Genomic DNA, 56,179 nt, shown 5'->3' with positions numbered 1-56,179 from the left:
ACCAGCCGGCCGAGACCGCGCCGCTGTTTGCCTTCCCGCCGCGGCTGCGGGCGGTGCTGAAATGGCTGCCGCATTATTTCCTTCCCTGGAACCTGATTTTTGCGCTTTCTGCGCTCGCCTACTGGGCCTGGATCATTCCGCCGGTCGAGACGATGCAAACGCTCAGCCTTGGCTGGATCGCCTGGCTCTGTGCGGTAAACGCCATCGCGGTCTTGTTGTTCTACGGCGCCTTCGAACTGCAGCTCTACGTGTTGAAGCGGCAGGAAAACCGCTTCAAGTACAATGGCAAGTTCCCGGCCGACACCAAGAGCAAGGCCTTCTGGTTCGAAAGCCAGAACCTCGACAACATCCTGCGCACCTTCCTGTCAGGCGTGACTATCTGGACCGCCGTCGAGGTCGCCATGCTCTGGGCCTATGCCAATGGCTATGCGCCGTGGCTGAGTTTCGCGGAAAATCCCTGGACGGTGGCGCTCGTCGCGCTCGTGGTGCCGATCATTCACGAATTCCACTTTTTCTGCATCCACCGACTGATCCACACGCCTCTCCTCTACAAATGGGTGCACTCGGTCCACCACAATTCGGTGAACCCCTCGCCCTGGTCGTCGCTGTCGATGCATCCGGTCGAGCATCTGCTCTATTTCGCAACGGCCTTCTACCACCTGCTCCTGCCCTCCAACCCGATCATCATGCTCTACCAGCTGCATTATGCGGGCTTCGGCGCAATTCCCGGCCATGTCGGCTTCGACAAGGTCGAGATCGGCAAGGAGAAACTGGTCGATAGCCACGCCTATGCGCATTACCTCCACCACAAATATTTCGAGGTCAATTACGGCGACGCGCTGATCCCGCTCGATAAATGGTTCGGCACCTGGCACGACGGCTCGCCCGAGGGCGAAGCGCAGATGCAGGAACGCTACCGCAGACGGAAGGAAAAACTCGCCGCCCGCAAAGCCCGCCTGGAAGTCGGAGGCGCCGCCGAATGACCTGGGTATCCGCTGGCAAACTCGACGACATCGAACAGGAAGGGGCCATCCGCTTCGACCATGGCGGACGCAGCTACGCGATCTACCGTGGCCCGGATGACAGCGTTTACTGCACCGCTGGCCTCTGCACCCACGAGGCAATCCATCTCGCCGACGGATTGGTGATGGATTTCGAGGTGGAATGCCCGAAACATTCGGGAGCCTTCGACTATCGCACCGGCGAGGCATTGCGACTTCCCGCCTGCGAGAACCTGAAAACCTATAAGGCCGAAGTGATCGACGGAGAGGTTCGCGTGGCCCTCGGTTAAGTCCGCAGCGGTTTAGGTCCTATTCTGTCCTCACAAGCGCCGGCCGCTCTTTCCACGGAGAACACATGGACGGTATCGTCATCATCGGTGCGGGTGAAGCCGGCACCCGGGCAGCCTTTGCCCTGCGCGAGGCGGGTTATTCCCGGCCTGTGACGCTGGTCGGAGCCGAGCCTCATCTGCCCTATGAACGGCCTCCGCTATCGAAGGCCGTGGACGATGCGGTGCAGATGAAGCTGATCTGCGCGGCAGAAGCGCTGGAAACGGCCGGCATTGCCTATCTCAAGGGCCTGTCGGCCGCCGAGCTGGATGCCGGCGCCGCAGTGGTGCGCTTGAGCGACGGGCGGCTGCTGCGCTACGAAAAGCTGCTTCTGGCGACCGGCGCGCGGCCGAGACGGCTGACATGCCCCGGTGCAGCGGGAGCACACGACTTCCGTACCCACGCCGACGCCGAAGCGATCTTTTCCCGTGTTGCGCCGGGCCGGAGCGTGGCGATCATCGGCGCCGGTCTGATCGGGATGGAACTTGCAGCGGTCCTGCGCGGAAAGGACGTCGTAGTCGATGTGATCGAAGCCGCGCCGAAACCTTTGGGCCGCGCCGTCCCCGCCCGCTTTGCCGAAAAGCTGCACGCCAGACATGCTGCGGAAGGTGTGCGCTTTCACCTCGACAGGGGCGTGAGGGCGATCGGCGACGACGGCGTCACCCTGACAGATGGCAGCGTGGTACGAGCCGATCTCGTCGTCAGCGCCATCGGCGTCTTGCCCGAGATCGGCTTGGCGGAAGCCGCGGGACTGGCCACGGGCAACGGCATTCTGACGGACGCCTGTCTTCGCACCAGCGCAGCCAACGTCTTCGCCGCCGGCGATTGCGCGGCGGTCGCCCGACCCGGCGGCGGACATGTTCGTTTTGAAAGCTGGCGGAACGCCAGGACGCAGGCCGAGACCGCCGCGCGGAACATGGCCGGCGCGGCCGAGACGTTTGCCGCCCTCCCCTGGTTCTGGTCCGACCAGTATGATCTCGGCCTGCAGGTGGCGGGGCTGCCGCAGCCAGCGCATCAGATCGTTCTGCGTCCGGCCGCCGGCGGCGAGCTTGAATTCTATCTGGACGATGGGCGTCTGGTGGCTGCGGCGGGCCTCGGCATCGGCAATAGCCTCGCCAAGGATATCAAGCTTGCCGAGATGCTGATTGCCGCAGCCGTCAGCCCCAGCCCCGCCGAACTGGCCGACCCCGGCATAAACCTCAAAACGCTTCTGAAGAGCGCGCGGGCCGCATGATGCAGAAGCTGCTGATCTTCCAGTCGCTCTGGGCCATGGAACGCCGGCATACGGATGGGGTCGAGCGCACACTCGACGAGAATATCGCGATGATCTCAGAGGCGGGCTTCGACGGCATCAGCGCGCATTACACCAACCGCCGAGAGGTCGTTACCCTCAGCGAGGCCATCCGGGGCACCGGACTGAAGATCGAAGGGGTTTGCTTCCCCAGATGCGTCGAGGATCTGCGTCTGCCGCTGGAGCTGGCGGCCGAGTTCCCGGTCAGCCACCTCAACCTGCAACCCGATATCCGCCCGCGCCGCATCGACGCCTGCCTGCCGCTTCTCGATGGCTGGATGCGGCTCGCCAGAGAAGCCGGCATTCCCGTGTTCATCGAAACACATCGCGACAGGATGACCGCCGACCTGTTCTTTACGCTGGATCTGCTCGACCAGCGCCCCGAACTGCCGCTGCTGGCAGACCTGTCGCATTTCCTTGTCGGCCGCGAATTCGCCTTTCCGGTCGATGAGGAGAGCCACGTTTTGATCCAACGCATCCTGCAGAACGCCCACGCATTTCACGGGCGGGTTGCCTCATGCGAGCAGGTGCAGATCGAGATTTCCTTTCCGCACCACCGGCCCTGGGTCGATCTCTTCCTTCAGTGGTGGGAGTATGGTTTTCGCCACTGGCGATCACGCGCCGCCGATGACGCCGAGCTGATCTTTACCTGTGAGTTGGGTCCCAAACCTTATGCGATCACGGGCAGAGACGGCAACGATTCGACAGACAGGTGGGCGGAAGCCCTGGCGCTTCGGCAGATGGCGCATGAGCTCTGGGCTGCCACTGCCTGAATCCCGTTAAATCAGCCTCCCGATTGTGGAAATCCCTTGTTGGATCAGTATAGTTGTGTCCTAAATCGCAAGGGTGTCGGCAGAGGTTTGGGATTGTTAATCAGGAGTGCCTAATGTAAATCTTGACGAGTACAAGTTGTGCGACAGTTGATTTGCTAGGATATCTGGTTAGGACATTCGACTCGGAGAGGCTGGAAGATGCGGAAAATTCGTGCGGCCAGCTCGGCCCTCGGACAAACACAGGCAGAAGCTTCGAGTTCGATCGACCGGCTTCTGTTCTTTGACCGCGACTTCAATCCCATCGAGGACTTCCTGGGCAATGATCTGCCTGCTTCCGTCAAACCGGCAGCGTCACTTTGGGAGCATTTTCCACAGCTGGACAAATCGGCGATTACGCTCGCTTTCCGCTCATTGGATGAAAGTGTCCAGCCATTGCGAATATCGGGCGATCTGGGCGGGCCCGGGGCGCACGGGCTGACGATCTATCGGATCGGAGATCTGTTTGCCGTGGTCCGCTCCGATGAGCTTGTTGACGATGAGCGGGCAACTCTTCTGCATCTGGCGACCCACGATCCGCTGACGGGATTGCCGAACCGACGCCAGTTCAGCGACGACCTCGCTGAACTGTTGCAGGAGACGGCAGGTTCGGATGAGACTCTGTCTCTCATGCAGCTCGACCTGGATGATTTCAAGCCCGTCAACGACACGCTTGGGCATCCGGCCGGTGACAAGCTTCTTCAATTTGCTGCAAGGCGGATTCAAGACTGCCTGACCAGTGATGACAGAGCCTATCGCCTGGCGGGCGACGAATTCACCGTGATATCAAGGGGCTCGGGGCATCCGGCCAAAGCTCACCGGTTGGCGGAAGCTTTGGTTGCCGCGTTCAAAAAGCCCTTCACGATAGACGGCATCGCGGTCTTTGTCGGCACCAGCATCGGCATATCGACCGCTCCTCCGGATGGGACAAGTCCGGAGGAACTGATGAAGGCGTCGGACCTTGCGCTGTATGCCGCCAAGCAGGAGGGGCGCGGTCGGCCGAAAGCCTATGATCCGGAAATGCTCGAATTGCTGGAGCAACGCGAACTGCTGCGCCGCAGCCTGCGCATGGCTCTGGTCCAACAGCAATTCTTTGTCGAATACCAGCCGATCTCCGAGGCCGGCAGTGTTGTCGGCTTCGAAGCATTGCTGAGATGGAACCATCCCCTGCTTGGAAAAATCCCACCGGCCTCATTTATTCCGATGGCCGAGGCTGACGGGTTGATGCCTGATATCGGCGCATGGGTTTTGGAGCAGGCATGCCGCGAGGCGATGAACTGGCCGGAGAACTACGTCGTCGCCGTCAATTTGTCGGCGGCTGAATTTCTGACCAGCGGCCTCACGGATCGGGTATCGCAGACGCTGGACCTGGTCGGACTGCCGCCCGAGCGTTTGGAACTCGAGATCACCGAAAGCGTGCTGCTTGAGCGGACGGTCAACAACATCGACACGCTGAATACGCTCAACGTGCTGGGGATACGAATCTCGCTTGATGATTTCGGCACCGAATATTCTTCCCTGAGCTATCTGAAGACATTCCCTTTCGACACGATCAAAATCGACAAATACTTTATCACCGATCTGGAAAGCGATCCGAAAAGCCAGACGATCGTCCGCTGTATCGTGAACCTCGCACATGGTCTCGACATGCAGGTGACCGCCGAAGGGGTGGAGACGCCGGCTCAGGCGGAATGGTTGCACAATGTGGGCTGCGACAGGCTTCAGGGCTATCTGGTAAGCAGGCCGCTTCCGGTCGAGGCGATGGGCGAGTTCATCAACCGGGCGGAAACATCCGTTAGCCACGCGCTGGTATAACGAACGAGAGATTTTTCGCCGTGCTTTTTGAGGAAATCTGACGCTCCAGACAAACTGATGGAGGCTGTATTGGAAGAGCAAGCATCTGGCTTCGATGACCATGCATTGGCGCCGATGGTATCGCTGGAACTGAATGTTGCGATGTTCAAATCTCAATGGCAGTTTTGCGACAGGATTACCGAATATCTCTCAGACATTCTCGGCCAGAGCCACAGCGATCCGGCTCGATATTCGAATTTTCTTTCCGTCGCGGCCAACGAGCTCATTGAACTCGCCTTCCGCTCGACGGGTGAGCCGGGAAGGATCAGTTTCAGTCTCTATCGGAGCGCGACGTTCAACCGGCTGAGAATTGCCTTTGCCCGCGAGGACCGCGAGAGCACTGGTATAAGATCAACTGAACGCCCGTCTCTCGCGGGCGCCGGGTCCGACCTGAAGTCCGACGGGACGATTTTGCTCAGAGAGCTGGCAACCATATTCCGCGCTGCTATCCGGATTGAGCAAGACGGCGCCCACGGCATGCAAATCATCGCGGATTTCCCCTCGACCGAGGACTTTCAATGAACCTGCTTGCCCGCCCCTTCACCGTCCATTTCGATCCGACAAATCAGGAGCTGTTGCTGTCCGGCAAGATGCGGCCCGAAAGTGCAAACGAGATCGCCGATGCGCTCAAGCTGGTGCGGCAAAGTTTGGAAAAATACAGCGGCGTCATTTACCTGAATGTCAAACGTCTGACGCACATCAACATGACGGCCTTTACAGCCCTCTCCGATATTCTGAAGGCACACTGCCGGACGCGGCCGGATCGGAAGATTATCATCATTACGTCGAGCGTCGTCGCCTGGTCGACTTCGTTGTTCCAAACCCTGGCGGCAGCACAGCCAAACCTGTCGGTTGAAGTCTACGATTCGGCCTTTTATCCGGGCCAGAGCTTTGTCGAGGATGAGAGCTTCATTCCCATTCTGCGCACCCAGACGAAGATGACCTGGAGGCACGAACGCGAATTGCTGCCGCGCCATGGTTTGCGCAACGGTCTTGTGATGGCGGATATCTGTTGCGGAATTGGTGATTTCGCTGCATTGGTTCAACGGGAATTCAAACCGGAACGGCTTGTGGCGCTCGATCATTCCGTACGCAGCCTCGAATATGCCCGCAGGGTCGCTGCCGACTTCGATCTGCAGGGGATAGAATATACCTATGGCGACGCTTCTCAGATGCTGCTTCGCGACAATCAATTCGACTTTGTGACCTGCCGACATTCGCTGCAGATTTTCAACCGTCCCGAGATGCTGCTGCGGGAGCTTTACCGCATCTGCAAGCCCGGCGGCCGCGTCTACATCACCAACGAGAAAAATTCGCATTGCCTGGGCGAACCGCATGCCGAAACGATAAAATGGACATACGAGGAAGTCGCCAAACTGTTCAGGCACTTCGACATGGATGTCGAGATGGGACCGAAAAGCCGCCATCTCCTTGCCGATGCGGGGTTCGATACCATCAAGGTCGATTGCTTCATGGTCACCAACCTTGACGGGGATCCGCAGGACTTCGCCGACATCATCGAAGCCTGGGAAAATGTCTACGCCGGCCAGATGGCGGTCCGGCGCGGCGACTCGCTGGAATTTATTCGCAGGTTCCGGCAAGGATTCAAAGATCACGTCTTCGCCGCCCTTCACCCCAAAGGTTATGCAGGCTGGCCGATCTGGGCGGCCTCCGGGCGAAAGCCACTGTGATGGAGGGGAAATCATCGAAGAGACCGGCAGGAATTGGCTTTCGGACAAAGTTCATCCTGGTCGTCGGCGGAGCCGTCCTATTCGACTTGCTGGTCAGCGGTGGGCTGGCGCTGTGGAACGTCCAGAGGCTGTCGCGTGACGCAACGCTCGAGGTCGGCCAGGGTCTCGAAGCGGCAAGCCAGGAATACATCCGCACCTATGCGGATTCGACCGCGGCACAGGTGAGTTTGCTGCTGCGGCAGGTTCACAGCGACGTCAGCACGCTGGCAGGCGTGCTCCAGGCGCAGATCGACGATCCCGCGCGCAATTCGGACGTCGGCGCGGCAATCGCCCGCACATCTCCCGGCAGCGTCAGCCTTTCCTACGATCAGCAGGGGAAGTGGTCTCAGAACGCTCCGGGCTCGGTCTCGGTCGTGAGCGTCTGGGGTTACCTGCTCGGAGAAGACCGGAAGCCAAGACCCGACGTCGAGAGCGATATCCGGACGAGTGCGGTTCTGGATCTCGTTGCGCCGAGCCTGCTGCAGCACGGTTCTTCGAAACTGCAGATGTATTACATCGGCTCGAAAGAAAGGCCGATCTTCAGAACGGCGCCCTATACCGACCAGGCCCAGACCTTCGACCGGCTTTATCCGGGCCACAACGAGGCCAATTTCTGGGATTTCTTTTTCCCGGGACTTTACGAATCCTGGCAGGGCTGGGCCAAGGATATGAAATCGCGGCCAGTCGCGGGCGACATCACCCAGACAGCGCCCTATACGGACGCCATTACCGGGAAGCTGATCGTCAGTTTCTTTCATCCGCTCTGGACAGCCGACAGGCAGGATGTCGCCGGGACGGCCGGCGCCGATATCACGCTCGACCAGCTGGCGCAGACGGTTGAAAATGTCAAAGTGGCGCAATCCGGCTTTGGGTTTCTGGCCATGTCCGACGGCAACGTCGTTGCGATCAACAGCACGGGCGAAAAAACCCTCGGCCTGCGTTCCGCGAGCGATCCGAGCGAAGCCGGCGCCTTGACCGGCCTGGAGCGCTCCCTGAAGGGAAGCTCGCAGCCTGCAATCGCCAAACTGGCTCTTGACCGCGAACAGGGCATTCAGCACCTGCTGTTGCAGCAGGACGGCAACGATGTCCCCTATATCGCTATCGTCAAGAAACTGCCGGCGACCAATCTCTGGGTCAGTGGACCGGTTCGGCAAGAGGCGATGTTGCTGGGGGTGGTTGTACCCGAGCGAGAAATCGATGCCTCGCTCTATGCGGCCCAGGCCAAGATTTCCGAAGCGACGAACCGGATCGTGCTCTACCAAATTCTGGCGATCCTGATGTCGCTGCTGATCGTGACGATCGCGGTCTTTGCGGCTTCGAAACGAATAACCAGCGGAATCAGCGCCCTGGCAGGGGCCGCCAAACGGATTCAGGCGAAGGATTATTCGGTCAGAGTGGCCATCTCAAGCAGGGATGAAGTCGGTGAGGCCGGTGAAGCCTTCAATCGCATGGCCGAAGAGATCAGCTATCACACCGAAAATCTCGAGCAGCTGGTCGAAGAGCGAACCGCTCAGATCGAAGATGCAAAGGAAGAGATTTCGACGCTGAACGCACAGCTGCAGCGAGAAAACAGACGTCTTGGAACGGAACTTGCCGTCGCCGAGAGAATCCAGCTGATGGTTCTCCCGCTGGATCAGGAGCTCGATGACTTTCAGGCGCTCGAGATCGCGGCCTATATGAGACCGGCAGAAGAAGTCGGCGGCGATTATTACGACGTGTTGAAGAACGGCAGCCGCTTGAAGATCGGCATCGGCGACGTGACCGGACACGGGCTGGAAAGCGGCGTGTTGATGTTGATGGTTCAGTCCGTCGCCCGCGCCCTGCAGGAAGCCGGAAATACCGATGCAGTGAAATTTCTCACAACTCTCAACAGCGCCCTGTTCAAAAATATCGTCAGGACGAAAATCGACAAACACCTCACCCTGGCGTTTCTTGACTACGACGGAAAAGAGATGATCCTGTCGGGACAACACGAGGAAGTTGTCGTCGTGCGGGCGAACGGCGAGGTCGAGCGCATAGACACCATGGATCTGGGCATACCCATCGGGCTGGAGGCCGATATATCGGCCTTCATCAAGACCCGTGAAATCGCGTTCGCAAAGGGGGACCTCATACTCTTGCATACGGATGGTGTAACGGAAGCCGAAAACGACGCCGGAGAATTGTTCGGCATGGAACGGCTCTGCCGCGAGGCAGTGCGCTTGAAGGATCTGAGCGCTGAGAAAGTCGTTGCCGAAATTGTGGCGACACTGATGGGCTTTATCGGATCGCAGAAGATTTATGACGACATCACGCTACTCGCAGTACGGCATAGGTGAGACATGCCTCCGACGGTTTACGGCATCGAATCTCTGAGCGACATAAGCCTGGATTCGGGCACGCGCCTCACCTTGACGGACGGACCGCTCGAGCTTGGATGGAAGCACTCCGGCATGACGGCCGACTTCATAGCGGAAGTCATGGCCTTAAGGTATTCGCGTTCGAAGAAAGAATATATGCAGGCGCATCATGACATCGGATACCTCAGCAACGAGCTGATCGAAAACGCCGTCAAGTTTCGACAGCCCGGTGAGATCCTCATTGAAGCCGGCATATCCGAGGGGAGCTTTTTGATACGGGTGAAGAACACCATCGACGGCGAGACAGCCTCGCGCTTTCAACAACTGTTGCAGCGCCTGCAATCGAAGGATCCCGGGGAACTTCTTCTTGAGCAAATCGAAATCAACGCCATATCGTCTGCAAATGGTTCGGGCTTGGGCTTGCTGACGCTTCTCAGCGATTACGACGCAAAAATGGCATGGGCATTCGAAGAGAATAATGATGAGCATATCATACTGACGACGACTGCGGCCGTGGCGATGCCGCCCTCCTCCAATCCGTGAGTGACGAATGGAAATCAGCGACGAAAACTTCCGTGTATGGGCGGAGCAAAACGAAGTCTATTTCGACGGCGTATTCCGGCTGGCCGGACCGGACGCCTATGCACCAATCTATTCATTGATCTCCGGCCTGCTCCACGACGGGCACAAGCAGGTGACGTTCAATCTCACGGGTCTCGAGTTCCTCAACTCCTCCGGCATCAATCTCCTGGCCAAGTTGACCATCGAAGCCAGAAAGATGGGCGACCTGCTGCTGGTCGTCAAAGGCACGCACCAATATCCCTGGCAAGCCAAATCCCTCCCAAACCTCAAGAAGCTGCATCCGCTTCTTGATTTGCGCTTAGCGTGAGTTGGGGGCGGCGCCTTAAGGCGGTGACCTCTCCCACCCTCATTCCTGTGCTCCTCGGGGCTTTGCCCGAGGGATGTCACAGGAATGCGGAAGAGACGTGGGTGCCGGCCATATTCTAGCGACCGCACCCCTGCCGCTCGATCAATCCTTCCGCGTCGACCCCGGGCTGGCCGCCCGCCCCGCGCTCCGTCATGCTCGGCCTTGAGCCGAGCATCCACACGACACCCACCGGCGCCGTGGCTTGGATCCTCGGCTCAAGGCCTGGGATGACGGAGAGTGGGGCTGGCTTTCTCGCCAAACTCGCGGGCCTGCAAAGCACGCAGCGTCTGGATTTATCAGGGCCGGCGCACCTCTCCACCTCGTCAAGTCAGCTTGGCCGGCTAATCTTCTAAGACCATAGCCGGGGCCCTGGACTGGACCTCAGTCCGATGTGCAATTCGCGATCCAGGTCTAATCTTCACAAATGCTTACGTCGTGAATACGCACGACGACTGTTGATCTGATCCGGAGGAAACGATGCGGATAGCAACCTTAGCGTCCCTGGCTGTGCTCTCGATGGCTCTTGCCGCAGGTCCGGTCACGATTGCCGGTATTGATATGGCCGCGCTGGCGAAGGACGGTGGAAACGGTGGTGGCAATGGCGGCGGCAACGGTGGGGGTAACGGCGGCGGCAATGGCGGCGGCAATGGAAACAGCGGCAGCCATGGCGGCGGCAACCACGACGGCGGCAACCACGGCAGCGGCAACCAGGGCAACGGCTCAGGCAATAGCGGCTCCAAATCCACAGGCATGAAAGGCAAGTCTTCCGAAGCGGAAGGCAAGTCCAAGTCGACAAAAACAGACAAGGTCGCCGCCACAAAGGAGAAAAACCTTTCGGCGCAGCTTGCGGGCCTGAACTCATTGAAGCGGAATTACAGGGCGTTGATGCATACGTCGGACCCACGCATGACGGCCATCTCGGCCTATGCCGTGGCTTATGCCCAGTATGAAATCGACAACGGAGTCGAGCCCTCAGCTGCTGACCCCCTGCTCGGGGACGCAGCGCTCGAGGACGCATTGGCTTCCGCAACGAAATCCGGCCAGGTAAGCCCGGCAGTCCTGGCTGAGGCCAAGACCATACTCGGCGTCGGCGATGCGAACGGCAAGATCGATCAGATCCGCAGCTCGCTGGAGAACGCCGCGCCGGCGACGTCAGACGAATAGCCACCAGTGGGTTGCGTGAGGTGCGCGGTTAATCGGTTATGCTGCGCACCAGACTATGAGAGCATTTCCGTCCTTGTTTAAGTAACGGAATGCTCTCTTTTTTTGCCAATTTGGCACCAAAGCCTCTTTGCTGGAACCGAACCTCTGAGCAATCGCCTGCAGTGCGATGCCCTGTCGGTCATCGCCGATACCGAAACCGGCAACGCATCTCCGGCAAAACCGTGCTTGCCTTCTGAAAGCGCAAGGGTCTGGCCTCGCCAACTTCCGCGGATTCGCCGCCAATACCGGACGTTGCGGTTGTCACATGGCTACTCTACGCTTGGTGTCAAAGCCGGGAGGCCGTTGAATGGCACAAGTGATTTTTCTGCACGGGGCATCGAGCAGCGGCAAATCGACCATTGCGAAGGCGCTCCAAAGGCGTATCGAGAAACCGTTCTGGCATATATCGATCGATCATCTGCGTGACGCCGGCGTGCTTCCCACCGAGCGCTTCAAAAACGGCGATTTCCGCTGGACTGACGCTCGGGCGGCCTTCTTTGACGGATTTCACGGATCGCTAAAGGCCTATGCTGACGCCGGCAATGATCTTATCCTCGAGCACATTCTGGACACCGAGGGGTGGCTGGAAACGCTTGCCGATCTTTTGGCAGAGCATGATGTCTTCTTCGCCGCGGTGCACTGCCCGATCGAGCTTTTGATTGATCGTGAGGCTGCCCGAGGTGACAGGCCGATAGGCAGCGCCAAGCGGGATTACGAGACGATACATATCGGAAAAAGATATGATATCGAATTGCAATCCGAAGACAGCACTGAGGCGAATGTCGAGAAGCTGCTGATCACATGGAGAACTGGCAACCGCTCATCAAGTTTCGTCGAAGTGAAGTCTGCTTAGCGTCAACGGTGGCCATCAGCCGAGTCGGCAACATCCTCGTCATGCAATATACGCCCCCTCACCGCCCATGAACTGGTATCGTGATCCGGGTGCTGGTTGTTGCTCTGCTTGATTGCCGCGGCCCACTCGGCGCCGTTGCTTTCGGTGGCACCGGTATTTTCTATGCCCGTGATCGTATCGAACCATGGGACCATGTTCTCGGTGCAGGTATTGGCATGTGGCGAGAAGGCATGCGGATCGTCAAGCGCACCGATCATCAGGTTGGTGCGGCCATTTTCGAGGTGGTGGAAAAACAACGGCGTGCCGCAATTGGCGCAAAAGCCACGCTCGACAAGCTGCGAGCTCTTCCAGATGCTGGGCTTGCCGCGTGTCCAGGTGAGCGCATCATCCGGCGCGGCGACGAGCGCGGCAAAGATATTGCCCGAGGCTTTCTGACACATGCGGCAATGGCAGAGATGCGAATTGTCGAACATGGCGGTGGCGTGGTAGCGCACGGCACCGCACTGGCAGCCGCCGCTGACCTGCATTTCGAGGCGTTTCATTTCTTCTCCTCCTTCACGAGGCGGATTGGGCTTAATCTCTTTTAGGTTGTTCTTTTTTGATCGTCCAGCGTCGGCGGCCGATGAATGCAGGAAGCGGCATTGCGGCGTGTTTCGAGGCTCCGCCCTCTCGGGCTGCGCACCTCAGCATGAGGAGGTTGGAGGGTGCCGCTTCGGGCGAGAACGGTGCCCCAACGCCCCTCATCCCTGTGGCCTCAGGGTTTTACCCGAGGGATGTCACAGGGATCCAGCGCGCCCAAGTCCTTGGGCGCAGGAGACTCGCATCTACCCCTAGCTTGAGTCAATCACGGCGCGGACGCGCCGTGGCTGGATTCCTGTGACGAGCACAGGAATGAGGGAGGAGAAGTAGCGCCCCGCAGGAGTAAGCGAGTACCTGCACGCTAAATTAATTCGCGTGCTGCAACACCAACTTCAGCGTAAGCAGTGTGCTGCTCGCACCTGGGTGAGAAAGCCGATTAGTCGCTATTGTTTGCCAGCAATAAGATTATGGGGTCCATACTGTACCGCGCGCGGGTAAACCCTCACCAGTCCGCCATCATATCTAGGGAGGGCGCATCGGAAGCGATTTTGTTGAGATTTTCTTGGGTGCAGTCGATGGGATATAGCCCTTCCGAAAGCTTTCGCCATGTGCATTCGCAATCAAGTTCGATTTCGCTAAGTGCTGTCACATATTCTGAAATTGAAGACGCCAACATGTTGGCTGGCTCCAATTGGCCATGCTGTGCGAAGTAGAACTGCTTTCCAATATTATCGAGCTTGTTTTTGATCGTTGCGTTCGGCGTGAGCATCGTCGCGACCATCGCGACCTGCAGGCAGTGATATCCGCCAAATTGGTGGTGCAACGCGATCCATTCACGATCATTCGAAAGCGGTGGAACGGTTTGCAAGAATGCCAAAACGGGCACCACATGTATGGCTCGGCGTTCCTCCTCCTCGGTCGGAAATTGGTGTAGCGAGACGACGTCGTCGCGGAAAAAGAGATCGCCTGTGTGCGAAAAGAGGTTCGACGGCAGGCTGCGCACCGGAACTTTTCCTTTATCGCGAAAGCGCGACAACACCTCTTCCGTAACAATCATAGTATCGACCTCACACCATCATACCTGAACCAATACGGTGAGAAAAACCTCTGGCTTCTGAGAAATCAGGGACTTCACTCATCTGCTAACCTCCACTCTCTGAAGTCGCTACCTCAAGCCGCCTTCTCAACCCCCGTCTCGCCCATCGCCTGCGGTTTCCCAAGCAGATAGCCCTGCGCCTCGTCGCACTGCTCTTCCAGAAGTGTATCGAGCTGCGCCTGGGTTTCCACGCCTTCGGCCAGCACCGGCACGTCAAGGCTGCGGCCGAGCGCCAGGATGGCGCGGACGATTGCCTTGGATTGGGCGTTGCTTTCGACCTCGGCCATGAAGCTCTTGTCGAGTTTGATCTTGTCGAAGGGGAAGGAGCGCAGCGTTTCCAGCGAGGAGTAGCCGCTGCCGAAATCGTCAATGGCGATCGAGACGCCGAGCGCCTTCATCTCCCGCATGGTGCCGAGCGCCTTGTCCTTGTCGATGATGATAGAGCTTTCGGTGATCTCGATTTCGAGGCGGCGCGGGTCGAGGCCGGTTTCGGAGAGGATGCCCGAAATGACGGCCGCCATGTCGGCATGGCCGAGCTGGACCGGCGAGAGGTTGACTGCGATCTTGTGGCTGTTGCTCCAGGTCGCGGCCTCCCGGCATGCTTCACGCAACACCCATTCGCCGATCGGCAGGATCGCGCCGCATTCCTCGGCAAGGCCGATGAAATCCATCGGCGGGATGTTGCCGCGTTCGGGGTGGCGCCAGCGAAGCAGAACCTCGTAGCCGATGATCTCTCCCGTCCGCACCGATTTCTGCACCTGATAATGCAGATGCAGCTCGTTGCGATCGATGCAGGCCCAGAGATCGTTGGCGAGCGCGCGGCGGCGGCGCGCGGTCTCGTCCATCGCAGCCTCGTAGAAACAGACCTTCTGCAGCAGCGATTGCTTGGCGCGGTACATGGCAAGATCGGCATTGGCGAGAAGCCCGTCGACGCTTTCTGCATCGCTCGGATAGATCGCCACACCGAGGCTGGCGCCGGTCTTGATCTCGAAGCCGTCGACGGAGATCAAACCGACCAGGGCGCTTTCCAGGCGCGCGATGAAATCATGGAGCGCGCTCAGATCGTCGAAGCGCTTGGTCGCGGCGAATTCGTCGCCGCCGAAGCGGGCGATGAATTCGCCCTCCAGTAGCACCTCGCCGAGACGCCGCGTCAGCTCGACAAGCACCAGGTCGCCGGTGCCGTGGCCGTGCTGGTCGTTGACCTCCTTGAACTTGTCGAGATCGATGCCGATGACCGCGACCTTGCCCCTCAGCCGATCCGCGACCATCATTTCCTCGGCGACCCGCTCGCCGAACTGCAGCCGGTTCGGCAGGCCGGTCAGCGCATCGTGCTTGGCGAGGAAGGCGACCTGCTCCTCGGATTTCACGCGATCGCTGATGTCTTCGAAGGTGACGACCCAGCCGCCATTCGGCAGGATGTTGACATTCTGCTGGATGGAGATGCCGCTCGGATATTTGTGAACCGCGCTGCCGGCCTCGCCCCGGATCAGCGCCATGTTCCTGATGTAATGGGCTTCGGCCCGCGCCGCCGCTTCCGCCGCGTCCTCGGTGTTGGCGGCATAGCCGATCTCGACGATCTGCCTGTAGCGCATGCCCGGACGCACCGCCCCTTCGGGAAACCGGAAGATTTCGAGATAGCGCTTGTTGCACAGCACCAGGCGCTCATCCCCATCGAACATGCAGATGCCCTGCCCCATGTTTTCGAGCGCGATATCGAGATTGCGGGTGACCTCCTCGATCCGGTCGGCATCCGCCTTCTGCTTGCTGTTGTCCTTGGTGATCTTGGCAAAGCCGATCAGTTGGCCGGCCTCGTCATGAATCGCATCGATGGCGACATGGGCCCAGAAGGAGGAGCCGTCCTTGCGGTAGCGCCAGCCCTGGGCTTCGAACTTGCCTTCCCGGCGGGCGGTTTCGAGCGCGCGTTGCGGCAGGCCTTTGCGGCGGTCCTCCTGGGAATAGAACAGCGAGAAATCCTTGCCGACGACCTCGTCGGCCATGTAACCCTTGACGCGCTCGGCGCCCGCATTCCAGTTGCTGACCTTGCCATCCGGATCGAGCATGTAGATGGCGTAGTCGGTCACGCCCTGGACGAGCAGCTTGAAGTTGCGTTCCGCCTTGGCGGTCTTAGCCTCCGAGCGCACGGCGAAGATGGCGGCGGCAAAACCGGCCGCCAGCAGCGAAAAAGTGACGGCGGCGATCGTTACCACCATCAGGGCAGGAGAAATCAGCGTCGCGGGATCGAGCGCTACCACGCCTGGCGTGACGGTGACGCCAGCCATCGCGGTGAAATGCAAGGCGACGACACCTGATGTCAACAGAAGTGTGGGCGCAAGCCCGCGCAAGATCGGCCGCTCGCCCCTGCCCGCAAACCGGAAGGCGGCGATCGAAAAGGCGATGCCCAGAACGATCGACGTCGTCACGAACTGCCTGTCCCACGAGATCTCTCCCGGGAATTTTATGGCCAGCATGCCGGTAAAATGCATCGAGGCGATGCCGACGCCGAAGAGCAAGCCCGCCAGAATATTCGCCATCCATCTGTCATAGGCGAGTTTCGCCGCAACCGCGCCCGTTATCGCGACGATCGCGACAGCAGCGAGACCAGCGTCAGCCCGGCATGATAGCCGACGACGACACCCGGATCATAGGCCAGCATGGCAACGAAATGCGTCGCCCAGATCCCGAAACCACCCGCCGCCCCCGCCGTCAGCAGCCATACCCACCGCGCAGCCGCCGCGGACGATGTCGCCCGATCGAGCAGGACCATCGCGCAATGGGTGGCGAGAAAGCAGATCAAACCCGCAAGCCCGACCAGCGCGAGATTATGCCGCTCGGTGATGCATGTCAGAACGGAGAACATGGAACGAGACCCTCGATGTGAGGGTGACGCTATGGGGCGGGCGCTTAAGGAAGGTTGAAGTGAAGGGGGCGGCGGGTGCGGAAATGCCGGTGTTTGGGAGGCTTGGGCGTGGGGTTGTGAGATTAGGGTTTATCGCGGGTGTCTTGGTATGGTGAATGGAGTTTCGACTGGACGCGGAGGGCGAGGCCCTGCGAAATATGGCTTGCCCTGCCCCACCGCGACAGGGTGTAGGTAGATCCGATACTTGTGCCCGAGACGACCCGATATCCGATCAACCCAGGGAACAGCCATCATTGGCAAAGGTTGTGCTGGGTCCGAACCCAATAGGCGTTGCATCCATCACAGCGGACGATCAAATCCATTAGTAAATCGCGTTTGACGGCGTGGAGCGGCTGAACAATTGATAAATTAGCCAAAATTAATTCTGAAAGCGATAAAAGACGGTGCTGTGAAAAGATGAACGACCCGATACACCCTGCACGCCAAATCCCGTTTCCCGACCTTATCGCTGGCTTGAAGCGAGCCCAAGGGCTTGGCCATGTCCATCGCCGTCCGAACGCAACCAGTACTTTGCAGCTCTACATCTATACGCCCCGGTGCGTATATGAGGATGGTTGGGATCAGTTTTCGCTGATCGCTCGCGGTCTCATTGTGGACGAGGGCGCTGGTCGGGTCGTAGCCACGCCGTTTCCGAAGTTTTTCAATGTCGGCGAGCGGCATGGCGAAGTACCCGATCTGCCGTTTGAGACGTTCGAAAAGCTCGATGGTAGTCTAATAATCGTGTTCAATGATGCTGGCCGTTGGCACGCAGCCACCAAAGGCGCGTTCGACTCCGAACAGGCACTATGGGCTCAAGCACGCTTGGATGCCCACGATCTCTCCAGTCTGTCGCCGGATACGACATATCTGTTCGAGGCGGTATATCCGGAAAACAGACTTGTCGTGCGATATGCGGAGCCTGCCATGGTGATGTTGGCGGCCTACCACGCTTCAGGTCTTGAAGTAACCTACGACGTGGTTCGAACGACCAGCCAAGCGTTGGGATGGCGTGCGGCCGAACGCCATGAGTTCGGGAGTATGGCGGACATGATGCTCCATACTGCAACACTCCCACGCGACAACGAGGGATTTGTCGTTAGATTCACAAATGGCTTGCGCCTCAAACTCAAAGGCTCCGAGTACCGTCGTATCCATGCGTTGATCTCACGCTGCACGCCATTGGCAATGTGGGAAGCAATGGCCGCTGGGGACGACATGGCCGCGATTCGTCGTGATTTGCCGGAAGAGTTTTGGAGCGATTTTGACAACATCGTACTCCTCCTGACAAAGGAATACGCGGCGATGGAAAGGAAGGTCGCTGAACTGGCAGCATCTGTCGCCCATCTTTCCGATAAAGAGTTGGGATTGTCGCTCAATTCACTGCCTGCTGACGTGGGTCCTTACGTTTTTGGCTTGCGAAAAGCAGGTGCAATCGTAGGCAAGTCCCGAGACGCGTTGATGCGTTCCATCAGACCCACTGGCAATGTGTTGCCAGGTTACCAGCCGTCATATGCCATGGGGCGTGTGATTGATGAGGCAACATCGTAGATTTGCAGCGTACAGTAGCTCTGGCGCGAATGTGGGATTGGAGAAGGCCTCGGCTGAGAGGTTCCTTCGGCTGTGACATTGAGGCAATGACGCGTTAAACAGCGGCATCAAGTGGAACGTGTGCTTTGCTCCAGAAGGCGTTCGAATTCCTCTGCGGCGGCTTTGTCATTGAACTCTCGATGAGGAAGCTTGATTGAGTAAAGATCAATTTGAACTGTGGCTGCCCTTCTGCGTCGTGGGCGGCATTTGCGCTTATTGCTGGTATTGGTGCATCACATTGATCTTTTTTTACCGCATGAACGGCTTCGATTTCAGCAAAGACTTCGGCCCCAAAGTCTATTGGGGACGTTTTGCACATGATCGCTTCTTCGTGAAGCCGAAAGCGAAGTTTTTTATCGCTATGCCTTTTGCGGTGGCGATAAGCTCTTTTTTGACGATATTTTTTGCTTTGGTCTGATGGGAATTATCAAACATTGTGTCGGTTGTGGACGGTAGCAGTTGGCGGATTATTGGAGAAGAATACGTATCTGCCGGTTCATGATCTGGATGAAGACAGCGGAGTGGATGGGACGGCTTGACCAAGATGGAGCAATTTCATCCAAGCACGGTGGTAGCGAACTTGGATGCGGGCAATCTGGTATGTCGACCTTTCTAAGAGGTTTATTGCTGCTGGTCGGAATAACTTTAGCGCCACCAGCCTTTGGCAATTGCTTAACCGCCAATGAGACCAAACAGGGCGTGCTGCTGACCAGAGAAGCGCCTTTCTATTCCGTATTCTACAAGCCCGACGGCCCGGGTCTCACCGAACAACGGCTGATGGAGCGCGACGGTTCACTGCAGCCGGTGTCGGCCGTATATCTGCACCCCTTGCTCGTCGAAAAGAGAGTGAGTGCCAGCGGGACGCATGAGCTGAAATACGCGAATGCGATTGCGTTGGACGATCTACCAGAGAAGAAGAACTGGCAATCCGGCACCACGCTTTTCATCAATGGCAAAAAATCCGATTCGGGCACGACTTTTATCAGGTTCGACGGCTTGGGAGAGGAAACGATTGCATCTTGTTCCTACAAAGTCTGGGCCATCAACAGCCGTCTGAAACTGGCGGAATTGCCTCCGATTATTTTCGAACAATACTATTCCCCCGAGCTTCATCTCGTTCTTCGTTCGGTGAGGTTGAGCAGCTCCAACCACCCGTTGAGCGAGGTTCGATTTGATCGGTTCCAAATTGGCTGGGGCAATTAGGGGGACATTGTGTTGGCTTTATTATCCCAGAAAGCCCGCTGGTGATCGCCAGCAAGGGGCTGCTTGGAGGCCGTTTGCAGACTGACAGCTTCCGGGTGCAATCGTAGGTTAACTGCCCGTTGAATTAACGCGGCCCTGATTGCCATGTTACGATGTCCGGACGGCCTCGCTTCCGAGTGCCGCCGGACGACCACTTACAGCATCGACATCTGGCCGGCATCGCACCGCGCCGAGCTAGAGCATGTATATCGTGTATTGCGCGTGGACCCAGCCATCGGCCCGGGCCGCCAGCAGGAGGTCGTGATCGGTCGCCAGGATATCGACGGGATTGGCCCATCCCTGCACATGCGCGCCACCGCCCATCGCCAGGGTCGCGACACCGCCAATCGTGTCGTGCCCGCCGACCGCAGCGCTCAGGTCGACATCGCCTCGTTGCAACTGCGCCTTCAGCACGCCGGTCAGCGTCACGCTGTCGCCGCCGCCCAGATCGATCACGGCATTGCCGCCGACATCGGTCGTCGCCGCCAGGACCGCGTTGGGTCGGGCTAGCACTGCTCGACCTGCTCCACACCTGGGTGACCGGCCAGCTGCATCGCACGACGCGCGAGAACATGACCTATTACACCGCCGAGGAGTCCTTCTCGCCGTTGATCGCGCATTTGCGGGTAGTGACCGCGCGAGTATCGCGGCGCGAACGCCAGGCATTGCTCTGCGCGCCGACCCATCAGGGCGGCTGGATCGGCCCGCTGGCATGGGTCGATCGCCTGCACGCGCTCCAGTCAGCAGGACTGGCCGAGAGCATGGATTTCCGCCTGTTCGCTGTTGCGGCTGGCGCCCGATCATCGGACAGAGGCGCGCGCAGGGCTGGCAGGACTGGCCGAGCCGCTGCGGCGGATCGCGAACTTCGCGCTTGGCGGGGACGACGCCCCGAACCGCGGCGACCATGCGGCCTGGATCACCGCGGCGCGGTGCCGTGGGCCGCTCGCCAACTGGAGTGAGGCCTTGGGGCGCGAAGACGTATGGCTGCTCATGGCATGTTTTGCGCACCCTCCTTGCCTCCCTTGAGCGCACGCGGACCACATTGAACGGCCGCAAAGCCGCCATATAGCGCCGATACGTCGTACTCATCGCCGCAGGACGAGTGGACCGGCAGCGCTTTGTTCACTTCGCCGCGGCAGTTGAAACGAGCGACCCATGTTAATTCTCGATCTGATTCTGCTCACGGTGGTGCTGATTTTGGCCGGCTGGCGATTGTTCGCTCCAGCAGCGCAGCCCTCGGTGCGGATCGCCGGCGTCGGACTGGGTTTTGTGGTCGCGGTCGCCCAATGGCTCCTTTGCGGATTCACATGGCAAGGCCTGCCAGCCTATCTCCTCCTGGCGCTTTGCGCGCTGCCGCCGCTGCGGAACGGCCGCGTGCTACGTTGGACCGGTCGTCTGAGCTTCTGTGGGATCGCCGCCCTATCCGTCGGCGTCTGGAATTTGCCTGCGGTCCCGACCTTGCCGCGCCCCGACGGGCGCTACGCCGTCGGCACCGAAATCTACCGGTGGACAGATATCTCCAGGGACGAGCCTCACACAGTCGACCCGACCGACCGTCGCAGCGTGATCGCCCAAGCGTGGTATCCCGCAGTCCGCCGTGAAACACCCCAGAGTGGGGCGCGTTTGGCTTATATCGACGGCATCGGCCGCTTGCCTGCCAAGGTCAGCGGAATGCCAAGCTTTCTGATGCGCCGCTACGGCCAGATCGACACCAATGCCGAACCCTATGCGCCGCTGGCTCCCGGCAAGCAGCCATGGCCAGTGGTAATCTTCTCGCCCGGCTATGGTGCGCCCCGTGCGGCGTATACCGGTCTGGCGACTCAGCTCGCCAGTCGCGGTTTTGTAGTCTTCGTGTTGGATCATCCGTATGAATCGGCGGCGACCGAGCTTCCCGACGGACGAGTCGTCGGAACCAGGGAAATTCTTCTGCCGGGCGAACGGAGCCACATCCCCTATATGGTTCGCGAGCAGGTCAGAAGGACCGCCGACTTACGGTTCGTCATCGACCAGCTCGCGCGTCCCGAGGCACTCTCTTCGCCGTTGCGCGGCAGGGTCAACGCCGCGAAGGTCGCTGTGATCGGTCACTCGTTCGGTGGGGCGGCTGCGATCGAGGCCATGAGCGAGGATCCTCGCGTCGTAGCTGCCGCCAATATCGATGGCACGCCTTATGGGGATCTGCCCGATCGTCAGCTCACACGGCCCTTCCTGTTGCTGCAGAGCGACTATGCCGAGACGCATCACAGCACGTTCTTTCTCAACGGTAACGGAAAACTGCTCGCCAATACCACCGCGCCCGCGTTTCGCTACGAGATCAGGCGGGCCAACCATTTCGGCTTCACCGACGCGTATTTCTATCTCGCACCACCCGGCCGCTGGTTATTGGCGCAGGCGATGGGCGGCGCGCGGGGACCCGCTGAGACTCAGCGGGCCGTGGCGGATATCCTGGCTGCCTTTCTCAGCGAACCCCTGACTGGCACGGCATCCGACCTGGCCGAGACGGCCGCCCGTTACGAAGACGTGTCGGGCGGCGCGGTAAAGCGCAAGGGCGGTGCCTCGGTGCCGGCAGCGGCCGGCTAACACGGTCATGTTGCGGATGTCCCGCGCAGGCTATTCAGGGCGTCTGCTTTTGGGAGACTTTCTCCGAGAGGGAAAACGGCCGAGTTTAGGGCGCAAAGCAGCCTCGGCTCTCAATAATGAGATACTCGGAGCCAACAGTTGCCGCCGGTTGAAATCGACGAATTCCATCAGATCCCAATGCTATTTCGATTTGATCTACCACCGGAGCTATAACTCTCTACAGACATTCGCGCATCAAGAACGCGCGCGACACCGTTCTTCATGGTTGGCGCCGCCCCGCCCCCTCACCCCTCCAACTCCACAATTGCACAACCATACCCCGCGAGCTCCAGCCTCCCCGCCACCGGCCTCTCCTCATCCAGCAAATCCCGCCCGGCAGGCACCCCACCCACCGTCACAGCCTGATCCATATAATTCTGCACAAACAGCAGCCGCCGCTCGTCGTTCATCCGCATCGTCACCTCCACACCTTCCGGCAGCTCGCCGACCAGCGGCTCGATGCCGGCGGGTGCGAACAGCCGCTCCGTCAGCGCCTCGGTCAAATCAGGCGTGAGGTAAGTGCCGAGATAGACCACCTGCCCCTTGCCGATCTTGCGGGAGGTCGCCATCGGCTGGCCTTCGGCGTAGCGGTTGGACCAGGCGGCGATCACCTCGACATCGGGGGCGATAGTGAGGTTTTCGTAGAAATGGCCGGCGGCCATTTCGCGGTCGCCGATCTTGAAGCGGCGGACGCGGCGGTGGCTTTCGGCCGGCTTGTTCGGCGGGATGACAAGGCCGCCGGAGCGCTCCATCACGTCGAAGAGGCCGTTGGCGCCCGGGGCTGCGAGACGGCCGAAATCTTCGACGCGCACGCCGGTTAGTCTGGAAAGCGCGGTGCCGGGCGCGGTTTCTCGGATGACATGGTTGTCTTCGTTGCGGGTGCCGGTGCGCGCGCCGATCACGACGGTGCCGCCGGATGCGGCGAAGGCTTCGAGCCTCGCCGTCCATTCGTCCTTCCACATCACCCAATGGGGGATATAGAAGAGTTTCAGCCTGGAAAGATCGTCCTCCGGATGGATGAAGCCGCAGGCGATGCCCCTGTCATAGCAGTGCTGATGCAGCAGGATCGCATCGTCCTGCGGGCTCGGCAGGCCGATCGGATAGGTCTTGTGGGCCTCCTGATTGTCGAAATCGGAGCCGGCGATGCCGACATCCATGCGGACATAGGTGCCGAGGATCTTCGGCTGCAGCGCCGTCATCTCGGTCGCGAAGCGCATGGCCTCTTCATAACGATGGCGGCCGATATCGTCATGGTCGATGAGGCCCATCCAATAGATCTCGGCGCCGAAATGGGCCGGGCGCCAGCGGAAGAACATCAACCCGTCCGCACCGTGGGCAACCGAGGAGAGCGCCATGCGGCGCAGTTCGCCCGGCTCCGGCGTCAGCGTGCAAAAGCCCGGCTGGCTGCCGAAGCCCGATTGCTGCTCGGGCACGATGTAATTGCCGGAGAAGCCGCGGCAGATATCGAGGTGCAGCGCCTGCACCTTGGCGTGGTTGCCGAGCCGCATGAACTCGTCATAGAGCATCGGATAGATGTCGTAGCCGACGAAATCGAGATCCTTGCTGAACTGGCCGCGGAAATCGATATCCCTGAGGCCGCCGAGATTGTGGAAGACGAACCAGGAGGATTTGACCGCGCGCAGGATCTCGACCTGATCGTGCTGGAAGCGCGCCGTCGAAAAGGCGAGGAAGCGATGATAATCCTGCAGATGGCCGGGGCTCGGGAAGGTCGGGCCGAATTCGATCGGCAGCACCACCTGGTCGAAACTGTCATAGGCCGTCGCCCAGAAATCGCCGCCCCAGGCGGCGTTGAGCTTTGATATCTCGCGGTATTTATCGGCGAGGAAGGCCTGGAATTCGCTGAGCGTCGCCTGCGAAAAGCTCTCCGGCATGCTGGTGTTCAGCTCATTGTCGGTCTGCCATCCCACAACATGGGGATTGCCGCGGTAATGCTCGGCCATCGCCCGGGTGATGCGCTTACTGTGCTCGCGGAGGACGGGGCTTGCCGTGTCGCAGTGCTGGCGCGAGCCGTGGCTCATCGGCCGGCCCTTGCCATCGACCCTTAAAATTTCAGGGTGCGCTGCCGTCAGCCAGCGCGGCGGGGTCGCGGTCGGCGTGCACATGATCGTATCGATGCCGTGGCGCCCGAGGATTGCTATGGCGCGGTCGAAGAGATCGAAATCATAGGTGCCGAGCCTGGGTTCGAGAATGTGCCAGGCGAATTCGGCCATGCGCACGACATTGAAGCCGGCTTTCGCCATGCGCTCGGCATCGCGCTCCCAATAGCTTTCATCGACATGCTCGGGATAATGCGGCACGCCGACCAGGAAGCGGTCAGTCTTGACGGGGTTCCATGCGGAGAGGGTCTTGTCGGACACGGTTGCGGTTTCCTGTGATTATCTGTCGAGGATGGTTTTGCGGGCGCTGAGCGTGCGTCCGCCATCGGATGAAAAGAGATAGAGTTCCCGGGCGTCGAGCTTCAGCGCGACGTTCTGTTCGGCGGTAAAGGGCGCGACGTAGCTGAGCTGCACCGTGATATTGCCGGTGCCGCTCTCCGAGGCGATGGTGCTGAGATTGCCGGCATCGACATAGAGGATGGTTCGCGGCCGAGATGCTCGACGAGCCGGACCTGGCCGTGGATCGCCCCGCCCTCGCCGCCATCGGCGACCATCGATATGTTTTCCGGCCGGACGCCGAGCGTCATGCTGGCGCCTTTCGGCAGCGCCGTCGCCTCCGCCAGTTCCACCGTCACCGGCACGAGGCCCGGGGCGGAGACCATGACATTGCGGCCGGAGACGCCATCGACGGTGACGCCGAGGAAATTCATGCGCGGCGCGCCGAGGAAACCGGCGACGAAGAGATTGTCGGGGTTGCGGTAGAGCTCCAGCGGCGAGCCGACCTGCTCGATGATCCCCTGGTTCAAGACGACGATGCGGCTTGCCATGGTCATCGCCTCCACCTGGTCGTGGGTGACATAGACCATGGTGGCGCCGAGTTCGGCATGCAGGCTGCTGAGCTCGACACGCATCTGGGTTCTGAGCGCCGCATCGAGGTTGGACAGCGGCTCGTCGAACAGGAAGACCTCGGGCGAGCGGGTGATCGCCCGGCCGATCGCCACGCGCTGGCGCTGGCCGCCGGAAAGCTGCTTCGGCCGCTTGTCGAGCTGGTCGGCAATCCTGAGGATTTTGGCGGCGCGCGCCACCGCCGCCTCGATCTCGGCCTTCGGGCGCTTGGCCATCCTGAGCCCGAAGCCCATATTCTCCGCCACCGTCATGTGCGGATAGAGCGCGTAGGACTGGAAGACCATGGCGATGCCGCGATCGCCCGGCTCCTGTTTGCTGACGTCGCGGCCGTTGATCAGGATCTGGCCGGAGGAAATCTGCTCCAGGCCGGCGATCGATTTCAGCAGCGTGGACTTGCCGCAGCCGGAGGGACCGACCATGACGATGAACTCGCCTTGCGCGACCGAAAGGTCGATGCCGCGCAGCGCATGATAGGCGCCATAGTTCTTGTTGATCTCACGGAGTTCGAGACTGGTCATGTCTGGCTCTCTTCTGTTGAAACTTGAGACTGCCGATTGTTCATCCCTTCACCGCCCCCATGGTCAGGCCGGCGATGAAGTGCCGCTGCATCAGGAAGAACATCACAACGGGCGGCACGGCGACGACGATGGTGCCTGCGGAAATCAGGTTCCAGGCCGAGACCCATTCGCCGCGAAGATTGGCCAGGCCTGCCGTGACCGGCTTGACGCTGTCGCTGACGGTCAGCACCACCGCCCAGAAATAATCGTTCCAGATGAAGGTGAAGATCAGGATGGCAAGGGCAGCGAGTGCCGGCCGCACCAGCGGGATCGCCACATGGATGAGCGTCTGGAAGGGAGAGGCACCCTCGGCCCGGGCCGCCTGGAACAATTCATCCGGCAGTGCGGCGATGAAATTGCGCATGAACAGCGTCGCAAAGCCGGTCTGGAAGGCGACGTGAAAGATGATCAGCGCCGCGGTGGTATCGATCAGATCCAACTGCACCATCAGGTCGCGCACCGGGATCATCATGATTTGATGCGGCAGGAAATTGCCGCCGACGAACAGCGCAAAGATCAGCATATTGCCGCGAAAGCGGTAGCGCGACAGCACGTAGCCGGCGAGTGTCGAGAGCGCCAGCACGCCGATCACCGAGGGAATGGTGATGATCAGGCTGTTGAGGAAGTAGCGGGCCATCGGCGTCTGCGTGAAGACATCGGTATAATTGACGATGACGCCGATGCCGGTCGGCCATCCCCACAGATTGCCGCCCATGACATCCTCGGTGGTGCGGAAGGAGGTGAGAATGATGGCAAACAGGGGGCAGAGCCAGAGCAGCAGCACGATGACAACGGCGAGCACATAGAGGCGGCGCTGCCAGATGGCGGTCTCGGGAATGGGACGAGGATACATCAGCCTCCCCTCTCTTCGGTGCGGATGATGCGGCTGAGATACCAGACGATGAAGGCGGACATGATCACGAACAGCACGGAGGCGATCGCCGCGCCATAGCCGAAGCGGTAGGAGAAGATCGATTGTTCATACATCTGGTAGGCGAGAACAGAGGAGGAGCCGAACGGCCCGCCATTCGTCATGACCGACACCATGTCGAAGGAGCGCAGGGCCCCAACGACGGTGACGGCAATGGCAATGAAGGTCACCTGGGTCAGTTGCGGCAGCACGATGTGCCAGAGCATGTTCCAGCCGCGCGCCCCATCGACACGGCCGGCGCCGATCAGCTCTTCGCTCAAATTGTTGAGGCCGGCGAGATAGAGCACCATGCAGAAGGTGACCTGCGGCCAGAGAGCGGCGATGACGATGGCGAAGGTGACGAAATGCTCGTCGGAAAGAACCGCCGGCGCCGTCGCCCCGAAGGCCTTGAAAATCAGCGCCAGCAGCCCGAACTCCGGCGTATAGACCCAGGTGAAGACGACCCCGACGGTGACCGAGGCGAGCACCAGCGGAATGAAGAACAGCGACTTCAGGAAGCGCATGCCGCGAATTTTCTGATTGACCAGCAGCGCGATGGCGAGCCCGATCGGCGGTGCTGCCATGAACATCACAAGCCAGATCAGGTTGTTCTTCAGCGACACGTAGAATTGCGGATCGTTATAGAGCTCGACGTAATTGCCGAGCCCGATCCACACCATCGGCCCGAAGCCATCCCACTCGTGCAGGCTGATCCAGACGCTGCGCACCGCCGACAGCAGGATGACGGTGGAAAACAGCAGGATTGCCGGTGCGATGAGCAAGGTCGGGGTCAGCCACCACCGCTGGCGGCGCCATAATGTCTGCATTTGGAAAACCTCGTCGTGACAGAAGCAGGCATGCCTGCTCCGGCTGCCCGGGCATCAAGCCTTTTCCCCGGGGAGTGGAGACGTGCCCCACTCCCCGGGACAGGAGCAGATCGACCTGCCCCTCTGGGAGAGCCCCTAGATTTTGTAAATCCGCTTCCGCGTGCCCTCGAGCCGCGTGAGGATCGCCTTGCGCCGATCCGGCTTGGCCATGAACTCCTGGAAGCCGACGAGGCCGGCCTGGGCCATGTCGGGGTCGCTGTCGCGGTCGTAATATTGCGAGGTGCCCTGCACCGTCTTCATCGTCTCGACGGCGATATTGACGAGCGGATCCTTACTCGCAGGCAGGTCGTTGCGCGGCGGCACGTTGCCGCCCGGCTCGAGATAAGTGGCCAGGTTTTCCGGGCGATAGAAATAGGCGAGGAATTCGCGGGCGCCCTGCTTGTTCTTGGCCTTGGCGGGAATGTGGATCGAATTGACCGAAAACTCCTCGAAATGGCCGACCTTGGCGTCGAGCACCGGGAAGGTCGCGTAAGCCACCTGCGGCAGGTCCGCTTCGGTGAAGGCCGAACGCAGGAAGGCGCCGAGGTTCATCATGCCGGCTTTCTTCTGCGCCAGCAGGGCTGCGGCCTCCTGCCAGCCGAAAGAGGTGTGGTTGGGCGTGAAGAAGCCCTTTGAAATCATCGCTTCCCACTGGTCGAAGACCGGGGTGAGCGCCGGATCGAGGTAGCTCATTTCGCCGTTCATCAGCGCCATATGCTTGTCGAGACCATTGATGCGCAGGTTCATCTGGTCGAACCAGCCGGCCGCCGGCCACAATTCCTTGGTGCCCATCGCAACCGGGGTGATCCCGGCCGCCTTGCACTTGTCGCCATAGGCCATGAATTCCTCGGCGGTCTTCGGCACCGTCAGGCCATGCTGCTCGAACACATCCTTGCGGTAGAACATGCCCCAGAGCGTGCCGCCGGTGGGCAGGCCGTATTGTTTGCCGTCTTCGGTGACGGCGCCGATGGTCGCGCCGAGCACGTCCTTGTATTTCTCCTTCTCGACGAGATCGGAGATATCGTCGAACAGGCCGCGCTTGACGAAGGCGCGCATGCGGTTGCCGGAAAACCAGGAGCAGACGTCAGGGGCGCCGGCGACGAGATAGTTGCGGATCGCCGTCTTGTGGGCCTCATGGTCCATATTGTTGATGACGACTTTGACGCCGGCTTCCTTGCTGAAGCCCGCGGCAATCGCCCTCAGCGCGTCGAGCGCGGCTGCATTGTTTTCGTCGGAGATCATCGTGACCTCCTGCGCCTGCGCGATCGCCGGGATCGGGAAGCTGCCGGTGACGGCGGCTGCGGAAACCAGGCCCGCGCCCTTCAGGAAGCGCCTGCGGGTGGTCGACGGAAATTGCTTCAAAAATGTCATTGAGTTCCTCCCAGTTGATCGATCGACATCTCCCGACCGCCGCCTCCTCCATGAAACGACCGACCAGGTTTTCAACGCGGCGATCACCCGCAATTCCGGCGATAATCCGCCTGGCTGAGTTGATCCGCGGCCGAACTTATGCATAGATCTTTGCAGCCCGCAATAATTAATTTACAAAATTAAGGAATGCATCGTGAAGCTCAAAGGCGACCAGACCACGGCGCGAGCCATGAACCGACGCCTCATCCTCAACCTGCTCCGGCGCGAGGGGCCGAGAAGCCGCGCCGACATCGCGACGGTGATTGGCCTCAGCCCGGCCGCCGTCACCTTTGTTATTTCAGACCTGCTGGAGGAAGGCATCGTCATCGAGGGACAGTCGGTGCCGGGGCTCGCCGGCCGCCGGCCGATCCCGGTCGAGATCAATTACGAGCATGCGCTCGCCATCGGCTTCAAGCTGATGGTGGATTCGCTGGAGTGCGTGGCAACCGACCTCGCCACCAACCCGGTCGCCGCCATGCGGGTCAGCCTTACCGGTCACGACCCGGATTATGTTGCCGACCTCCTGGCTAGCACAGTGCCCGAACTGCTGAAGCTCGCCGGCCGGCCGAAGGCGAAACTGGCCGGCATCGGCATCTCCATGCCCGGCGTCATCAATCACGAACAGACGGCCTGCGTGCGCAGCCACCGCTTCAGCTGGAACAACGTGCCCCTCGCCGCGCTGCTGGCTGCCCGCGTCCATGTGCCGGTCTGGCTGGAAGACGACACTAACGCCTATGCCATCGCCCAGCAGCTCTTCGGCCTCGGCCGCCAGCACCGCAACATGGCGGTGCTCGCCGTCGGCGTCGGCATCAGCTGCGCGCTCGTCATCGACGGCAAGCTCTATCGCGGCGCCAATGGTGCCGCCGGTAAATTCGGCCACACGCTGTTCGAGGAGAACGGCCGGCTCTGCGAATGCGGCAAACGCGGCTGTCTGATGGCCTATCACTCGGAACTGTCGATGCTGCGCCGCTGGCGCGAAGCGACCGGCCGCGGCGAGGAACTCGGCCTGCCCCAACTCCGCGAAGCCCTCGCCGCAGGCGACGCCACCGCCACCGCCCTCGTCGGAGATTCCGGCCGCGGCATCGGCACGGCGCTGGCCAATCTCGTCAACATCACCGACCCCGAAGTCATCGTCGCCGGCGGCGAAGCCGTCTCGCTCGGCGAGCCTTTCCTGACGCCGCTGCGCGAAGCGCTTTCCGCCCGAACCTTCCGCACCGCCCCGCCGCTGCTGCCCGATTGGGAGGACAATTCCTGGGCCCGCGGCGCGGCGGCGCTGGTGACGCAGAAGATCTTCGACTTCGAGTCATCGGGCGGGGTGACGGATATTGCGACGCTTGACGTGAGGGGTTCGACGTCGGCGGCTTGATACATTCGCTTACAAAAATACCGGTTTCCCGACACATCCCAGGTTCAATCATCGACTGAAATGGCGATGCGGCCAATGAGCCGGAACGATCAATTCAGGAAGGATGACATAATGAAAATGATCCAGGCGATAGTGCTCGCCCTTGCTCTCGGCGGCGCGGCGACGGCACAGGCGGAACAGCCGTTGCAACGCACTGATCTCATCAAGAATGATATCGATGTGGCCGGCCACGAGGCCGTTCAGGTGCGGGTCGATTTCGCCCCCGGCGTTCTCGCGCCGAAACACGCCCACCCCGGCGAGGAGATCGCCTTCGTCATCGAGGGAACGCTGGAATACCAGCTCGAAGGCAGACAGCCCGTGACCCTTCAAGCCGGCCAATCCCTGTTCATCCCCTCCGGCGTCGTCCACTCGGCCAAGAATATCGGCAGCGGCAAGGCTTCGGAACTGGCAACTTACATCGTCCGCCAAGGCGAGGCGCTGGTCGTGCCGGTCAAGTAACGCCAACTCAGATCGGGGCGCGCGGCAAGCGCCCGCCCCTTCGTTCCAACTAAGGATTATGCAGAAGCGCGCAGGCTGTTACTGCTGCTGCTGCGCCGGCGGTGGGGTGCCGATCTTTTCCAGAACCTTCTTGGCGAGCGCCGGGTCGCTCTGGGCGGCCGTCAGGATCGAAGAATATTCCTCGACGGAGATGTCGTTGGAGGCTTGGACGGTGTCGACCATCTGCTTCTTGGCTTCTTCCTGCAGCTTCTGCTTCGCAGCCTGGTCCTTGGTTGCGTCGATCTTGGCCGAATATTGCTGGCGGACCTTATCGACCTGCAGATAGGCAACGGCAAAGGCTTCCAGCTTCTGATCGCTGACCGGGGCGGCCGCACCGCTGCCGCCGCTCTGCCCCTGCATCGGCGCCTGGCCCTGTGCCGGCGGCTGGGCTTGCGCCTGGGCAAGCTCGGTCGCGGATGCCGAACTGAAGGCAAGCAGGCTGAACACCGCGGCGGTCATCGTTGCGAGGGATGTGTAACGAGTGATCATTTTCATTCCTTTTCCGGTGATTTGGACGGCAGCAAGGCCGCCTCGGTCGATCGCTCAGCGCTCAAAAAGGCTGGCGAGGCCGCGACGATGAAGCCGGAAAAGGGCTCGGTGCGGCGGTAATGGGGCCATTTTCTGACAATTGAGCGGCGACTTTGTGACCAAAACTCAACCCTACCGCGCAAACCTGCGCGCCCCGGCCACGCAGAGAATAACGGCAATCGTGACGGCAAGCATGATCCACGTGACCGGTTCGTGCAGCAGGGTTGCGGCAAGCGCCAGGCCGAAAAACGGCTGCAGCAGCTGCAGCTGGCCGACGGCGGCGATGCCGCCTTGCGACAGGCCGCGATACCAGAAGATGAAGCCGATCAGCATCGAGAACAGCGAGACATAGGCAAGACCGATGAGCGCCGGCGGTTCGATTCCCGCCAAGCTCGCCGGCCGGTAAAGAAATGCCACCGCGACCATCACCGGCAGCGACAGCACCAGTGCCCAGGAAATCACCTGCCAGCCGCCGAGCGTGCGCGACAGCCTGCCGCCTTCGGCATAACCGAGGCCGCAGACGACGATCGCCGCCAGCATCAACATGTCGCCGACCGGTGATGCCGTCAGGCCCTGCGTCAAGGCGAAGCCCGCCACCAGCGCGCTGCCGAGGCCGGAGAACAGCCAGAAGGCCGGCTTTGGCCGTTCTCCGCCGCGGATCACCCCGAAGATCGCCGTCGAGAGCGGCAGCAGGCCGATGAAGACGATGGAATGGGCCGAGGTGACATGCTGTAGCGCCAGCGCCGTCAGCAGCGGGAAGCCGACCACGACGCCGAGTGCCACGACGACAAGGGAGATGAGATCGCGTCGGCTCGGCCGCTTCTCGCGGAAGGCGATCAGCAGGCCGAGCGCCAGAATGCCGGCGATTGCTGCCCGCGCGACGGTCAGGAAGACCGGATCGAACTGCATCACCGCCACACGCGTGGCCGGCAGCGATCCGCTGAAGATCAGCACGCCGATAAAACCATTGATCCATCCCGATGCCATGCGGTCCATGATGCGCTGCACTCCTTGTCCTGCTGCCCCTTATCGGCCGATATCGCTGGTTATAACAGGGACAATCTGATACGGTTTTGCAAAACTGTTATGGTGCAGGAAGCAATACGGATGGATGAAGGCACAGGGGCGCGCACCCGCATCGACATGGTCGTCGCGACGATCCGCCAGCGCATCGCCGGGCGCAGCCTGACGCCGGGCGCCAAGCTGCCTTCCGTCCGGGGACTGGCGGCGGCGCTGAAGCTGTCGACATCGACCGTCGTCGACGCCTATGAGCGCCTCGTCGCCGAAGGCGCGATCCTGGCAAGGCCGGGTTCGGGATTCTACGTCGCCAATCAGGCAGCGCCTTTTGCCCTTGCCGAGGCCGGGCCAAAGCTCGATCGCGCCGTCGATCCCTTCTGGATATCGCGGCAATCGCTCGAGGCAGAGGAAAGCGACCTGAAACCCGGCTGCGGCTGGCTGCCGCCCGCGTGGCTGCCCGGGGAAGGCATGCGCCGCGGGCTGAGAACGCTTGCCCGCGCCGAGGGGGCCGCCCTTGCCGATTACGGCTCGCCGCTCGGCCTGCCGCAACTGCGCCAGCTGATTTCCAGGCGCATGGGCGAACGCGGGATCGAAGCCTCCCCCGATCAGATCATGCTGGCCGAGTCCGGCACCCAGGCAATCGATCTGCTCTGCCGTTTCCTGCTCGAACCCGGCGACACAGTGCTGGTCGACGATCCCTGCTATTTCAATTTCCACGCTTTGCTGCGTGCCCACCGGGCAAAGATCGTCAGCGTCCCCTATACGCCCTCCGGTCCCGATATCGCGCTGTTTGCTGAAGTCGTCGCAGAGCATCGGCCGCGGCTCTACATCACCAACTCAGCCATCCACAATCCGACAGGCGCAACGCTGTCCCCGGTGACGGCCCATCGGCTTCTGAAACTCGCCGAGCAGTTCGACCTCACCATCATCGAGGACGATATCTTCGCCGATTTCGAATATACGCCGGCGCCGCGCCTGGCGGCCTTCGACGGGCTCGAGCGGGTCATCCATATCGGCAGCTTTTCGAAGACGCTTTCGGCCTCGGCCCGCTGCGGCTTCGTTGCCGCAAAACCGGAATGGATCGACGGCCTGACCGACCTCAAGATCGCCACCTCCTTCGGCGGCGGCCGGCTGACGGCGGAGCTGGTGCTCAACGTCTTGAGCGACGGCGGCTACCGCAAACATGTGGAGACGCTCCGACAGCGGCTCTCCCGGGCGATGAGCGAGGTCTCGACGAGGCTGAAGGGCTTGGGGATAGTGCCATGGCTTGAGCCGCAGGCCGGAATGTTCCTGTGGTGCCGCCTGCCCGATGGCATCGATGCGGCCGACGTGGCGCGGGCCGCGCTGGAAAAGCGGATCGTGCTGGCGCCCGGCAATGCCTTCAGCCTGTCGCAATCGGCGACCAATTTCATGCGATTCAATGTGTCGCAGACGCTGGATACGCGGGTATTCGAGGTGCTGGGGGATGTGTTGAAGGTCGCACGATAAGGCTTGCAGCACCACCACCCATCAAAACGACCGATTGACCGCCTTGTCGTTTTCGAGGCGGGTCACGCAGCCTTCGAGCTTGGCGAGCAGCAGATCGAAATCGAGCGGCTTGGTCAGATAGTCCGCCGCGCCGCCACGAAGGCCGGCGAGCGTATTTTCCCGATCGGTCAGCGCCGTCAGCAGGATGAAGGGGATGTTGGAGAACTCGGGGTGGTTGATCTGAATTTCGGCCAGCAGCTGGTGGCCATCCATAACAGGCATGGAAACATCGCTGATGACGATGTCGGGCCATTTCGAAAGGATCATTTCCAGACCTTCGGCACCGTTCGAGGCCTCGAGCGTCTTGTAGCCGGCTTCGCCCAACTCTTCGACGAGGAGGTTCCGGATCTCGACTTCATCTTCTATGCACAGGACTGTAACCATAAGCTTTTCCCTAAGCTGCGACGTGTTGATCCGACAATAGAGAGCCTATTGGCAGACGAATGGTGAATGTTGTGCCCTTGCCGAGCGCGCTCGTCACCTCGACGGTGCCGCCATGCAGTTCGATGACCTGCTTGACGACATTGAGGCCGATGCCGGTTCCGGCAATGCCCGTCGCGCTGCGGGCGCGATAATAGGGCTGGAACAGTTTCGGCAGATCCTCCGCATCCATGCCGATGCCGCTGTCGGAGATGGCGATCTCCAGCGTCTTCTCGTCAGCTCGGGCGCGAACATGAATGTCGGGCGCGTTTGGCGAATATTTGACGGCGTTCGACATCAGGTTGGTGAACACCTGTTCCATCGCGCTGCGGTCGAACGTCAAGCTCTCGGGTATGGGCTCGAGATCGAGGTGGAACAGATGCGCACGACTGAGCTGGCGCTGTCTGTCGCAGCAGGTGACGAGCAAGGCTTTCAGATCGCCTTCGCTGCGCTTCAGGGTAATCCCGGTTTCGAGCCTGCCGCTGGCGAGGATGCTTTCCATCAGGTCGACCATGCGCACCACCGCGCTGCGGATCACGCCGGCTTTTTCGTGAACGTAATCGCCGCTGACATTGGTGGTCGAGCGGCAGAGCCGCTGCGCGGCGGCGTCGATGATGGCGAGCGGCGTGCGAAACTCGTGCGAGGCCATGGCGACGAACTGGCGCTGGAGCGCATTCACCTGGCGTTCGTGCACCAGCAGCCGGTCCAGCTCCTCTCTCTGCCGTTCGATCTCGGCCGTTCGATCGGCCACCATTTCTTCCAGGTGGTTGCGGTGGTGGGTGAGTTCGGCCTGGCTGTCCAGCAGGGTCAGCGAGGTGCGATGCAGACCGCGTCCGAGCCAGAAGACGACAGCGATCAGCAGCGCCAGGCAGCCAAGCCCAGCCGGCGCGATTTGTTGAAGCAGCATGAATCCGGGCAGGATCGGCGGCCAGACGAGATAGCCGATCGTGCCGCCGTCATGGGACGAGACCGGCACTTCGGCCCGCTCGCCGTTACTTTTCAGCGCGAAATGCAAGCCTTCGAGGCGCGCATAATGGGCGATGCTTTCGACGGCTTTTCCATCGATGAACTTGACCGAGACGGCAATGAACTCCTGGCCTGCGTCGATCTGCATTCTGGCCGAGCTCGGCAGAATGGGCCGCGCGCTTGCGATCGCCGGCCGATTGCCGATCATGATCGTGCGAACCGTCGCCAATTGACCAAGCGGTTTGGTGCCGGGCTTTGCAGCCTGCTCGACAAGAACTGCGCGCATCGCTCCGGCGAGCGCGGTCATTTCCTGGCTGTCGTCGCTGCCAAGCCGCGGCGGCACGGCGTCCGCGCCGTCGCGGAACGCAAACATCAGGCGATTGGTATCGTCAAAGATATAGGTCCTGTCGTGCCCGAAATACCGGCTCGTCCACAGGCCGACATTGTCGAGCAGCCATTCATGGTTCCGCTGCTTGGCATAAAGAAAGGCGTCGTCCCATTTGGCAATGCTCTCCTGTTCGCGGGGAAGCGCCGCGATCTGCTCTTCCAATCCTTGGCCGACAAAATCGGCCTGCCGGCGCAGCGAGAGATCATCGACCTTTATGGCGGCGAGCCACGCAAATCCGCACAGCAATACAGCCGCCGCGCAGGTGAGTGTCACCAAGACGAAGGTAATGTGGGATGTTAGCCTGACCTTCAATTCTGCAACCTTTTGATGGCGCCCGCTGCCGAGAAATTGACACGCAAAGGTTGACGGAGCGTGAATTATACGCTCCCCTGAAGTCCGCGGCAGGCCTCCGAAGGCAGTCGCGACTCGTCGAAGGAGAAGCGCATGGACGCCGCCGCATCGTCGGATACGTCAGGCATCAGGATCGAACCAATCGCTGCTGCCCATATCGACAGCTTTCATCGTGCGCTCGACGTCGTTGCGCGGGAGAAAAAATACCTGTCCATGCTGGAAGCAACGCCGCTGCCGGAGACACGCGCATTCGTGATGGGCATGATTGCAAAAGGCAATCCGCAATTCGTGGCTATCGCGCAAGACGAGGTCGTCGGCTGGTGCGACATCGACCGGCATTTCTTCCCGTCGCACGCCCATCGCGGCAAGCTTGGAATGGGGATCCTTCCCGCCTATCGCGGCCAGGGTCTTGGACGAAAGCTCATCGAGACGACGTTGAGAGCCGCGCAGGAGGCCGGCTTTATCAGGGTCGAACTCGATGTTTACCAGGACAATCTCCGGGCGCTCGCCCTCTATGAAAAAACGGGGTTCGTGCGCGAGGGCATAATCCGCCGCGCCGCGCGTATCGACGGCCGGTTCATCGATGCGATCGGCATGGCGCTTTTGTTCGAAGAGGATGGGCCAGCATAAATCGGAGTATCGTCAGCGTTTTTGGACAATAGCGCGGCAATCAATTGGATCGGCGCAGCGCTCAGAAACCTATCCTTAGGGGTCAGCGAACGGGCTTCTGATCGAGTGAATCGCGAACCTGGCAGCAGGCACGAACACTTTCGTCGTTTTAACGATCGGGCATTTGGCCGGTCCCACGGCATCCTCGGTGAGCTCCGCTCGGCGGAGCCGAGATGTGCGCAATCGGTTAAAGGGATTTCGAGCAAGCCGTGGGCACCGTTTAGGACGCCCCGCTCACGAAGTGATCATCGCGCTTCTTGGGAAACACGTCATGCCGTCAGGCTTCTTTCGCCCGGCCTGCTCCTATCGGGCGAAAGCCTCGAACGGATTGTCGTGGGTCAGGCGCATCAGGGTCCCGTCGTCCACGCCTCGCCGTCTTAACTCGGGCAGCAGGACCGTGGAAAGATGGGTGTAGGGCTTGGGTGTCCCGCCCATCGGCAGCGCCGGATCGTACCAGCCCCGGTCATGGCTCAACAACAGGCGGTCGCCGCAACCAGCCTCCAGCGCCCTGATCACCAGCTCGGCCACCTCGTCGTCCCCGGCCCGGCCGACATGGTCATACTCGATCCAGGCACCTCGCTGGGCAACGGCAAGATTATAGGCGAAGTCTTTTTCTTCCTGCGTGTGAATGGAGATGAACCTGTCGGCCCGATAGCCTTCCGCCTCGATGACATCGAGCTGATCCATGACGACCCGTCCCCTGATCGTATGACTGCCGATGACGGCGTCCGTCTGCGCCGCGGCGCGCGCCGCTGCCCGCAGGATTTTCGTCTCGAGCGCCGTCATGCCGTCATCACCGGCGCTGAGCTTGATCCAGCCTGCCTGGAACCCGATCTCGTCGATCTGCTCCGTCAGCTCGCGCAGCATCCACGCCTCCAGCTCCCGCTCGGACGCATGGCGGACCCATTCGGGAATCCAGGGTTCACGGTAATTGCCGGTGGGAACGACGATCGGAAAATCCGTCGCCAGTGATACGGCAAGATCGATATCCGCACGGCGTCCGACGCCGCCCGTCGAACATTCGACCAGTGCCGTGACCCCGAGCTTCTTGATGCGCTCGATTTCAGGCGCCATCAACCGAACCACGTCTTCGGTTTCTGCTTCCGCATAACCGGGCTGGTCGGGTGTCCTGAGGTCGACGAAGACGTGCTCGTGCGGCAGGATCATTCCAAGTTCGGGTTTGCTCTTGGGCCCGAGCGTCGTGCGCAGATATTTCAAAGTCTTCCCCCGGTCACGCCAGCTTTGCGTCCAGGCCGACACCGAAGCCTCGACACTGCCGCCAAACTAGATTGTCAGGTCAGGAAATCAATCGCTCACCCGATCGAAATTCTGACAACTGGGACATAGATGCCAACAATTTGGGAGCCGGTTTCTTGGCGCGCTGACTATCGCATGGGAGAGTTATGCCGCATCGGCCGCATCTACTTCGGCCGGCTGATGGCGCGGATCTTGCCGCTGCCGCCGCCACCGCAGAAGAAGCAGTCGCCGCCGTCGGATTCGAGGCCCGAGACACCGGTGCCTTCGGGCATGTCGAGCCGCTCCAGCACTTCTCCGGTTTCGGGGTCGATGCGCCTGACGTCGCTGTCGTCGCCCTCCCAGGTGCCGTGCCAGAGCTGGCCGTCGACCCAGGTGACGCCCGTCACGACGCGGTTGGATTCGATGGTGCGCAGGATCTTGCCGGTCTCCGGATCGATCTGATGGATCCTGCGGCCGCGGTGCTGGCCGACCCAGAGCGTGCCTTCGGCCCAGGCAAGGCCGGAATCGCCGCCATTGCCGGGCGCCGGGATCGTGGCCAGGATGCGGCCGGTCTTCGGGTCGACCTTGTGAATGACATCCTCGGCGATCTGGTAGAGAAACTCGCCGTCGAAGGCAGTTCCGGCATGAGACGCGACCTCAACCGAGCGCACCACCTCACCGCTTTCGGGATCAAGCGCGTTCAGCCTGTCACCCGAGGCAAACCAAATGTGCTCGCCGTCGAAGGTAACGCCATTGACGCGGTCAGTGCCAGGAAAAGGCCCATATTCACGCAGGATATTCGCAGCTGATTTTTTCATCTTTTCCTTCCCTATTACAATTCGGGCCATCCTAATCGCTCGGTAGCGGTCCGGGGAGTAACAAGATCGTCGGGAAACCCGACAGCGGCGGGCTCATCCAACGCCGTGCCCGCCCACGCCCCAGCGATTGCACCTTGCCGGCACCGGCCAGCGAATCCAGCGCGCGCTGCACGGTGCGGGAGCTGGCCCCGAGCGCGATCGCCAAAGCCGAACTCGACCATGCCTCTCCGTCGGCCAGAAACGCCAGCACCGCTCCATGAGACCCCTCGACGAGTGGCGCCAGAACGGCAATTTCCCCGGCGCCGCACGGCGAAAGCGCAAAACCGCGCTTCGTCGCCGAAACCTCCGCCAGTCCCCGCAGTTCAGCGCGCAGCCGGCCGATCTCGACCCGCAGCCGCGCGCGATGCGATTCATCGGCATGTTTGCCGCGGAAGGCGCGCGTTATTAGCGTGCCTCTTGCCGCATCCCCGGGCCAGGCTTCGGCCAGCGTGCGGGCAAGTGCAAACAGCACTGGCCGCGTCGCCAGCGAAACGGCGGCGCCCGCACTCCACATCACATGGCGGCAGGCATCGACGACAAGCGTGCCGGAGGAAAGCAGCGCCTCCACCTCGGCGAGCAGCAGCGGGTGTTCCTCTCCGTGCGACATCAGCCGTGCCGCCGGGGTGTCGAGCACCAGCGCGGCAGTTTCGACCTCCGCCGTCAAAGCGGGGATAGCGGCCGCGCGCGCCGCGAGCCTTGCCCGATCGAGGGCGCTGCGAGCTGCCTGCGTCTGCAGGCGCCGGACGGCGATGCCGGCCGTCACCAGCTCGTGGGCGGCCCGCAGCGCCGGCGGCAACGGTGTCGGATCGAGGGCTGCGAGCGCGCGCTCGGCCTCGTCGAGGCGGCCGATCAGCACCAGCCTGCGAATGGCGACGTTGCCCGCATGGGCGGCATTGATCCTGTCGCCATGCGCTTCCAGCACCCTGCGCGCCGCTTCCAACGCCTTCGGCGGCCAGATGAGATCACGCGAGACGAGTGCGATCTCGGCCTCGGCGACCACGCAACGCGCCCGCGCCACCGCCTCCCGCGGCCCGAAGGCGCGCGCCGCACTCTTCAACAGGGCCTTGGCGCGCGCGAGGTCGCCAAGCTGCGCCATCGCAATACCGCGCAGCGCAAGCGCCGGCGCATCGTCGCGCAGCGCCACCCGCTTCAGCGCGCCGAGCGCGTCACCCGTTGCCAGCGCCCGCGCCGCTGCTGTGATCAGCGAGTCCATTCAAATCCCGTCACACTTGTCACTCCCGCCATTTCGCTACCCGGCCGTAGTCTTCGTTCAACGGCCGCAACCGAGCCGGATGCTACGACGAGAGACAGGCAAAGGAGAAGACCCATGACGGCAATACCGAATGCGACGCGCCAGCAGTGGCTGGCAGCAAGGCTCGATCTGCTTAAGGAAGAAAAGGAACTGACACGGCGGAGCGACGCGCTGGCGGTCAAACGCCAGCAACTGCCCCGCGTCAGGATCGACAAGCAATACCGTTTCGACACCGAAGGCGGCGGTGCCTCGCTGAAGGATCTCTTCGGCGGGCGCTCGCAGCTTCTGATCTATCACTTCATGTTCGGGCCGGATTACAGTGCGGGATGCCCCTCCTGCTCCTCGATCGCCGACGGCTTCAACGGCGTCTTCGTCCATCTGGAAAACCACGACGTCGCCTTCTGGGCGGTCTCGCGGGCGCCGCTTGAAAAACTTGAGGCCTTCAAGCGGCGCATGGACTGGAGCTTTCCCTGGGCCTCCTCGGACGGCAGCGATTTCAACGCCGATTTCAGCGTCTGGTTCAGCGCCGAAGACCAGCGTCAGGGCGGTATAGAATATAACTATCGCCGCGAACCGCCCGCCCCCGAACCGGTCGCCGGCCAAATCGTGCAGCAATGGCAGCAGCCTAAGGGAGAAGGCCCGGTCGCCCAAATCGCCGCCATGACCGGCACCGATATCATGACCTACACCCGCGACCGCCCGGGCGTCAGCGCCTTCGAACTCATCGACGGCGCCGTCTACCACAGTTATTCCAGCTATGCGCGCGGGTTGGACGGCCTCTGGGGCATGTACCAATGGCTCGACCGCGCACCGAAGGGCCGCAACGAAACCGGAATCTGGTGGCGCCATCACGACCGGTACGGCAAGGAGTGATGCCGATGTTGCTTCAAACCCCTGAGAGAGGCGACGGCAAGGCTGCCCTCAACGCCGCCGAATGGCTGTCGCTGGCCGCCGCCGACGACGGATCCGCCGGTAAATCGAGCGGGAGCATGGCTAGCCCGACCGGCCGGATCGCCGCCCGCGCTGCCGACCGGCTGGCGCTCGCCGCCGCCCCGACGTTCGCGCTCATGGCGCTGCTGACGGTTGCGACCGGCAGCGCTGACATGATCTGCACCACGACGCCGGATAACTTCCCGATCGGCGGAATGGTACCGATGTATCTGCTGATGAGCGGCTTCCATCTGACGCCCTGGCTGCGGCTCGCCGCCGGCTGGCGGGCCTGAGTCTTCGATAATGACGCCGCCACATCTCTCCGTCATTCCGGTGGCCTCAGGGCTTTGCCCGAGGGATGTCACAGGAATGACGGAGATTGGGATGGCGTTCTCGCCGAACTTTCTGCTGAAGAGTCATGGCGGGGCGATAGGCTTGCCCGCTCAGCAGCACCGCCCCTCAGCCGTCTCCGGCATTATCTCCCTGCAGGCGGACCCAAGTTCACGCCCTCACCTCGATAAACCCGATCGGCCCGCCGGCAACATCATCATCGAAGACCGCGCACGAGAGCTTGCCGCCGAAGACGCAGGCGCTGTCGATGTTGGTGCGGTTTCCTGTCGTCACCGGGTTGGACAGTGACGGTGTATGGCCGTGGACGAGGTGTTTGCCCCAATAGTCTTCAGACAAACCGGGAGGAAACCGGATCCAAAGAAGATCGCCCGCACTCTGCTGTTCCAATGGAAATGCCGGGTCGACACCGGCATGGACGAAGATGCGATGCTGATCGACATGCAGCAACGGACGATCGGCCGCCCATCGCAGATGCTCGTGCGGAACCCTGCCGCCATAGGATATTTCGGTTTCCAGCCCGCCATTGCCGAGCCATTGGGCTCTGTTGTCGCTGTCGGCATAGGCAGCGGCCATCATATCTTCATGATTGCCTTTGAGGCAGATCCACGACCACTGGCCCCAGGGGCCGGCAATGATCCGGTCGAGGACACTTTTGCTGTCAGGCCCGCGATCGACATAGTCGCCAAGGAAGACGACCGTGCCTTCAGACGCATAAGCCTCGATCTGATCGATCATCCTGTTCAGCGGATCGACGCAGCCGTGAATATCGCCTATGGCGAATGTGTAGCGCATATCTCCCTTTTAGCGCCTGTCGTAAGCAAGGTGAAGTCAGGACCACCGCGGCGGATCTGAGAGAAATCTGACTCATTTCCCGGCACTTACAGCGATTGCCTCGCCTTTGGCTTGAGTTCGCATATGGACCGTCGCGAACGTCCGCCCGCCCACCCTCTCCTGTGACTGTCACAGAAAATGGCGTTGGGATGTTCACGCGATACGTTCACGGCTGGGCGGCAAGATAGCGCCTAAATGCCGGATAAGTGATACGCTACACCCACCCGCTTCCGATTGTCTTCCTGCCCAAAACTATGCCATGACCCATCCACCATAAGATGCAACGGAAAAGGCGCGACATGAAGAAGATCGGTTTCCTCTCGTTCGGGCACTGGACGCCCTCGCCTCAGTCGCAGACGCGCTCGGCGGCCGATGCGCTGCTGCAATCGATCGACCTTGCGGTCGCGGCCGAGGAGCTCGGAGCCGACGGGGCGTATTTCCGGGTGCATCATTTCGCCCGTCAGCTGGCCGCACCCTTCCCGCTGCTATCGGCCGTCGGCGCAAGAACCAGCCGGATCGAGATCGGCACCGCGGTCATCGACATGCGCTACGAGAACCCGCTTTATATGGCCGAGGATGCCGGTGCCGCCGATCTTATCGCCGGCGGCCGGTTGCAGCTCGGCATCAGCCGCGGCTCGCCGGAACAGGTGATCGATGGCTGGCGCCATTTCGGCTACGCTCCGCCCGAAGGCCAGAGCGAGGCAGACATGGCCCGCCACCACGCCGAAGTCTTTCTCGAGATCCTGCGCGGCGACGGTTTTGCCAAGCCAAACCCGCGGCCGATGTTTCCGAACCCGCCCGGCCTGCTGCGTCTCGAGCCGCATTCGGAGGGGCTGCGCGAGCGGATCTGGTGGGGCGCAAGCTCCAATGCCACCGCTGTCTGGGCGGCCAAGCTCGGCATGAACCTGCAGAGTTCGACGCTGAAGGACGACGAGACGGGAGAGCCGTTCCACGTCCAGCAGGCCGAGCAGATCCGCGCTTATCGCGAGGCGTGGAAGGCAGCCGGTCACACGCGACAGCCGCGCGTTTCGGTCAGCCGCAGCATCTTCGCACTGGTCGACGACCGCGATCGCGCCTATTTCGGCTATGGCAACGACGAGGACGACAAGATCGGTTTCATCGACGAGAAGACCCGGGCAATCTTCGGCCGCAGCTATGCCGCCGAACCCGACGTTCTGATCCGGCAGCTTGCCGAAGACGAGGCGATCGCCGAGGCCGACACGCTGCTGCTCACCGTCCCCAACCAGCTCGGCGTCGCCTACAACGCCCATGTCATCGAGGCAATTCTGACCCACGTCGCCCCGGCGCTTGGCTGGCGCTGACGCGCCGGCCGGTGGCACCGGGCGCTCACATCCGCCTGTATCGAGCGCGGAATTCGCGAGGACTGCAGCCCTCACGCTCGTGGAAGGCCCGTGAAAAATAGAATGGGTCATCCAGACCGATCATGGCGGCAACCGTTTCGATTTTTTCGTCGGTGGTTGCCAACAGCTGTTTGGCATGGTCCATGCGCGCCCGAAGCTGAAATGCCTTGGGCGGCAGCCCCGTTTCAAGCGTGAACCGCCGGCGCAATGTTGCCGGAGACATCCCGTGCTCGGCGGCAAAGGCGGAAAGGTCGAGCGGTTGCATCGCCCGCCGCCGTAGCGTTTCCACGATGCCGGCCATGTCGGGCCTTTCCCGGCGTTGATCCGCCACTCCAATTGCCTGTCTGGCGGCTGATATGACGATGCGATGCAGCATTAAAGCGGCCGACGCCTGCCCCAGGTGGGTATCGTCAAGCAGATCGGCGTGGAGCGTCCCGAAGAGCCGCGCCACCTCATCGAGGGGATGCAAGGCGACGACCGGATGTCGCTCGGCAATCATCCTCAGCCTGACGAAATCCCGCGTGAATGATCCTTCGAAAAGCGCCCAGCGCTCGTCCCAGCCGCCTTGGTCGGGAGCGTAGGAATGCGCGCGGTTGGGAAACAGCCAGAACAGGGCAGGCCCGGTCAGGCTGAGGCGACCGCTGGCGGCGGTTTCCAGCCAGCCCTGCCCGCGCTCCACCAACACGACGGCGAAACTCGGAAGTTTTCGGTCGGTCACCGCATGGCGGGCATGCTGCCTGCCGCTTCCGGTGACCGCCAGTCCGCCGGCTGCGCCAAGCGGCGTTCTGTAGATGGCTTCGGCGCTTCTCATGATGAGCGAAAAGTCCAGAGAGCTATTTCCTCTATGTCGGTTATCCCTGCAGATCAGCTATTTCTTGGCAAATCAATTCAAGCTGGAGAAGGCTGAAATGTCGATTACCGCCAAAGCCATGCAGAGCCGAACGCCGGAATTTCCCCTTGCCGCCCACGGCAAGACCTTGGCTGCGCAGCGGATGGGCTGGCTCACACCGACCGATCCCGCCATCGGCGTCGACGCCATCCGCCACCGCTACCAGAATGACGGCTATGTCTGGCTGAAAGGTCTTCTGCGGCGAGCCGATGTCATCGATTTCCGTGGCTGGGTCTTCGAACGCCTCGCGGTGACGGGACTGGTCGAGCCCGGCAGCGATTTTTCGCAAGGCATTGCGTCGGCCGCCAGCTTCGACTGGAGCTTGGCGGACCGGCGCCTGATGTCGCTTGTCCGCTCCGCCGCCTATGAAGGTTTTTGCGCGCAGCCACCGCTCACCCGCTTCATGGATGATTTCCTGCAAGGCATCTCCTATCTGCACAAGCGCAAGCTCATGCGTTTCACCCAGCCGGGATCGCCGACCGCCACACCCGCTCACTACGATCTCGTCTATCTCCGCGGCGGCACCAGCCGCCTGGTGACGGCCTGGATCCCGATCGGCGATATCCCTGCCGAGATGGGCGGCCTCGTCTACCTCGAAGGTTCGCACGCGCTGGGCGTCAAGATGGAGGCGGAGTTTCAGGCCGCAAGCGGCGATCTTTCCCCTGAGGAGCGGATCAGTGCCTATAACAGCCACATGAAGGAAGGCGGCTGGGTCTCGAAGGACCTCCCCGATATGGCGGAGCGCTTCGACACCCGCTGGCTCGCCACCGATTATGAGGCCGGCGACGTTGTGCTCCACTCGCCCTACATGATCCACGCCTCAACCACCAACCAGGACAGCAGCCGGCGGCTGCGCCTCTCCACCGACATAAGATATCAGAATGTCGACGACGAGATCGACGCCCGATGGAACAACCATTGGAGCCTCGGCGATATGCTGTAGCCCGGTTCCAGCGCCCCGATCGGCCGAATTCCGCCGCAGTGAATGCCAGCGCCGGCTGCGCATCAGGCTCGCTCTCCGGAGATCGGACCGGCTGCTGCCAACAGAACAGCGAAGCATCGGGACCTTACTGCCGCCGTGAGCGTTGATGGTCCGAGCCTTGAATCGGTTGCATGACTGACCGACTTATGGCTGGGACCGAACCGCTCGAGTTGCCTGATGCCGCGCACGAACCTGAACGACATCCTGATCTTCATGGCCGTCGTCGATGCCGGAAGTTTTATTGCCGGCGGCCAGGCCATGGGCCTGTCCCGCTCGGCGGCGGGAAAGGCCGTCATCCGCTTGGAAGACCGGCTCGGCACACGTCTGCTCAACCGCACGACGAGAACGCTGAGCCTGACCGATGAAGGGCGGGTATTCTACGAACGCGGCTTGCAGATCCTCGCCGCGGTCGACGAGGCGGAAGTGAGTGTGGGAGGCCGGAGCGACATGCCGCGCGGCGTTCTCAGACTAACGGTACCCGATGCCTTCGGGCGGCTCGTCGTGCTGCCCCTATTGGAAAAATATCTTCAGGCCTGGCCCGACATCCAGGTCGAAGTGAGCTTTACCAATCACCTCGCCGACATCATCGAGGAAGGCTTCGATCTGGCGATCCGGATCGGCGCCGCTGCGTCGGACTCCCGGCTGGCCTCGCGGGTGATCGCCACCTACGGTACGCGCCTCTGCGCCTCGCCGTCTTATCTCGCCGAGCGCGGCGAGCCGCGCGCAATCGACGATCTCGCAACCCACGACTGCCTGATTTTCGCCAGCCGCAATCAAAGGCAAGGCTGGCGTTTTCGCGGCAAGGGCAGTTCCTGGATCAAGGCGCAGGGACGCAGCCGCCTGAGGCTCGACAGCGCAGAGGCGATCCGCGACGCTGCCCTGGCGGGATTGGGCATCGCGCTCCTGCCCGATTTTCTCATCGCCGGCGATCTCGCCGCCGGGCGTCTTCGGCAAGTCCTGCCCGACCTTGAAGCCGATGATGCTAAGATCGTCACGCTCTATCCCGACAAGCGCCTGCTGGAACCGCGCATCAACCGGTTTATCGATCTGATGGTCGAGGCTTTGGGGCACGAGAGGTCGGGCGCGCGCTCATCGCCTTGATACGGAAGCACCGGCATCGGCAACCGCCCGGTCGAAACCGCGGAAACTTTTCAAGGCAAGGGGAAGCAGCGTTGCGACGAGATAGGCAAACCCGGTGAGCAGCAGCGCCGCGGCAAGACCGATCGTGCTGATCAGCGCGCCGCCGAGGAGACCGCCGAAGGGAATGAGGGCGAAACAGAGGGCGGTGTTCATGGCGATGACGCGGCCCGTCAGCGGCTTGGGGATGCGCTCGAAGATCACCGCCGCCAGGATCGGGTTGAGGAAGCCCGAGGCAAATCCCGCTATGGCCAGGGTTGTAAAGACAAGGCCGAGCGGCGCATCGAGCGCAGTCACGAGAAAACGCGGAAAGCCGGTCAACAGGAATGCCACGGTATAGACGATCAGGCGCGGCATCCGTTCGCCGATTACTGCGGTAATCGCCGCACCTGCGATCGATGCGCCGGCGAATGCCGCAAACATCGCTCCCAGCAGTTCCGGACCATGGCTGGATTCGCGTGTCCAGACAGGCAACAGCACGGCATGATAGGCTTGGTCCAGCAGATTGGTGATCGCCACCATGGCGACGATGCTGACGAGCACGGCATCGCCGCGCAGAAAGCGCCAGCCTTCGCCGAGATCATCGAGATAAGAAGCCCTTTCGGCCGGTCGGGCGCCGGATGCACCGGACGGCTGGGGTTTGCGCTGCATACTGGGGATGCCGACTGCAACGATCAGCGCGGCGGTAGCGAAGGTGGCGGCATTGACAAGGAGCGCCTGACCCGGGCCGATCAGGCCGATCAGCGCGCCGGCGCCGGCAGCGCCCGCCGTCGAGGCCAGCCGCTCAATGGCGCTGGCGACGCCGGTCCCCCGTTCGAGCGGCACATTGGCGAGCCGGGCGATGTCGGGAACCATCGCCTGCTTGGCGGCGTCGGAAGGCCCACGCAGCACGCCCATGGCAAAAACAATAGGCAGCAGCGCCGGCATGCCCAGCAGGCCGAAAAAATCGAGCAGCGGCACCAGCCCTACAACGGCCACCGAGGCGGTGTCGCAGGCAATGGCGATGCGCTTGGCGCCGACACGGTCGATCAGCGGCCCGCCGAGCGCCTTTGCAACGACATAGGGCAGCATCTCCAGCATAGCCGTCAGCCCTGTCAGGACAGGGCTGCCCGTCGTGCTCAACACCAGCCAGGGAATGGCGATGGTCGACAGCCGTGTGCCGGAAAGCGAACACGTCTCGGCAGCGGCGAGCGCCAGGAACGGCCCGCCCTTCCTCACGGCTCATCCTCCTCGTTTCGATGCGGAAGTCGGCCCGGATAGGGGAAGGCGTGCAGCATGACAAAGAAGGGCACCATGTCAGATTTCCGAGACGCCGCATCGCCGAGCGGCGGGGCAGCCCGCATCGCTTCCAGGATGATGTCGCGCAGCCGTTTCGTCAGCGCCTCGGCCTGGTCAGAGGTCATCGGAATAATGACGTCATCGGCAGCAGTCGCCTTGCGCCATTCGGCCGGCAGTTCGGCATATTCCTCCAGCGCCTGCTGCATCTGGCCGACCTGCAGCGAGAGAGCCGCCTGGTTGAAGGCGATGTCGAGATCCAGCGCCTCCCCCGCCGCTTGGTTCGCCGGCACCGAGGTCAGCTCGTGGCTGGCGCGCCACCAACGGTCGCGCCGGGAAGCATGCGGCGCCTCCTCGATGAAGCCGTATTGGGCGAGCTGGCGCAGGTGATAGCTCGTCGCGCCGCTGTTCAGGCCGAGCCGACCGGCCAACTGCGTCGCCGTGGCGGGTCCGTCGATCCTCAGCATGCCGAGCATCCGCAGCCGAACGGGATGCGCCAGGGCCTTCAGCGCGGTCGGTTCGGGCACGACCCGACTGACGGTGCGGGAGGCGGCGGCGTCTGCCGGAGACTTGGAGTGTGGATCTTTCATGGCTGAAGTGTACAATCGCAAACATATCTTTGCAAAGTTTTCTTTGCAATAATATCTGAAGCTTTCGAATGCCGCTTGAAATCCGGCTACCGCCCTAGTCAAGCACCGTGACGCACCCTAAGACCGTCACCACGATCCGCATGAAATGAGGGGCAAGGATGGTTGAGGAAGCGCAAAAAAACATCGGCACGTGGTACATCGACCCCGACGCCGAAGACAGGATGGCCGATGGACATGCGCCGATCTGGCGCCACCTGATCGACCTCATGCTCGAGCGGGACCTGACCGACAAAAGCGTGCTCGATTTCGGCTGCAATCAAGGCGGCCTGCTGCGGCATCTCTATGCGATCCGCCCCTTCCGCAAGGCGCTCGGCATCGACATCGCCGACACCTCGATCGCCAAGGCCGAGAGGCTGAAGGGCAATCTGCCGATCCAGCATCAGGTCGGCAGCAGGCTGGAAGGCTGGAGCGAAGAATTCGATCTCGCCGTCAGCCACGAAGTCATCTATCTCGTCCCCGATATCGACGCCCACTCTGCCGATATAAGGCAGGCGCTGAAGCCCGGCGGCGTCTATTATGCGGTCACCGGATGCCATACCGACAACCCGCTCTGGCCGAAATGGCGCGAGCTCGTCGCCAACCGTACCAACACAGTCGTGCAGGATCGGTCGATCACCGATTACGGTCGCGCCTTCGAAAAGGCGGGCTTCGACGTCTCCGCCCGCAAACTCGAATATGACGGCTTCATCCCCTTCGTGGCGGACGGCTGGACGCCCGACTTTGCCGATGCGCTGGATTATTACACCCAGACGAAAATCGTCTTCAGGCTGGTGAAGCGCTAGATACCACCGGCTGAAGCCGCATCAGCTCGACATCGAAATGCGGCGGATTGTTCGGAGCGACCTGGACGAAGCGGCCTCTGACGCGGAATATTTCCTGGATGAGATTGCGCTCGGCCAGCTCGCGCGGCGCGCCGTCGAACCTCAGCTGCCCCTTTTCGAGCAGCGAGATTCGATCACTGACGGCGATCGCCTGGTTGATGTCATGGATCGCCATGACGATGGTCACGCTTTTTTCGCGGCTCAGCCGATGCACGAGATCGAGCACCTCGACCTGATAGCCGATATCCAGGAAGGAGGTCGGCTCGTCGAGCAGCAGGATCTCCGCTTCCTGGGCGAGAGCGGCCGAAATCCAGGCTCTCTGCCGTTCGCCGCCGGACAGTTCGCGAAGGCTGCGGTCAGCCAAATCAGACAGCCCGGTGCTTTCGAGCGCCCATTCGATCGCCTCTTCGTCGCGGCTGTCATAAGAGCGAAACAGGCCGACATGCGGGTAGCGGCCCTGCCGCACGAGCTGGGCGACGGTCATCTCGTCGGGTGCGGTCGGCTGCTGCGGCAGGAAGGCGAGCCTTTTGGCCAGCATCCGACGCGACATGGAGGCGACGGCAACGCCGTCGAGCGATGCCCTGCCTTCGGCTGGCCGGATCAGACCCGCCAGCGCATGCAGCGCCGTGCTCTTGCCTGAGCCATTCGGGCCGATCAGCGCCCGGATCTCGCCCTTTTCGAGCGACAGGCTGAAGCTCTCGAGGGCCTTTCGCTTGTTGTACATCACCGAGAGATCGGAACAGGACAATGGCATTTCGGCCTCACATAGTTTTGCGCAGCAGCGCGAGCAGAAGCGGCACGCCGAAAACGGCCGTAACCACGCCGATCGGGATTTCCTCGGCTTGGCCGAGCAGCCGGCCGATGAGATCGCCGAGCGTGACGATGACGGCGCCGAGCACGATTGTCAGCACAATCGACAGCATGAAATTCCGCCCCGCCAGGAACCGGGCGAGATGCGGCACGATGAGACCGACGAAGACGATCGGCCCAACTGCGCCGACGGCACTCGCCGCAAGCGCGCAGGAGACGACCAGCACGATCGAGAATTGCCTGCGATAGCCGAGCCCGAAGGAGCGCGCGACAGGCGCATCGAACTGCAGCAGCATCAGCGGCCGGGAGATGACCGGCAGCATGGCGAGCCCGACGATGGTGAAGGGCAGCAGGAAGAGCGCGTGCTCCCAAGTGCGGGCGTAAAGGCTGCCCGACAGCCATTCGAGGATGATCTCGATGCGGGCCGATCCCCATCCGGCGATGAGGCCGATCGCCACCGCATGCAGCACCGCACCGACCGCCACGCCGCAGAGCGTGATGCGCAGCGCGCTGAGCCCGAGACGGAAGGCGAGCAGATAGATGACGCCGCCGGCAAGCAGGCCGCCGGCAAGGCCTGCCGCCGGCAGCCACGCGACCGGCAGTTCGGCCAGCGTGTTCGAGCCCGGCTCGAAGATATAGACGGTAAAGAGCAGGAAGACCGTCACCGACAGCGTCGCCCCCTGCGACACGCCCATCAGCGACGGGTCGGCCAGCGGATTGCGGGTGATGGTCTGCAACAGATATCCCGCCAGCGAAAAGTGGATGCCGGCGAGAATGCCGGTGACGATGCGCGGCAGCCTGATATCGAGAATGATCAGTCGCGCTTCCGGCGAGCCGCCGCCGGTCAAGACGGCCGCGACGTCAGCCATAGGGACATCGGCGACGCCGAGGAAGATCGCGGCCGCAAGCGACAGCACCGCCAAGATGGTGAGCACGGCCGCCATGCCAAGGCTTGCCGAACCGGCCGATGTCGATGCCGGCGCGCTCATCGCGGCCCACCCGCAAGGCTCAACCGCCCGCGCTGGACGAGATAGATGAAGATCGGGCCACCAAGCAATGCGGTGACGATGCCGACCGGCAACTCGCGCGGAATGGCGATGCTGCGCGCGAAAACATCGGCGGCGGTCACGATCAGCGCGCCGAGGGCAGCGCTCAATCCGATTTCCCATCCCGTGCCGCGGGGTTTCAGCAGCCGGGCGATGTGGGGAGCGGCAAGACCGACGAAGGCGACCGGCCCCGCGATCGGCGCGACGCCCGCGACCGGAATGACGGCCAGAATGAGGATCAGCGGCTTCCACAGGCCGAGCTGCAGACCCATGCCGGCCGCAGCATGGTCACTCAGCATGAACATGCCGATGACGCGCCGGAGCAGGAGCGCACCGACGACGCCGGTAATCGTCCAAGGCAGCATGTAGAGGAGATGCGACCAGGTGCGCCCCTGGAAACCGCCGGCAAGCCAGAAGAGCAGCGATGCCGATTGCGGGCCGGTCAGCAGCAGCACATAGGTGGTGATCGCGCCCAAAAACAGCGAGACGCTGACGCCGCCAAGCGCAAGCTGCAACGGCCGCCCCTGCCCGCCGCGCGACACCCAGAACGTCACCGAAGCTGCCGCAAGCCCGCCGGCAAGGCCGATGAAAGGATAATAGGCAGGCGAAAGCCAGGGCAGGAAGACGAAACAGCAGACGATCGGTGCGACCGCCCCCGACGTGACACCGGTAATGCCGGGATCGGTCAGCGGATTGCGCGTCAGCGTCTGCAGCACATAGCCGGAAACGGCAAGGCCCGCACCGCCGGCAGCCGCCGCCAGGCTCCGCGGCAGGCGCAGCGTCCAGACGAGAATGGATTCGATCTTGCCGTCGGGCGCCAGCAGCACGCGAAGTGCGGTCTCGACCGAAAGCGTCTTGGCGCCGACCAGCAAGCCGAGCATCGCCGCCAGCATGGCGGCGACGACGATGAGCCCTATGGCCAGGAATGATTGCCGGGGGCTCATCGCAGGCCTTGTCGTTGGGCTTAGTTCTGCAGCTCGGCCGGGATCAGCTTGGCGGCTTCCGCCTTGACGTCGACCGCCGGGAACGTATCGGGATAGAGGTAGTGCGCGGCCTCGCGCAGCACGATTTCGCGAGCGATCGGGCCGTTGGTCTCGACCCACTGGTCGCCGACATAGAAGACCCGGTTGTTCTTGACCGCTGACAGCTGCGACCAGATCGGATTGCTCTCATGCGGGCGATCCGGGCCGGAATCATAAACGAAAATGACCTCGGGATCCTTTTCCAGCATGGTTTCCAGGCTGAGGTCGATGCCGAACTCGCCGCCCGGGCTCTTCGGCCCCGGAATATTGTCGCCGCCGATCGCAGCGACGATCGAGGTCGAGGTGTTTTCCGTGTGGAAGGCGAAAGGCGTCGCGCCGCCCCACATGATCAGGAAACGCGGGTGGCCCTTCGGCGCCTTGGCGGCGAACTCCGACAGATGCTTGCGAAAATCGGCGTTTAGCTGCTCGCCGCGCGCGGGCTTGCCGAGCAGCTTGGAAAGGGCAGCGGTCTCGCTGTAGCTCTCTTCGAGCAGCTCCATATTGTAGGCGACATAGGGTGCGATGTTTTGAAGCTGCGCGGCATTGCCGACCGTATAGCGGCGGATCGCGATGATCAGATCCGGCTTGGCTTCGGAGAGAAGTTCGAGATTGGGCTTGGCGCGCTGGCCGATCTGCTTCATCCCAGAGGTGAGGCCGAGCAGGAAATCGGGCTCGCGGCCTGACGTCATATAGGTGCTGGCGACCGGCTTGATGCCGAGTGCCAACGCAACATCGTCGGCGAAATAGGAAATCGAGGCAATGCGCTTCGGCAGCGCCGGGACTTCGACGGCTACGCCGCGATCATCTACGATGACGCCGCGGTCGTCGACGATCGAGATTTTACCGCCATCATCCGCTTGTGCAGCGCCGGCCGCCAACATTGCGGACAAGCCCAGGGCCGAGAAAAATCTGCGCGCGTATCGAGTCATGTCTGAAAACTCCCCTCTGATGCGCACAGGCTTTAGCCAAAAAAGCGGAGTTTCACAATCATGATTCTTTTGTGCGATTTCGGAGAAGCACCGGCTCCTGGGCTCAATCCTCCCGCAGGGTGAACACTGCGCAAGGATCGGCGATGCCGCGGAGGCTGTGCTCTCCGAGCGGCATCAAGGAAGCCGTCGTATTCGCGGCAAGCGCGCCGGAGATCAGCACGGTCCGGCCGAGCGGCTTGCAGAGCCCTTCAAGCCGACTGACCAGATTGACCGCGGGGCCGATAGCGGTAAAGTCCAGCCGGTCGGCCGCGCCGATATTACCCCAGAGGATCTCGCCGAAATGCAGCGATGCGCCGAATGGCAACGGCGCCAGCCCCTGCGCCTGGCGCACTTGGTCGAGATGGGCCATGCCGGCACGGCTGGCAGCGACGGCCCGGAGCGCCGCCTCGCACGCTTCCCGATCAGCCCGAACCTCGTCGCCGGAAACGGCCGTGACCGGAAAGATCGCCAGCACGCCGTCGCCGATGAATTTCAGCACCTCGCCGCCGAAAGCGTGCACGGCGCCGGCGACGCGGTCGAAATAGGCGTCGAGCGCTGATATCATTGCCTGCGGCTCTGTCACTTGCGAAAGCGCGGTGAAATCCCGCAAATCGGCGCAGAGAAGAGCCGCACGAATGGTTTCGCCGGTGCCGCGGGCAAGCGCGCCCGACTGAACACGGGCCGCGCTGCGCCGGCCAAGATAGGCTTCCAGCAGCGCCGCGCGCGCCTCCCGCGCCGCAAGGGCTGCAAGCGGTGCGGCGGCAAAACGCGCAACCTCCTTCAGCCGGACGGCTTCACCGGGAGCGAATTCGCCCGCCCCTGCCCCCTTGCCGATGCCCGCCCAGCCGAGCATGGCGCCGTCCTGTGAAGGCCCGATCTTTTCCTCCCAAACCGGCCCGAGCCCGGCCAGCCATTCACGCCCGGCATCGCTTTGAGGTGCGGCGGCAAAAGTGAGCGCCTCGATGACCGCGCCGGTCTCGGCCCGCCACAGCCAGGTGCGCCGCGCAATGATCGGATGCGGCACCGAAAGCGTCAGCGCGCCACCGGAAAGCGCCAAGCCATCGGCCAGCAGCCGGCGCCCGAGTTCGGCCAGAAACCGATCGGGCCCAGGCGAAGCCGCAGCCTCGTCAACCAGCCAGGCAAGGGAGGAAGGCAGATCCATGGGTTAACATCGCATCGCCCGAAAACGTTCGCAAGCCCGGGGCATCCGCCCGCTGATGCTCCCGCAGCCCGTCTCGGCTCTTGCGCCTGCCGCTTCTCCCCAAAACCCCTGTCAACCCCACCACCGAAACACCTGTGGAAAACCATTCACCACGGTGGAAAACAACCAGATGAACACTTTAAAATTGCGCGACATTGATTCGATTATGTGCCAGCTTGTCATAAGCGATTGAGGGGTTGCTATGAGCACGACATACTGGCCGAAAGACCCGCTGGACGGGAATGATATGACGCTGCTGACATCGATCCTTCGCCGGTGGTGCGCCCGTTACGGAATCGATTTTACCGCGGAAGAGAGCAAGCGGAAGGCGAAGGAACTCGTCGAGTGGTTCGAGTTCGGCGTCAAGGATCCGGCCGAGCTCGAAGAGCTGATCGACGGGAAATACTGGCTCGTCAGCAATATCTGAGCGCAGTGCTGATTTCCAAGAGAAAAGGCCGGGCGAAACATCGCACCGGCCTTCGTTTGTCTGCCCCTGTCCGAGGCTTTTAGTAGTCGTCCCGCCAGCGGCGCTCGCGATCCCAGCGCCGCTCATGGCGCCAGCGCGGGCCGTCCCAGTCGCCGTGACGCCGCTCCCAGCCCCAGCGGGGCGGGCCGCCGTAGAATGCCACCGGCGGCGGGCGTCGCCAATTGCGCCGGCATTCGCCCCAGCGGGTCAGGTGCCAGCCGCGGCCACAGGCGTAGTCGACCTTTGTGACAGTGCTCTCAACCTTGATTGTCCCCATCGGCATCGCCTCAGCTGTGCCGATCGAGAGGCTGCCAGCGAGCAAGGCAGCCGCGATAGAAAGTGCCTTCATCGAAAAACTCCAATTCATCCAGCCGCAACCACCCTAGGTTCGCCAAATTGAACTGGAGATGAACTGCGCATTCATGTTTACGGGAGAAATAGCAGCGCTTTCCGACGAATGAAGGGAGCACCGGCCGGCCGTTTTTCCAGCAACGGCAAGCGCTTGAGCAGCGCCCCGCCGCCGGCGGAAAATCGTTCATGTCCTGCCGTAAAAAGGATCCGGACCGGGATCGCGACCGGCTGCAACCTCGGTGAGCCGCCCGAGGTAATGGGCCCAGCCTTCCGCATGACCAGCGCATTGATCGGCGCTCGGCAGGCCGGTATGGGTGAGCCGCAGCAGCGTTCCGCCCCCCTGTTCGATCAGGTCGATCTCGACCAGGCTGGAGCCCGGCGGCACCACCTCGCTGCCGTCCCAGCCGAAGCTGTAGGCAAGCCGATGAACCGGCACCACCTCGCGAAACGAGCCGCGCGCAAATCGGGCGCCGGTGACGTTGACGAGATAGAGCCCGCCCGGCTCCGGCTCGACCTCGGCCTCCGTCCCCATCCAGCGCAGGATCTTCTCCGGATCGGTCATCAGCGCGAACACCGCCGCCGGAGGTGCTGCGATATGCGCCTCGCGGTGAACGACGAGGGGGTCTTGCATGTCTCTCTCCCATGGTTGTCATGGCCTGCCCTCGCCTCAGGCGGGATCAGCGGGTCATGCTGTTTTGACGTGGGTGTCCTCACCCGGAGCATGTAGGCAAACGTGTACGTTCAGCAAGGGCCACGGAGACATTCCTCACTAACGCTGACTCGTCACTGTACCCTCCGCTTACTCAGTGCACTCGCTCCTATCGTCGCTGGCCCCCTCATCTGCGTGCCGGCATAGG

53 protein-coding genes and 3 pseudogenes (1 of these 56 running past the window's edge) are annotated in these 56,179 nt (G+C 61.8%); 28 read left to right on the top strand and 28 right to left on the bottom strand.

All coding sequences use genetic code 11. The annotated features are described in order from the left end of the window. The 12 genes from FFM81_RS07980 to FFM81_RS07925 form a co-directional block, all read left to right on the top strand. A protein-coding gene (locus FFM81_RS07980; protein WP_138385776.1) for a sterol desaturase family protein crosses the window boundary here: on the top strand, positions 1–983 show its 3' portion. It extends 52 nt beyond the left edge of the window; the window shows 983 of its 1,035 coding nt (coding positions 53–1,035); its start codon lies beyond the left edge, outside the window; the stop codon is at positions 981–983. Next, positions 980–1,291, top strand: coding sequence for a MocE family 2Fe-2S type ferredoxin (locus tag FFM81_RS07975; protein ID WP_138385775.1), 312 nt, complete (start codon positions 980–982; stop codon positions 1,289–1,291). The genes FFM81_RS07980 and FFM81_RS07975 overlap by 4 nt, the downstream gene beginning before the upstream one ends. A 65-nt stretch (positions 1,292–1,356) precedes the next feature. Next, on the top strand, positions 1,357–2,562 hold the full coding sequence (locus FFM81_RS07970; RefSeq protein ID WP_138385774.1) for an NAD(P)/FAD-dependent oxidoreductase: 1,206 nt from the start codon (positions 1,357–1,359) through the stop codon (positions 2,560–2,562). Further along, positions 2,559–3,392: a sugar phosphate isomerase/epimerase family protein gene (locus tag FFM81_RS07965; RefSeq protein ID WP_173883764.1), complete on the top strand. Its 834-nt coding sequence runs from the start codon at positions 2,559–2,561 to the stop codon at positions 3,390–3,392. Before FFM81_RS07970 ends, FFM81_RS07965 begins: the two co-directional genes overlap by 4 nt. A gap of 198 nt (positions 3,393–3,590) precedes the next feature. Continuing rightward, positions 3,591–5,243, top strand: a complete 1,653-nt coding sequence (locus FFM81_RS07960; protein ID WP_003564557.1) for a putative bifunctional diguanylate cyclase/phosphodiesterase — start codon at positions 3,591–3,593, stop codon at positions 5,241–5,243. A gap of 69 nt (positions 5,244–5,312) precedes the next feature. Then, positions 5,313–5,804 (top strand): hypothetical protein, encoded by a 492-nt coding sequence (locus FFM81_RS07955; RefSeq protein WP_003564558.1) that lies wholly within the window; start codon positions 5,313–5,315, stop codon positions 5,802–5,804. Then, a complete protein-coding gene (locus tag FFM81_RS07950) occupies positions 5,801–6,973 on the top strand; it encodes a class I SAM-dependent methyltransferase (protein ID WP_138385773.1) in 1,173 nt (390 codons plus the stop codon). The genes FFM81_RS07955 and FFM81_RS07950 overlap by 4 nt, the downstream gene beginning before the upstream one ends. Then, on the top strand, positions 6,970–9,330 hold the full coding sequence (locus FFM81_RS07945) for a SpoIIE family protein phosphatase (protein WP_037091367.1): 2,361 nt from the start codon (positions 6,970–6,972) through the stop codon (positions 9,328–9,330). The genes FFM81_RS07950 and FFM81_RS07945 overlap by 4 nt, the downstream gene beginning before the upstream one ends. Positions 9,331–9,333: 3 nt before the next feature. Next, positions 9,334–9,894, top strand: coding sequence for a slr1658 superfamily regulator (locus FFM81_RS07940; RefSeq protein WP_003564561.1), 561 nt, complete (start codon positions 9,334–9,336; stop codon positions 9,892–9,894). Positions 9,895–9,901: 7 nt separating this feature from the next. Continuing rightward, the gene (locus FFM81_RS07935; protein WP_003564563.1) at positions 9,902–10,240 is read left to right on the top strand and encodes a slr1659 superfamily regulator; all 339 of its coding nucleotides are present in this window, start codon (positions 9,902–9,904) and stop codon (positions 10,238–10,240) included. Between the two features lie 516 nt (positions 10,241–10,756). Continuing rightward, positions 10,757–11,443 carry a hypothetical protein gene (locus FFM81_RS07930; RefSeq protein ID WP_025416513.1) on the top strand — a complete coding sequence of 229 codons (687 nt, stop codon included), beginning with the start codon at positions 10,757–10,759 and terminating at the stop codon, positions 11,441–11,443. Positions 11,444–11,789: 346 nt separating this feature from the next. Further along, positions 11,790–12,335 carry a chloramphenicol phosphotransferase CPT family protein gene (locus FFM81_RS07925; protein ID WP_097537450.1) on the top strand — a complete coding sequence of 182 codons (546 nt, stop codon included), beginning with the start codon at positions 11,790–11,792 and terminating at the stop codon, positions 12,333–12,335. Between the two features lie 2 nt (positions 12,336–12,337). Here FFM81_RS07925 and FFM81_RS07920 read toward each other — a convergent pair whose 3' ends face one another. From FFM81_RS07920 to FFM81_RS33320, 4 genes and pseudogenes are all read right to left on the bottom strand, one after another. After that, positions 12,338–12,877 carry a GFA family protein gene (locus FFM81_RS07920; protein WP_097537449.1) on the bottom strand — a complete coding sequence of 180 codons (540 nt, stop codon included), beginning with the start codon at positions 12,875–12,877 and terminating at the stop codon, positions 12,338–12,340. Between the two features lie 539 nt (positions 12,878–13,416). After that, positions 13,417–13,971 carry a hypothetical protein gene (locus FFM81_RS07915; protein WP_133118218.1) on the bottom strand — a complete coding sequence of 185 codons (555 nt, stop codon included), beginning with the start codon at positions 13,969–13,971 and terminating at the stop codon, positions 13,417–13,419. A 113-nt stretch (positions 13,972–14,084) separates the two neighbouring features. Next, positions 14,085–16,867, bottom strand: a pseudogene (locus FFM81_RS07910) (bifunctional diguanylate cyclase/phosphodiesterase). Positions 16,868–17,041: 174 nt separating this feature from the next. After that, positions 17,042–17,113, bottom strand: a pseudogene (locus tag FFM81_RS33320) (dihydrofolate reductase family protein); the annotation flags it as partial. A 210-nt stretch (positions 17,114–17,323) separates the two neighbouring features. On the opposite strand from FFM81_RS33320, the gene FFM81_RS07905 reads away from it, so the two are divergent. The 3 genes from FFM81_RS07905 to FFM81_RS07895 all read left to right on the top strand — a co-directional run bounded on the left by FFM81_RS07905 (position 17,324) and on the right by FFM81_RS07895 (position 19,696). Further along, positions 17,324–18,454, top strand: a complete 1,131-nt coding sequence (locus FFM81_RS07905) for an RNA ligase (protein ID WP_097537463.1) — start codon at positions 17,324–17,326, stop codon at positions 18,452–18,454. A 193-nt stretch (positions 18,455–18,647) separates the two neighbouring features. Further along, complete coding sequence (locus tag FFM81_RS07900; protein WP_244597458.1) at positions 18,648–18,911, top strand: hypothetical protein; 264 nt, start codon at positions 18,648–18,650, stop codon at positions 18,909–18,911. A 182-nt stretch (positions 18,912–19,093) separates the two neighbouring features. Beyond that, complete coding sequence (locus tag FFM81_RS07895) at positions 19,094–19,696, top strand: hypothetical protein (RefSeq protein WP_097537466.1); 603 nt, start codon at positions 19,094–19,096, stop codon at positions 19,694–19,696. A gap of 234 nt (positions 19,697–19,930) precedes the next feature. On the opposite strand, the gene FFM81_RS07890 is transcribed toward FFM81_RS07895, so the two are convergent. Then, the gene (locus FFM81_RS07890; protein WP_025416518.1) at positions 19,931–20,248 is read right to left on the bottom strand and encodes a hypothetical protein; all 318 of its coding nucleotides are present in this window, start codon (positions 20,246–20,248) and stop codon (positions 19,931–19,933) included. A gap of 59 nt (positions 20,249–20,307) precedes the next feature. Between FFM81_RS07890 and FFM81_RS07885 the strand changes: the two genes are divergently transcribed. Both FFM81_RS07885 and FFM81_RS07880 read left to right on the top strand, forming a co-directional pair. Then, positions 20,308–20,694, top strand: a complete 387-nt coding sequence (locus tag FFM81_RS07885; protein WP_133118216.1) for a DUF7824 domain-containing protein — start codon at positions 20,308–20,310, stop codon at positions 20,692–20,694. 196 nt (positions 20,695–20,890) lie between these two features. Then, a complete protein-coding gene (locus tag FFM81_RS07880; RefSeq protein ID WP_025416519.1) occupies positions 20,891–22,312 on the top strand; it encodes an alpha/beta hydrolase family protein in 1,422 nt (473 codons plus the stop codon). A 284-nt stretch (positions 22,313–22,596) separates the two neighbouring features. On the opposite strand, the gene FFM81_RS07875 is transcribed toward FFM81_RS07880, so the two are convergent. The 5 genes and pseudogenes from FFM81_RS07875 to FFM81_RS07855 all read right to left on the bottom strand — a co-directional run bounded on the left by FFM81_RS07875 (position 22,597) and on the right by FFM81_RS07855 (position 29,078). After that, positions 22,597–24,729 (bottom strand): beta-galactosidase, encoded by a 2,133-nt coding sequence (locus FFM81_RS07875; RefSeq protein WP_138385772.1) that lies wholly within the window; start codon positions 24,727–24,729, stop codon positions 22,597–22,599. An 18-nt stretch (positions 24,730–24,747) separates the two neighbouring features. Next, positions 24,748–25,892, bottom strand: a pseudogene (locus FFM81_RS07870) (ABC transporter ATP-binding protein). 40 nt (positions 25,893–25,932) lie between these two features. Continuing rightward, positions 25,933–26,784 (bottom strand): carbohydrate ABC transporter permease, encoded by an 852-nt coding sequence (locus tag FFM81_RS07865; RefSeq protein ID WP_138385771.1) that lies wholly within the window; start codon positions 26,782–26,784, stop codon positions 25,933–25,935. Beyond that, positions 26,784–27,668 (bottom strand): carbohydrate ABC transporter permease, encoded by an 885-nt coding sequence (locus tag FFM81_RS07860; RefSeq protein ID WP_025416523.1) that lies wholly within the window; start codon positions 27,666–27,668, stop codon positions 26,784–26,786. The genes FFM81_RS07865 and FFM81_RS07860 overlap by 1 nt, the downstream gene beginning before the upstream one ends. A 135-nt stretch (positions 27,669–27,803) precedes the next feature. Next, entirely contained in the window at positions 27,804–29,078 is a 1,275-nt protein-coding gene (locus FFM81_RS07855) for an ABC transporter substrate-binding protein (protein ID WP_138385770.1), read from the bottom strand. Positions 29,079–29,271: 193 nt separating this feature from the next. On the opposite strand from FFM81_RS07855, the gene FFM81_RS07850 reads away from it, so the two are divergent. Continuing rightward, on the top strand, positions 29,272–30,483 hold the full coding sequence (locus tag FFM81_RS07850) for an ROK family protein (RefSeq protein WP_138385769.1): 1,212 nt from the start codon (positions 29,272–29,274) through the stop codon (positions 30,481–30,483). A 111-nt stretch (positions 30,484–30,594) separates the two neighbouring features. After that, on the top strand, positions 30,595–30,981 hold the full coding sequence (locus tag FFM81_RS07845) for a cupin domain-containing protein (RefSeq protein WP_138385768.1): 387 nt from the start codon (positions 30,595–30,597) through the stop codon (positions 30,979–30,981). A 78-nt stretch (positions 30,982–31,059) separates the two neighbouring features. Here the strand turns inward: FFM81_RS07845 and FFM81_RS07840 are convergent, their stop codons facing one another. Both FFM81_RS07840 and FFM81_RS07835 read right to left on the bottom strand, forming a co-directional pair. After that, positions 31,060–31,509: a DUF4168 domain-containing protein gene (locus FFM81_RS07840; protein WP_003564588.1), complete on the bottom strand. Its 450-nt coding sequence runs from the start codon at positions 31,507–31,509 to the stop codon at positions 31,060–31,062. 171 nt (positions 31,510–31,680) lie between these two features. Further along, a complete protein-coding gene (locus FFM81_RS07835) occupies positions 31,681–32,544 on the bottom strand; it encodes a DMT family transporter (RefSeq protein WP_138385767.1) in 864 nt (287 codons plus the stop codon). Positions 32,545–32,634: 90 nt separating this feature from the next. On the opposite strand from FFM81_RS07835, the gene FFM81_RS07830 reads away from it, so the two are divergent. After that, positions 32,635–34,053 (top strand): aminotransferase-like domain-containing protein, encoded by a 1,419-nt coding sequence (locus FFM81_RS07830; RefSeq protein WP_138385766.1) that lies wholly within the window; start codon positions 32,635–32,637, stop codon positions 34,051–34,053. Between the two features lie 21 nt (positions 34,054–34,074). On the opposite strand, the gene FFM81_RS07825 is transcribed toward FFM81_RS07830, so the two are convergent. Both FFM81_RS07825 and FFM81_RS07820 read right to left on the bottom strand, forming a co-directional pair. Continuing rightward, complete coding sequence (locus tag FFM81_RS07825) at positions 34,075–34,476, bottom strand: response regulator (RefSeq protein ID WP_003564594.1); 402 nt, start codon at positions 34,474–34,476, stop codon at positions 34,075–34,077. Between the two features lie 10 nt (positions 34,477–34,486). Next, complete coding sequence (locus tag FFM81_RS07820; protein WP_003564596.1) at positions 34,487–36,178, bottom strand: sensor histidine kinase; 1,692 nt, start codon at positions 36,176–36,178, stop codon at positions 34,487–34,489. A gap of 132 nt (positions 36,179–36,310) precedes the next feature. On the opposite strand from FFM81_RS07820, the gene FFM81_RS07815 reads away from it, so the two are divergent. Then, positions 36,311–36,847: a GNAT family N-acetyltransferase gene (locus FFM81_RS07815; RefSeq protein ID WP_003564598.1), complete on the top strand. Its 537-nt coding sequence runs from the start codon at positions 36,311–36,313 to the stop codon at positions 36,845–36,847. A gap of 342 nt (positions 36,848–37,189) precedes the next feature. On the opposite strand, the gene FFM81_RS07810 is transcribed toward FFM81_RS07815, so the two are convergent. The 3 genes from FFM81_RS07810 to FFM81_RS07800 all read right to left on the bottom strand — a co-directional run bounded on the left by FFM81_RS07810 (position 37,190) and on the right by FFM81_RS07800 (position 40,192). Beyond that, a complete protein-coding gene (locus tag FFM81_RS07810) occupies positions 37,190–38,104 on the bottom strand; it encodes a phosphotriesterase family protein (protein WP_025416528.1) in 915 nt (304 codons plus the stop codon). Between the two features lie 203 nt (positions 38,105–38,307). After that, the gene (locus FFM81_RS07805; RefSeq protein WP_003564603.1) at positions 38,308–38,940 is read right to left on the bottom strand and encodes a Vgb family protein; all 633 of its coding nucleotides are present in this window, start codon (positions 38,938–38,940) and stop codon (positions 38,308–38,310) included. A 31-nt stretch (positions 38,941–38,971) separates the two neighbouring features. Beyond that, positions 38,972–40,192, bottom strand: coding sequence for a hypothetical protein (locus tag FFM81_RS07800; protein WP_003564605.1), 1,221 nt, complete (start codon positions 40,190–40,192; stop codon positions 38,972–38,974). Positions 40,193–40,306: 114 nt separating this feature from the next. On the opposite strand from FFM81_RS07800, the gene FFM81_RS07795 reads away from it, so the two are divergent. Together FFM81_RS07795 and FFM81_RS07790 are read left to right on the top strand one after the other, a co-directional pair. Next, positions 40,307–41,104, top strand: a complete 798-nt coding sequence (locus FFM81_RS07795; protein WP_138385765.1) for a DUF899 domain-containing protein — start codon at positions 40,307–40,309, stop codon at positions 41,102–41,104. A 5-nt stretch (positions 41,105–41,109) separates the two neighbouring features. Continuing rightward, positions 41,110–41,454: a hypothetical protein gene (locus FFM81_RS07790; RefSeq protein ID WP_138385764.1), complete on the top strand. Its 345-nt coding sequence runs from the start codon at positions 41,110–41,112 to the stop codon at positions 41,452–41,454. Between the two features lie 208 nt (positions 41,455–41,662). Here the strand turns inward: FFM81_RS07790 and FFM81_RS07785 are convergent, their stop codons facing one another. Beyond that, a complete protein-coding gene (locus FFM81_RS07785) occupies positions 41,663–42,304 on the bottom strand; it encodes a metallophosphoesterase family protein (RefSeq protein WP_025416531.1) in 642 nt (213 codons plus the stop codon). A gap of 338 nt (positions 42,305–42,642) precedes the next feature. Between FFM81_RS07785 and FFM81_RS07780 the strand changes: the two genes are divergently transcribed. Then, complete coding sequence (locus tag FFM81_RS07780) at positions 42,643–43,665, top strand: LLM class flavin-dependent oxidoreductase (RefSeq protein ID WP_003564612.1); 1,023 nt, start codon at positions 42,643–42,645, stop codon at positions 43,663–43,665. A 25-nt stretch (positions 43,666–43,690) separates the two neighbouring features. On the opposite strand, the gene FFM81_RS07775 is transcribed toward FFM81_RS07780, so the two are convergent. Beyond that, positions 43,691–44,515 (bottom strand): helix-turn-helix transcriptional regulator, encoded by an 825-nt coding sequence (locus FFM81_RS07775; RefSeq protein ID WP_138385763.1) that lies wholly within the window; start codon positions 44,513–44,515, stop codon positions 43,691–43,693. Positions 44,516–44,612: 97 nt separating this feature from the next. Between FFM81_RS07775 and FFM81_RS07770 the strand changes: the two genes are divergently transcribed. Both FFM81_RS07770 and FFM81_RS07765 read left to right on the top strand, forming a co-directional pair. Next, positions 44,613–45,536, top strand: coding sequence for a phytanoyl-CoA dioxygenase family protein (locus tag FFM81_RS07770; RefSeq protein WP_138385762.1), 924 nt, complete (start codon positions 44,613–44,615; stop codon positions 45,534–45,536). 216 nt (positions 45,537–45,752) lie between these two features. Continuing rightward, a complete protein-coding gene (locus FFM81_RS07765) occupies positions 45,753–46,676 on the top strand; it encodes a LysR family transcriptional regulator (RefSeq protein WP_025416534.1) in 924 nt (307 codons plus the stop codon). Here the strand turns inward: FFM81_RS07765 and FFM81_RS07760 are convergent. Beyond that, entirely contained in the window at positions 46,665–47,930 is a 1,266-nt protein-coding gene (locus FFM81_RS07760; protein WP_138385761.1) for an MFS transporter, read from the bottom strand. The genes FFM81_RS07765 and FFM81_RS07760 overlap by 12 nt on opposite strands. Then, complete coding sequence (locus FFM81_RS07755; protein WP_097534201.1) at positions 47,927–48,577, bottom strand: ArsR/SmtB family transcription factor; 651 nt, start codon at positions 48,575–48,577, stop codon at positions 47,927–47,929. Before FFM81_RS07755 ends, FFM81_RS07760 begins: the two co-directional genes overlap by 4 nt. A gap of 158 nt (positions 48,578–48,735) precedes the next feature. Between FFM81_RS07755 and FFM81_RS07750 the strand changes: the two genes are divergently transcribed. Further along, entirely contained in the window at positions 48,736–49,419 is a 684-nt protein-coding gene (locus tag FFM81_RS07750) for a class I SAM-dependent methyltransferase (RefSeq protein WP_003564624.1), read from the top strand. Here the strand turns inward: FFM81_RS07750 and FFM81_RS07745 are convergent. The 5 genes from FFM81_RS07745 to FFM81_RS07725 all read right to left on the bottom strand — a co-directional run bounded on the left by FFM81_RS07745 (position 49,400) and on the right by FFM81_RS07725 (position 54,466). Beyond that, positions 49,400–50,212 carry an ABC transporter ATP-binding protein gene (locus FFM81_RS07745; RefSeq protein WP_097534199.1) on the bottom strand — a complete coding sequence of 271 codons (813 nt, stop codon included), beginning with the start codon at positions 50,210–50,212 and terminating at the stop codon, positions 49,400–49,402. The genes FFM81_RS07750 and FFM81_RS07745 overlap by 20 nt on opposite strands. A gap of 7 nt (positions 50,213–50,219) precedes the next feature. After that, the gene (locus FFM81_RS07740) at positions 50,220–51,257 is read right to left on the bottom strand and encodes a FecCD family ABC transporter permease (RefSeq protein WP_025416537.1); all 1,038 of its coding nucleotides are present in this window, start codon (positions 51,255–51,257) and stop codon (positions 50,220–50,222) included. Continuing rightward, positions 51,254–52,258 (bottom strand): FecCD family ABC transporter permease, encoded by a 1,005-nt coding sequence (locus FFM81_RS07735; RefSeq protein WP_097534197.1) that lies wholly within the window; start codon positions 52,256–52,258, stop codon positions 51,254–51,256. Before FFM81_RS07735 ends, FFM81_RS07740 begins: the two co-directional genes overlap by 4 nt. A 20-nt stretch (positions 52,259–52,278) precedes the next feature. Further along, positions 52,279–53,265 carry an ABC transporter substrate-binding protein gene (locus FFM81_RS07730; RefSeq protein ID WP_138385760.1) on the bottom strand — a complete coding sequence of 329 codons (987 nt, stop codon included), beginning with the start codon at positions 53,263–53,265 and terminating at the stop codon, positions 52,279–52,281. A 103-nt stretch (positions 53,266–53,368) separates the two neighbouring features. After that, positions 53,369–54,466 (bottom strand): adenylate/guanylate cyclase domain-containing protein, encoded by a 1,098-nt coding sequence (locus FFM81_RS07725; protein ID WP_025416540.1) that lies wholly within the window; start codon positions 54,464–54,466, stop codon positions 53,369–53,371. A 241-nt stretch (positions 54,467–54,707) separates the two neighbouring features. On the opposite strand from FFM81_RS07725, the gene FFM81_RS07720 reads away from it, so the two are divergent. Continuing rightward, entirely contained in the window at positions 54,708–54,932 is a 225-nt protein-coding gene (locus FFM81_RS07720; RefSeq protein ID WP_003564635.1) for a hypothetical protein, read from the top strand. Between the two features lie 79 nt (positions 54,933–55,011). On the opposite strand, the gene FFM81_RS07715 is transcribed toward FFM81_RS07720, so the two are convergent. Next, the gene (locus tag FFM81_RS07715) at positions 55,012–55,320 is read right to left on the bottom strand and encodes a GCG_CRPN prefix-to-repeats domain-containing protein (RefSeq protein ID WP_003564637.1); all 309 of its coding nucleotides are present in this window, start codon (positions 55,318–55,320) and stop codon (positions 55,012–55,014) included. Between the two features lie 186 nt (positions 55,321–55,506). After that, a complete protein-coding gene (locus tag FFM81_RS07710) occupies positions 55,507–55,953 on the bottom strand; it encodes an SRPBCC family protein (protein ID WP_003564639.1) in 447 nt (148 codons plus the stop codon). Positions 55,954–56,179 lie beyond the last annotated feature (226 nt).

The organism is Rhizobium hidalgonense (genome assembly GCF_005862185.2).
Classification (GTDB): Bacteria; Pseudomonadota; Alphaproteobacteria; order Rhizobiales; family Rhizobiaceae; genus Rhizobium; species Rhizobium hidalgonense.
This window is presented reverse-complemented; position numbering and strand designations above follow the sequence as displayed.

What these genes read in the sequence shown, in the direction of transcription:
- FFM81_RS07975 (WP_138385775.1), top strand. Translation starts at nt 980, where the DNA reads ATGACCTGGGTATCCGCTGGCAAACTCGACGACATCGAACAGGAAGGG.
- FFM81_RS07710 (WP_003564639.1), bottom strand. Translation starts at nt 55,953, where the DNA reads ATGCAAGACCCCCTCGTCGTTCACCGCGAGGCGCATATCGCAGCACCT.
- FFM81_RS07785 (WP_025416531.1), bottom strand. Translation starts at nt 42,304, where the DNA reads ATGCGCTACACATTCGCCATAGGCGATATTCACGGCTGCGTCGATCCG.
- FFM81_RS07730 (WP_138385760.1), bottom strand. Translation starts at nt 53,265, where the DNA reads ATGACTCGATACGCGCGCAGATTTTTCTCGGCCCTGGGCTTGTCCGCA.
- FFM81_RS07835 (WP_138385767.1), bottom strand. Translation starts at nt 32,544, where the DNA reads ATGGACCGCATGGCATCGGGATGGATCAATGGTTTTATCGGCGTGCTG.
- FFM81_RS07830 (WP_138385766.1), top strand. Translation starts at nt 32,635, where the DNA reads ATGGTGCAGGAAGCAATACGGATGGATGAAGGCACAGGGGCGCGCACC.
- FFM81_RS07815 (WP_003564598.1), top strand. Translation starts at nt 36,311, where the DNA reads ATGGACGCCGCCGCATCGTCGGATACGTCAGGCATCAGGATCGAACCA.
- FFM81_RS07930 (WP_025416513.1), top strand. Translation starts at nt 10,757, where the DNA reads ATGCGGATAGCAACCTTAGCGTCCCTGGCTGTGCTCTCGATGGCTCTT.
- FFM81_RS07795 (WP_138385765.1), top strand. Translation starts at nt 40,307, where the DNA reads ATGACGGCAATACCGAATGCGACGCGCCAGCAGTGGCTGGCAGCAAGG.
- FFM81_RS07935 (WP_003564563.1), top strand. Translation starts at nt 9,902, where the DNA reads ATGGAAATCAGCGACGAAAACTTCCGTGTATGGGCGGAGCAAAACGAA.
- FFM81_RS07880 (WP_025416519.1), top strand. Translation starts at nt 20,891, where the DNA reads ATGTTAATTCTCGATCTGATTCTGCTCACGGTGGTGCTGATTTTGGCC.
- FFM81_RS07925 (WP_097537450.1), top strand. Translation starts at nt 11,790, where the DNA reads ATGGCACAAGTGATTTTTCTGCACGGGGCATCGAGCAGCGGCAAATCG.
- FFM81_RS07740 (WP_025416537.1), bottom strand. Translation starts at nt 51,257, where the DNA reads ATGAGCGCGCCGGCATCGACATCGGCCGGTTCGGCAAGCCTTGGCATG.
- FFM81_RS07885 (WP_133118216.1), top strand. Translation starts at nt 20,308, where the DNA reads ATGACCTATTACACCGCCGAGGAGTCCTTCTCGCCGTTGATCGCGCAT.
- FFM81_RS07960 (WP_003564557.1), top strand. Translation starts at nt 3,591, where the DNA reads ATGCGGAAAATTCGTGCGGCCAGCTCGGCCCTCGGACAAACACAGGCA.
- FFM81_RS07755 (WP_097534201.1), bottom strand. Translation starts at nt 48,577, where the DNA reads ATGAAAGATCCACACTCCAAGTCTCCGGCAGACGCCGCCGCCTCCCGC.
- FFM81_RS07745 (WP_097534199.1), bottom strand. Translation starts at nt 50,212, where the DNA reads ATGCCATTGTCCTGTTCCGATCTCTCGGTGATGTACAACAAGCGAAAG.
- FFM81_RS07725 (WP_025416540.1), bottom strand. Translation starts at nt 54,466, where the DNA reads ATGGATCTGCCTTCCTCCCTTGCCTGGCTGGTTGACGAGGCTGCGGCT.
- FFM81_RS07800 (WP_003564605.1), bottom strand. Translation starts at nt 40,192, where the DNA reads ATGGACTCGCTGATCACAGCAGCGGCGCGGGCGCTGGCAACGGGTGAC.
- FFM81_RS07940 (WP_003564561.1), top strand. Translation starts at nt 9,334, where the DNA reads ATGCCTCCGACGGTTTACGGCATCGAATCTCTGAGCGACATAAGCCTG.
- FFM81_RS07845 (WP_138385768.1), top strand. Translation starts at nt 30,595, where the DNA reads ATGAAAATGATCCAGGCGATAGTGCTCGCCCTTGCTCTCGGCGGCGCG.
- FFM81_RS07920 (WP_097537449.1), bottom strand. Translation starts at nt 12,877, where the DNA reads ATGAAACGCCTCGAAATGCAGGTCAGCGGCGGCTGCCAGTGCGGTGCC.
- FFM81_RS07970 (WP_138385774.1), top strand. Translation starts at nt 1,357, where the DNA reads ATGGACGGTATCGTCATCATCGGTGCGGGTGAAGCCGGCACCCGGGCA.
- FFM81_RS07950 (WP_138385773.1), top strand. Translation starts at nt 5,801, where the DNA reads ATGAACCTGCTTGCCCGCCCCTTCACCGTCCATTTCGATCCGACAAAT.
- FFM81_RS07825 (WP_003564594.1), bottom strand. Translation starts at nt 34,476, where the DNA reads ATGGTTACAGTCCTGTGCATAGAAGATGAAGTCGAGATCCGGAACCTC.
- FFM81_RS07735 (WP_097534197.1), bottom strand. Translation starts at nt 52,258, where the DNA reads ATGAGCCCCCGGCAATCATTCCTGGCCATAGGGCTCATCGTCGTCGCC.
- FFM81_RS07905 (WP_097537463.1), top strand. Translation starts at nt 17,324, where the DNA reads ATGAACGACCCGATACACCCTGCACGCCAAATCCCGTTTCCCGACCTT.
- FFM81_RS07765 (WP_025416534.1), top strand. Translation starts at nt 45,753, where the DNA reads ATGCCGCGCACGAACCTGAACGACATCCTGATCTTCATGGCCGTCGTC.
- FFM81_RS07915 (WP_133118218.1), bottom strand. Translation starts at nt 13,971, where the DNA reads ATGATTGTTACGGAAGAGGTGTTGTCGCGCTTTCGCGATAAAGGAAAA.
- FFM81_RS07780 (WP_003564612.1), top strand. Translation starts at nt 42,643, where the DNA reads ATGAAGAAGATCGGTTTCCTCTCGTTCGGGCACTGGACGCCCTCGCCT.
- FFM81_RS07790 (WP_138385764.1), top strand. Translation starts at nt 41,110, where the DNA reads ATGTTGCTTCAAACCCCTGAGAGAGGCGACGGCAAGGCTGCCCTCAAC.
- FFM81_RS07895 (WP_097537466.1), top strand. Translation starts at nt 19,094, where the DNA reads ATGTCGACCTTTCTAAGAGGTTTATTGCTGCTGGTCGGAATAACTTTA.
- FFM81_RS07770 (WP_138385762.1), top strand. Translation starts at nt 44,613, where the DNA reads ATGTCGATTACCGCCAAAGCCATGCAGAGCCGAACGCCGGAATTTCCC.
- FFM81_RS07855 (WP_138385770.1), bottom strand. Translation starts at nt 29,078, where the DNA reads ATGACATTTTTGAAGCAATTTCCGTCGACCACCCGCAGGCGCTTCCTG.
- FFM81_RS07965 (WP_173883764.1), top strand. Translation starts at nt 2,559, where the DNA reads ATGATGCAGAAGCTGCTGATCTTCCAGTCGCTCTGGGCCATGGAACGC.
- FFM81_RS07715 (WP_003564637.1), bottom strand. Translation starts at nt 55,320, where the DNA reads ATGAAGGCACTTTCTATCGCGGCTGCCTTGCTCGCTGGCAGCCTCTCG.
- FFM81_RS07720 (WP_003564635.1), top strand. Translation starts at nt 54,708, where the DNA reads ATGAGCACGACATACTGGCCGAAAGACCCGCTGGACGGGAATGATATG.
- FFM81_RS07750 (WP_003564624.1), top strand. Translation starts at nt 48,736, where the DNA reads ATGGTTGAGGAAGCGCAAAAAAACATCGGCACGTGGTACATCGACCCC.
- FFM81_RS07805 (WP_003564603.1), bottom strand. Translation starts at nt 38,940, where the DNA reads ATGAAAAAATCAGCTGCGAATATCCTGCGTGAATATGGGCCTTTTCCT.
- FFM81_RS07840 (WP_003564588.1), bottom strand. Translation starts at nt 31,509, where the DNA reads ATGATCACTCGTTACACATCCCTCGCAACGATGACCGCCGCGGTGTTC.
- FFM81_RS07775 (WP_138385763.1), bottom strand. Translation starts at nt 44,515, where the DNA reads ATGAGAAGCGCCGAAGCCATCTACAGAACGCCGCTTGGCGCAGCCGGC.
- FFM81_RS07865 (WP_138385771.1), bottom strand. Translation starts at nt 26,784, where the DNA reads ATGTATCCTCGTCCCATTCCCGAGACCGCCATCTGGCAGCGCCGCCTC.
- FFM81_RS07860 (WP_025416523.1), bottom strand. Translation starts at nt 27,668, where the DNA reads ATGCAGACATTATGGCGCCGCCAGCGGTGGTGGCTGACCCCGACCTTG.